This window comes from Stenotrophomonas sp. STEN087, from assembly GCF_056759115.1.
Map to the genome: position 1 here is coordinate 1 of NZ_JBRRCR010000008.1, position 55,696 is coordinate 55,696.

At 68.6% G+C, this 55,696-nt stretch carries 53 protein-coding genes (1 of these 53 cut by a window edge); 33 read left to right on the forward strand and 20 right to left on the reverse strand.

Annotated elements, in window-relative coordinates:
- Nucleotides 1-420 precede the first annotated feature (420 nt).
- Nucleotides 421-1,632, reverse strand: a complete 1,212-nt coding sequence (gene tyrS / locus ACVOK1_RS03550) for a tyrosine--tRNA ligase (protein ID WP_108767483.1) — start codon at nt 1,630-1,632, stop codon at nt 421-423.
- A 167-nt stretch (nt 1,633-1,799) separates the two neighbouring features.
- Here tyrS and ACVOK1_RS03555 point away from each other — a divergent pair, with 167 nt between their 5' ends.
- Nucleotides 1,800-3,275 carry a peptidoglycan DD-metalloendopeptidase family protein gene (locus tag ACVOK1_RS03555; RefSeq protein WP_481561133.1) on the forward strand — a complete coding sequence of 492 codons (1,476 nt, stop codon included), beginning with the start codon at nt 1,800-1,802 and terminating at the stop codon, nt 3,273-3,275.
- Nucleotides 3,276-3,342: 67 nt separating this feature from the next.
- On the forward strand, nt 3,343-4,470 hold the full coding sequence (locus ACVOK1_RS03560; protein ID WP_108770588.1) for an anhydro-N-acetylmuramic acid kinase: 1,128 nt from the start codon (nt 3,343-3,345) through the stop codon (nt 4,468-4,470).
- A 79-nt stretch (nt 4,471-4,549) separates the two neighbouring features.
- On the opposite strand, the gene ACVOK1_RS03565 is transcribed toward ACVOK1_RS03560, so the two are convergent.
- The 3 genes from ACVOK1_RS03565 to ACVOK1_RS03575 form a co-directional block, all read right to left on the reverse strand.
- Entirely contained in the window at nt 4,550-4,780 is a 231-nt protein-coding gene (locus ACVOK1_RS03565) for a hypothetical protein (RefSeq protein ID WP_406233373.1), read from the reverse strand.
- Between the two features lie 78 nt (nt 4,781-4,858).
- On the reverse strand, nt 4,859-6,160 hold the full coding sequence (locus tag ACVOK1_RS03570) for an AmpG family muropeptide MFS transporter (protein ID WP_481561134.1): 1,302 nt from the start codon (nt 6,158-6,160) through the stop codon (nt 4,859-4,861).
- On the reverse strand, nt 6,157-6,957 hold the full coding sequence (locus ACVOK1_RS03575) for an exodeoxyribonuclease III (RefSeq protein ID WP_481561135.1): 801 nt from the start codon (nt 6,955-6,957) through the stop codon (nt 6,157-6,159). The genes ACVOK1_RS03570 and ACVOK1_RS03575 overlap by 4 nt, the downstream gene beginning before the upstream one ends.
- A 163-nt stretch (nt 6,958-7,120) precedes the next feature.
- Here ACVOK1_RS03575 and pyrE point away from each other — a divergent pair, with 163 nt between their 5' ends.
- The 8 genes from pyrE to ACVOK1_RS03615 all read left to right on the forward strand — a co-directional run bounded on the left by pyrE (nt 7,121) and on the right by ACVOK1_RS03615 (nt 16,506).
- A complete protein-coding gene (gene pyrE, locus ACVOK1_RS03580) occupies nt 7,121-7,780 on the forward strand; it encodes an orotate phosphoribosyltransferase (RefSeq protein ID WP_108767480.1) in 660 nt (219 codons plus the stop codon).
- A gap of 16 nt (nt 7,781-7,796) precedes the next feature.
- The gene (locus ACVOK1_RS03585; protein ID WP_481561136.1) at nt 7,797-8,441 is read left to right on the forward strand and encodes a hypothetical protein; all 645 of its coding nucleotides are present in this window, start codon (nt 7,797-7,799) and stop codon (nt 8,439-8,441) included.
- Nucleotides 8,442-8,567: 126 nt separating this feature from the next.
- Complete coding sequence (locus ACVOK1_RS03590; protein ID WP_079225483.1) at nt 8,568-8,660, forward strand: potassium-transporting ATPase subunit F; 93 nt, start codon at nt 8,568-8,570, stop codon at nt 8,658-8,660.
- Nucleotides 8,661-8,672: 12 nt separating this feature from the next.
- A complete protein-coding gene (gene kdpA, locus ACVOK1_RS03595) occupies nt 8,673-10,370 on the forward strand; it encodes a potassium-transporting ATPase subunit KdpA (protein WP_481561137.1) in 1,698 nt (565 codons plus the stop codon).
- A gap of 10 nt (nt 10,371-10,380) precedes the next feature.
- Nucleotides 10,381-12,453, forward strand: a complete 2,073-nt coding sequence (gene kdpB / locus ACVOK1_RS03600) for a potassium-transporting ATPase subunit KdpB (RefSeq protein ID WP_481561138.1) — start codon at nt 10,381-10,383, stop codon at nt 12,451-12,453.
- Nucleotides 12,450-13,100, forward strand: coding sequence for a potassium-transporting ATPase subunit KdpC (gene kdpC / locus ACVOK1_RS03605; protein ID WP_481561139.1), 651 nt, complete (start codon nt 12,450-12,452; stop codon nt 13,098-13,100). Before kdpB ends, kdpC begins: the two co-directional genes overlap by 4 nt.
- A gap of 51 nt (nt 13,101-13,151) precedes the next feature.
- On the forward strand, nt 13,152-15,812 hold the full coding sequence (locus ACVOK1_RS03610; protein ID WP_481561141.1) for an ATP-binding protein: 2,661 nt from the start codon (nt 13,152-13,154) through the stop codon (nt 15,810-15,812).
- The gene (locus ACVOK1_RS03615) at nt 15,793-16,506 is read left to right on the forward strand and encodes a response regulator transcription factor (RefSeq protein WP_481561142.1); all 714 of its coding nucleotides are present in this window, start codon (nt 15,793-15,795) and stop codon (nt 16,504-16,506) included. Before ACVOK1_RS03610 ends, ACVOK1_RS03615 begins: the two co-directional genes overlap by 20 nt.
- A gap of 213 nt (nt 16,507-16,719) precedes the next feature.
- On the opposite strand, the gene ACVOK1_RS03620 is transcribed toward ACVOK1_RS03615, so the two are convergent.
- From ACVOK1_RS03620 to coaBC, 3 genes are read right to left on the reverse strand one after another with little or no spacing between them, the layout of a single operon-like run.
- Nucleotides 16,720-19,077, reverse strand: coding sequence for a phosphomannomutase/phosphoglucomutase (locus ACVOK1_RS03620; RefSeq protein WP_481561143.1), 2,358 nt, complete (start codon nt 19,075-19,077; stop codon nt 16,720-16,722).
- A gap of 12 nt (nt 19,078-19,089) precedes the next feature.
- The gene (dut, locus tag ACVOK1_RS03625; protein WP_079224983.1) at nt 19,090-19,578 is read right to left on the reverse strand and encodes a dUTP diphosphatase; all 489 of its coding nucleotides are present in this window, start codon (nt 19,576-19,578) and stop codon (nt 19,090-19,092) included.
- Complete coding sequence (gene coaBC, locus ACVOK1_RS03630; RefSeq protein WP_481561144.1) at nt 19,575-20,840, reverse strand: bifunctional phosphopantothenoylcysteine decarboxylase/phosphopantothenate--cysteine ligase CoaBC; 1,266 nt, start codon at nt 20,838-20,840, stop codon at nt 19,575-19,577. The genes dut and coaBC overlap by 4 nt, the downstream gene beginning before the upstream one ends.
- A gap of 228 nt (nt 20,841-21,068) precedes the next feature.
- Here coaBC and ACVOK1_RS03635 point away from each other — a divergent pair, with 228 nt between their 5' ends.
- A complete protein-coding gene (locus ACVOK1_RS03635) occupies nt 21,069-21,695 on the forward strand; it encodes a response regulator (RefSeq protein WP_481561145.1) in 627 nt (208 codons plus the stop codon).
- An 11-nt stretch (nt 21,696-21,706) separates the two neighbouring features.
- Here the strand turns inward: ACVOK1_RS03635 and ACVOK1_RS03640 are convergent, their stop codons facing one another.
- Nucleotides 21,707-22,762 carry a hypothetical protein gene (locus tag ACVOK1_RS03640; protein ID WP_481561146.1) on the reverse strand — a complete coding sequence of 352 codons (1,056 nt, stop codon included), beginning with the start codon at nt 22,760-22,762 and terminating at the stop codon, nt 21,707-21,709.
- A 150-nt stretch (nt 22,763-22,912) separates the two neighbouring features.
- Here ACVOK1_RS03640 and radC point away from each other — a divergent pair, with 150 nt between their 5' ends.
- The 3 genes from radC to ACVOK1_RS03655 all read left to right on the forward strand — a co-directional run bounded on the left by radC (nt 22,913) and on the right by ACVOK1_RS03655 (nt 26,346).
- Nucleotides 22,913-23,617: a RadC family protein gene (gene radC / locus ACVOK1_RS03645; protein ID WP_481561147.1), complete on the forward strand. Its 705-nt coding sequence runs from the start codon at nt 22,913-22,915 to the stop codon at nt 23,615-23,617.
- A gap of 128 nt (nt 23,618-23,745) precedes the next feature.
- Nucleotides 23,746-25,434 (forward strand): arginine--tRNA ligase, encoded by a 1,689-nt coding sequence (argS, locus tag ACVOK1_RS03650; RefSeq protein ID WP_116865390.1) that lies wholly within the window; start codon nt 23,746-23,748, stop codon nt 25,432-25,434.
- 21 nt (nt 25,435-25,455) lie between these two features.
- On the forward strand, nt 25,456-26,346 hold the full coding sequence (locus ACVOK1_RS03655; RefSeq protein ID WP_481561148.1) for an SPOR domain-containing protein: 891 nt from the start codon (nt 25,456-25,458) through the stop codon (nt 26,344-26,346).
- Nucleotides 26,347-26,484: 138 nt separating this feature from the next.
- Here ACVOK1_RS03655 and ACVOK1_RS03660 read toward each other — a convergent pair whose 3' ends face one another.
- The gene (locus ACVOK1_RS03660; RefSeq protein WP_108767469.1) at nt 26,485-27,237 is read right to left on the reverse strand and encodes an SDR family NAD(P)-dependent oxidoreductase; all 753 of its coding nucleotides are present in this window, start codon (nt 27,235-27,237) and stop codon (nt 26,485-26,487) included.
- Nucleotides 27,238-27,397: 160 nt separating this feature from the next.
- Nucleotides 27,398-27,886, reverse strand: coding sequence for a hypothetical protein (locus tag ACVOK1_RS03665; protein WP_481561149.1), 489 nt, complete (start codon nt 27,884-27,886; stop codon nt 27,398-27,400).
- A gap of 84 nt (nt 27,887-27,970) precedes the next feature.
- Between ACVOK1_RS03665 and ACVOK1_RS03670 the strand changes: the two genes are divergently transcribed.
- Nucleotides 27,971-28,438, forward strand: a complete 468-nt coding sequence (locus ACVOK1_RS03670; protein ID WP_481561150.1) for a YehS family protein — start codon at nt 27,971-27,973, stop codon at nt 28,436-28,438.
- On the opposite strand, the gene ACVOK1_RS03675 is transcribed toward ACVOK1_RS03670, so the two are convergent.
- Nucleotides 28,407-29,294 (reverse strand): LysR family transcriptional regulator, encoded by an 888-nt coding sequence (locus tag ACVOK1_RS03675; protein ID WP_481561151.1) that lies wholly within the window; start codon nt 29,292-29,294, stop codon nt 28,407-28,409. The genes ACVOK1_RS03670 and ACVOK1_RS03675 overlap by 32 nt on opposite strands.
- A gap of 157 nt (nt 29,295-29,451) precedes the next feature.
- Here ACVOK1_RS03675 and ACVOK1_RS03680 point away from each other — a divergent pair, with 157 nt between their 5' ends.
- Nucleotides 29,452-30,600: an MFS transporter gene (locus ACVOK1_RS03680; RefSeq protein ID WP_481561191.1), complete on the forward strand. Its 1,149-nt coding sequence runs from the start codon at nt 29,452-29,454 to the stop codon at nt 30,598-30,600.
- Here ACVOK1_RS03680 and ACVOK1_RS03685 read toward each other — a convergent pair.
- Complete coding sequence (locus tag ACVOK1_RS03685) at nt 30,597-31,295, reverse strand: TorF family putative porin (protein WP_108767464.1); 699 nt, start codon at nt 31,293-31,295, stop codon at nt 30,597-30,599. The genes ACVOK1_RS03680 and ACVOK1_RS03685 overlap by 4 nt on opposite strands.
- Before the next feature lie 187 nt (nt 31,296-31,482).
- On the opposite strand from ACVOK1_RS03685, the gene ACVOK1_RS03690 reads away from it, so the two are divergent.
- Nucleotides 31,483-31,872, forward strand: coding sequence for a DUF6165 family protein (locus ACVOK1_RS03690; RefSeq protein ID WP_481561152.1), 390 nt, complete (start codon nt 31,483-31,485; stop codon nt 31,870-31,872).
- A 9-nt stretch (nt 31,873-31,881) separates the two neighbouring features.
- Here ACVOK1_RS03690 and ACVOK1_RS03695 read toward each other — a convergent pair whose 3' ends face one another.
- A complete protein-coding gene (locus tag ACVOK1_RS03695; RefSeq protein WP_200751738.1) occupies nt 31,882-32,559 on the reverse strand; it encodes a response regulator transcription factor in 678 nt (225 codons plus the stop codon).
- A 190-nt stretch (nt 32,560-32,749) separates the two neighbouring features.
- Nucleotides 32,750-33,322 carry an OmpO family porin gene (locus tag ACVOK1_RS03700; protein WP_108767462.1) on the reverse strand — a complete coding sequence of 191 codons (573 nt, stop codon included), beginning with the start codon at nt 33,320-33,322 and terminating at the stop codon, nt 32,750-32,752.
- A 240-nt stretch (nt 33,323-33,562) separates the two neighbouring features.
- On the opposite strand from ACVOK1_RS03700, the gene ACVOK1_RS03705 reads away from it, so the two are divergent.
- Together ACVOK1_RS03705 and ACVOK1_RS03710 are read left to right on the forward strand one after the other, a co-directional pair.
- On the forward strand, nt 33,563-35,938 hold the full coding sequence (locus ACVOK1_RS03705) for a S9 family peptidase (protein ID WP_481561192.1): 2,376 nt from the start codon (nt 33,563-33,565) through the stop codon (nt 35,936-35,938).
- Nucleotides 35,939-36,030: 92 nt separating this feature from the next.
- Complete coding sequence (locus ACVOK1_RS03710; protein ID WP_481561153.1) at nt 36,031-36,390, forward strand: DUF1428 domain-containing protein; 360 nt, start codon at nt 36,031-36,033, stop codon at nt 36,388-36,390.
- Between the two features lie 30 nt (nt 36,391-36,420).
- On the opposite strand, the gene ACVOK1_RS03715 is transcribed toward ACVOK1_RS03710, so the two are convergent.
- Nucleotides 36,421-37,110 carry a hypothetical protein gene (locus ACVOK1_RS03715; RefSeq protein WP_481561154.1) on the reverse strand — a complete coding sequence of 230 codons (690 nt, stop codon included), beginning with the start codon at nt 37,108-37,110 and terminating at the stop codon, nt 36,421-36,423.
- A gap of 107 nt (nt 37,111-37,217) precedes the next feature.
- Nucleotides 37,218-38,120: a histone gene (locus ACVOK1_RS03720; protein WP_481561155.1), complete on the reverse strand. Its 903-nt coding sequence runs from the start codon at nt 38,118-38,120 to the stop codon at nt 37,218-37,220.
- A gap of 447 nt (nt 38,121-38,567) precedes the next feature.
- Between ACVOK1_RS03720 and ACVOK1_RS03725 the strand changes: the two genes are divergently transcribed.
- The 9 genes from ACVOK1_RS03725 (at nt 38,568) to ACVOK1_RS03765 (ending at nt 46,465) form a co-directional block, all read left to right on the forward strand.
- Entirely contained in the window at nt 38,568-40,001 is a 1,434-nt protein-coding gene (locus ACVOK1_RS03725; RefSeq protein WP_481561156.1) for a Do family serine endopeptidase, read from the forward strand.
- A gap of 101 nt (nt 40,002-40,102) precedes the next feature.
- Complete coding sequence (locus ACVOK1_RS03730) at nt 40,103-40,465, forward strand: hypothetical protein (protein WP_108763771.1); 363 nt, start codon at nt 40,103-40,105, stop codon at nt 40,463-40,465.
- 8 nt (nt 40,466-40,473) lie between these two features.
- Complete coding sequence (locus ACVOK1_RS03735; protein ID WP_313144378.1) at nt 40,474-40,944, forward strand: phage holin family protein; 471 nt, start codon at nt 40,474-40,476, stop codon at nt 40,942-40,944.
- Nucleotides 40,941-41,387, forward strand: coding sequence for a protein sip-5 (locus tag ACVOK1_RS03740; RefSeq protein ID WP_481561157.1), 447 nt, complete (start codon nt 40,941-40,943; stop codon nt 41,385-41,387). Before ACVOK1_RS03735 ends, ACVOK1_RS03740 begins: the two co-directional genes overlap by 4 nt.
- Before the next feature lie 67 nt (nt 41,388-41,454).
- Nucleotides 41,455-42,561, forward strand: coding sequence for an AI-2E family transporter (locus ACVOK1_RS03745; RefSeq protein ID WP_481561158.1), 1,107 nt, complete (start codon nt 41,455-41,457; stop codon nt 42,559-42,561).
- 31 nt (nt 42,562-42,592) lie between these two features.
- Nucleotides 42,593-43,315, forward strand: coding sequence for an HAD family hydrolase (locus tag ACVOK1_RS03750; protein WP_108767453.1), 723 nt, complete (start codon nt 42,593-42,595; stop codon nt 43,313-43,315).
- Between the two features lie 3 nt (nt 43,316-43,318).
- Complete coding sequence (locus ACVOK1_RS03755; protein ID WP_481561159.1) at nt 43,319-44,686, forward strand: leucyl aminopeptidase family protein; 1,368 nt, start codon at nt 43,319-43,321, stop codon at nt 44,684-44,686.
- Between the two features lie 139 nt (nt 44,687-44,825).
- Entirely contained in the window at nt 44,826-45,932 is a 1,107-nt protein-coding gene (locus tag ACVOK1_RS03760) for a catalase family peroxidase (protein ID WP_481561160.1), read from the forward strand.
- Nucleotides 45,929-46,465: a cytochrome b gene (locus ACVOK1_RS03765; protein WP_481561161.1), complete on the forward strand. Its 537-nt coding sequence runs from the start codon at nt 45,929-45,931 to the stop codon at nt 46,463-46,465. The genes ACVOK1_RS03760 and ACVOK1_RS03765 overlap by 4 nt, the downstream gene beginning before the upstream one ends.
- Nucleotides 46,466-46,572: 107 nt before the next feature.
- Here the strand turns inward: ACVOK1_RS03765 and ACVOK1_RS03770 are convergent, their stop codons facing one another.
- Genes ACVOK1_RS03770 through ACVOK1_RS03785 form a run of 4 tightly spaced genes read right to left on the reverse strand, consistent with a single transcriptional unit; the run spans nt 46,573 to nt 50,074 of the window.
- A complete protein-coding gene (locus ACVOK1_RS03770) occupies nt 46,573-47,175 on the reverse strand; it encodes a response regulator transcription factor (RefSeq protein ID WP_164073676.1) in 603 nt (200 codons plus the stop codon).
- A complete protein-coding gene (locus ACVOK1_RS03775) occupies nt 47,172-48,386 on the reverse strand; it encodes a sensor histidine kinase (protein ID WP_481561163.1) in 1,215 nt (404 codons plus the stop codon). Before ACVOK1_RS03775 ends, ACVOK1_RS03770 begins: the two co-directional genes overlap by 4 nt.
- A gap of 6 nt (nt 48,387-48,392) precedes the next feature.
- Nucleotides 48,393-49,169 carry an ABC transporter permease gene (locus ACVOK1_RS03780; RefSeq protein WP_481561164.1) on the reverse strand — a complete coding sequence of 259 codons (777 nt, stop codon included), beginning with the start codon at nt 49,167-49,169 and terminating at the stop codon, nt 48,393-48,395.
- A complete protein-coding gene (locus tag ACVOK1_RS03785) occupies nt 49,166-50,074 on the reverse strand; it encodes an ABC transporter ATP-binding protein (RefSeq protein WP_481561165.1) in 909 nt (302 codons plus the stop codon). Before ACVOK1_RS03785 ends, ACVOK1_RS03780 begins: the two co-directional genes overlap by 4 nt.
- 203 nt (nt 50,075-50,277) lie before the next feature.
- Here ACVOK1_RS03785 and ACVOK1_RS03790 point away from each other — a divergent pair, with 203 nt between their 5' ends.
- From ACVOK1_RS03790 to ACVOK1_RS03810, 5 genes are all read left to right on the forward strand, one after another.
- A complete protein-coding gene (locus tag ACVOK1_RS03790) occupies nt 50,278-51,528 on the forward strand; it encodes an efflux RND transporter periplasmic adaptor subunit (RefSeq protein WP_481561166.1) in 1,251 nt (416 codons plus the stop codon).
- A 104-nt stretch (nt 51,529-51,632) separates the two neighbouring features.
- Nucleotides 51,633-52,322 (forward strand): ABC transporter ATP-binding protein, encoded by a 690-nt coding sequence (locus ACVOK1_RS03795; RefSeq protein WP_481561167.1) that lies wholly within the window; start codon nt 51,633-51,635, stop codon nt 52,320-52,322.
- Between the two features lie 14 nt (nt 52,323-52,336).
- Nucleotides 52,337-53,494: an ABC transporter permease gene (locus ACVOK1_RS03800; RefSeq protein WP_406233416.1), complete on the forward strand. Its 1,158-nt coding sequence runs from the start codon at nt 52,337-52,339 to the stop codon at nt 53,492-53,494.
- 12 nt (nt 53,495-53,506) lie between these two features.
- Nucleotides 53,507-54,823 carry an ABC transporter permease gene (locus tag ACVOK1_RS03805; RefSeq protein ID WP_481561168.1) on the forward strand — a complete coding sequence of 439 codons (1,317 nt, stop codon included), beginning with the start codon at nt 53,507-53,509 and terminating at the stop codon, nt 54,821-54,823.
- A 428-nt stretch (nt 54,824-55,251) separates the two neighbouring features.
- Nucleotides 55,252-55,696: the 5' end (the start) of a TonB-dependent receptor plug domain-containing protein gene (locus ACVOK1_RS03810; protein WP_481561169.1), read on the forward strand. 2,381 nt of this gene lie beyond the right edge of the window; only the first 445 of its 2,826 coding nucleotides appear in the window; the start codon lies at nt 55,252-55,254; the stop codon falls past the right edge of the window.

Genomic DNA, 55,696 nt, shown 5'->3' on the forward strand with positions numbered 1-55,696 from the left:
TAATAGTTGCTTGATCAAACGTCTGCAAGATGGACAATCATCCTTCCTGCAGGCGCCTTCACAAGATACCTGCGCATACTTTCAAAGATCAGGGGAAGTGGCCTCAGCGCCGTTCCCGTGTGCTGCGAAGTTTCCTTCGTAGCGAGCCGCCCATTATGTCAGACTTTTTCAGCCTGTCAACACCTTCGTTCGATCATTTCGTTCGGCGGTGGTGGGCGCCCTGTTGTCGCTGAAGCCCCTTGGTGGCGACCCCTGCGACGGGGGAGGAGAAGTATGCCCCCATCCATAGGGTTTGTGAAGGGGGTGTGGCGATTTTTTTCAACGGATGTTGCATCCGTTCATCCATCGCGCGCGCGGGGGCATACCGCGAAGAGCAGAAGCAAAGGAAGGGCCGGCTGGCGCCGGCCCTTCCATATAGTGTCAGGCAGCGACCAGGCGCACGCGGGCGAAGGTGCGCTTGCCGACCTGCAGCAGGCCTTCGAAGCCCGGCTGCAGCACCTGCTGTCCGTCCTCGACCACTTCACCGTCCACCTTGACCGCGCGCTCCTTGAGCTTGCGGTTGGCTTCGGAGTTGCTCGGGGTCAGACCGGCAGCAGTCAGCAGTGCGGCAATACGCAGGCCTTCGGCCGGAATGGCCACGTCCTGCAGCGGCAGCTGGGTGATGTCGCCCTGCCCGGTCACCGCCGCTTCCCAGCCGGCAATGGCCTGATCGGCCGCCGCGGCGTCGTGGAAGCGGGTTGCCAGCTCACGTGCCAGGCGCAGCTTGACCACGCGCGGGTTGAGAGTGCCAGCGGCGACCTCTTCACGCAGCGACACCGCTTCGGCCTGGCCGATATCGAAGGACAGCAGCTCGATCCAGCGCCACATCAGGGTGTCGTCGACCTTCATGGTCTTGGTGACGATCTCGATGGCCGGTTCACTGATACCAATGTAGTTGCCCAGCGACTTGGACATCTTGTTGACCCCGTCCAGGCCTTCCAGCAGCGGCATGGTCAGCACCACCTGCGGCTTCTGGCCGTGGTGTTCCTGCAGGCCGCGGCCCATCAGCAGGTTGAACTTCTGGTCGGTACCGCCGAGCTCGACGTCCGCTTCCAGGGCCACCGAGTCGTAGCCCTGCACCAGCGGGTACAGGAACTCGTGGATGGCGATGGACTGCTGGGCGGCGTAGCGCTTGGCGAAATCATCGCGCTCGAGCATGCGGGCCACGGTGTGCTGGCTGGCCAGGCGGATCATGTCGGCCGCGCCCATCTTGCTGAACCACTCCGAGTTGAAGCGGACCTGGGTCTTGTCGCGGTCCAGCACCTTGAAGACCTGCTCTTCATAGGTACGGGCGTTGGCCAGCACGTCCTCGCGGCTGAGCGGCTTGCGGGTCAGGCTCTTGCCGGACGGGTCGCCGATCATGCCGGTGAAGTCACCGATCAGGAAAATGACCTGGTGGCCAAGGTCCTGGAACTGGCGCAGCTTGTTCAGCAGCACCGTATGGCCCAGGTGCAGGTCGGGCGCGGTGGGGTCGAAGCCAGCCTTGATCCGCAGCGGACGGCCTTCCTGCAGGCGCGCACGCAGATCCTCGATCTTGAGGATCTCGTCGGCACCACGGCCGATCAGGGCAAGGGCTTCTTCAATCGAGGACACGGTGACTACTCCCGGCTATGCCGTTTCTTGTGTGGGGTGTTAACGCCAAGTTAACCCATCCGGCTTCACAAAAGCCAATAGGCACAAGGGTTTGACGCGGTTTTCTCAGGTGTCTATGGTAACCGGCGATCAGGCCCGCGCTCCCGGGCCGCAGGAAAAAACCACTGATGCAAAATTCCGAACAAGGGCGCGCACGCAAGCAGCGCTTCAAGGAACGTCTCCACGTCCTGCACGACAACGCCCTGCACCGGAAGCTCAGGCAACACCTTCCCGCTGCTTTCAATGAACGCTGGACGCGCCGCCATTGGGTGCACGCCAGCCTGTTCGCGACCATCGGCGCCCTGGTGGCGACGATCGTGCCGGGTTTCTCGCACACCATCGATTCGCCCTACGCCGAAAGCCACACCAGCCTGGCCCTGCCCTTGCCGCCGCTGTCGCTGGCCCGCCAGCAGCAGACCCCGGGCGACAGCTGGCAGGTGCTGCGGGTGCAGCGCGGGCAGACCCTGAGCGACCTGTTCGACCAGGCCGGCATCCCCGCCACCACCCTGCACCGCGTGCTGGACCATCCGGGCGCGCGCGAATCGCTGACCAAGCTGCGCCCCGGCGCCGAGATCGCCTTCGACATGCCGCTCTCGGGCGACCTGCGCAGCATCCGCTTCGACCGCGATGGCGACAACCGGGTGGAACTGAGCCTGGCCGGCGATGACATCAAGGAAAAGGTGACCAAGCGCGAGACCTCCACGCGCACGGTGGTCACCAGCGGCGAGATCACCAGTTCGCTGTATGCCGCGGCCCGCCGGGCCGGGCTGTCGCCGTCGGCGATCGCGACGATGACCGACGACATCTTCAAGTACGACATCGACTTCTCCAAGGACCTGCAGCCGGGCGACCGCTTCAGCGTGGTGATGGACGAGACCTGGCGCGAAGGCGAGAAGGTCGATACCAGCAAGATCCTGGCGGCGACCTTCACCACCGGTGGCAAGACCTATTCGGGCTTCCGCTTCGAGCGCGGCGGCAAATCCGAGTACTACGACCTCAACGGCCGTTCGCTGAAGAAAAGCTTCATCCGCATGCCGATCCCGTTCGCGCGCCTGAGCTCGACCTTCGGCGCGCGCAAGCACCCGGTGCTGGGCAAGATGCGCATGCACAAGGGCGTGGACTACGCCGCGCGTACCGGTACGCCGATCATGGCCGCCGGCGATGCGCGCGTGCAGTTCGCCGGCGTGCAGCGCGGCTACGGCAACGTGGTCATCCTCGACCACGGCCGCGGCCACACCACCCTGTACGGGCACATGTCGCGCTTTGCGAACATCAAGACCGGCCAGCGCGTGGCGCAGGGCACGGTGATCGGCTATGTCGGCTCGACCGGCCTGGCCACCGGGCCGCACCTGCACTACGAATTCCGCGTGAACGGCGAGCACCGCAATCCGCTGACGGTGACCATGCCGCCGCCGGAACCGCTGAAGGGCGCCGAGCTGGTGGCCTTCCGTGCGCAGACCGCACCGGCCATGGCCCGCATCCAGGGCATGGAGAAGATGATCTACGCCAAGGCCAGCCCGGCCCCGAGCAGCCGCGAAGACGCCGCCCCGACCGAGGTGGCCAGCGCCAAGGCCAAGCCGGCCAACGGCCACAAGCGCGGCTGACCGGCCCTGCGTTGACGAAGAAGGACGCGGCAGCCCAAGCTTGCCGCGTCCTTTTTTTATGCCTGCCATGAACACGACCGCCGACGCCGATGCCCCGCTCTACCTTGGCCTGATGTCCGGCACCAGCGCCGACGGCATCGATGCCGCGCTGGTGCAGTTTCCCGCCAGCGGCGGCTGCCGCTTCGTGCGCGGCCTGACCGCCCGCTGGGAGCCGGTCCTGCGCGCGCGGCTGGTGGCGCTGGGCGAAGGCGGGCCGCTGGAGTCGCTGGAGGAGCTGGGCGAGCTGGATGCGCGCATCGCGATCAACTTCGCCGCAGCCGCCAACCAGCTGCTGGACGAGGCCGGCGTGGACCGCCGCCAGGTGCGGGCGATCGGTTCGCACGGGCAGACCGTGCGCCACCGGCCGCTGGCCGACCCGGCCTTCACCGTGCAGCTGGGCGATGGCAACCGCATTGCCGAGTTGACCGGGATCACCACCGTGGCGGACTTCCGCCGCCGCGATGTGGCGGCCGGCGGCCATGGCGCGCCGCTGATGCCGGCCTTCCACCTGGCGATGCTGGGCACGGCCGGCGAAGACCGCGCGGTGCTCAATCTGGGCGGCATCGGCAACCTGACCCTGATCCCGCGCGACGGCATGCCGCGCGGCTTCGACACCGGCCCGGCCAACGCGCTGATGGACGCCTGGTGCCAGCGCCATACCGGCCGCACCTTCGACGCCGATGGCGCCTATGCGGCCAGTGGTGCGGTGGACACGGCGCTGCTGGCAGGCTGGCGCGCGGACCCGTGGTTCGACCTGCCGCCGCCCAAGAGCACCGGCCGCGAACAGTTCCACCTGGCCTGGGCGGAGGCGCGCATGGGCGAAGGCGAGTACGCGGCCGCCGATGTGCAGGCCACCCTGCTGGAGCTGACCGCGGTGACCGTGGCCGATGCGCTGCGGGCCCAGCAACCGGAGACCCGCCGGGTGCTGGTCTGCGGCGGCGGCGTGCACAACCGGCAGCTGATGCGCCGGCTGGCCGGGCTGCTGCCGGGCGTGGCGGTGGAATCCAGCGCCGTGCATGGGCTGGACCCGGAGTACATGGAGGCGATGGGTTTTGCCTGGCTGGCCCAGCGGACGATGGACGGGCTGGCCGGCAACCTGCCGAGCGTGACCGGGGCATCGGGGCCGCGGATTCTCGGGGCGATCCATCTGGCGTGAGGTGGCGCCATCCACGCATGGCGTGGATCTACCAGGACGCGCGGTAGCGCCGGGCCATGCCCGGCGACGCGGTATCAGATCAATCGAACCCCTGCCCCGCCGGCATTGCCTGCAGGGCGGCGATCGCCGCTGACAGGGCGTCCACTTCGGGATCGCCGAAGCCGGAGCGGACCTCCAGCTCGCTGCTCAGCAAGCCCTGTTCAAGCAGCACCGAACAGGCCTGCTCGTGCGTCCAGCCGCGCGCCACGGCCACCCTTCGGATACGTTCAAACAGCAGCGGGTCCACGTCCCGCAGCACTACATCGGCCATGCTCACTCCCCCGTTCGCAAGGCACCGCCCCCTCGGCGCGTCTGCGGCGATCATCCCGCAGGTTGCGCAGTCAGACAATCAGGGGGCGGAGGCGCTGCGGTCGTGGATGCGCGGCCACAGCCAGGCCAGCAGCAGCAGGGTCGGCACCACGGTGACCGCGCTGAGCATGAAGAAGGTGCTGTAGGAGGTGGCCTCGACGATGTAGCCGGACACGCCGCCGACGAACTTGCCCGGCAGGTTGGCCAGCGACACCAGCAGGGCGTACTGGGTGGCGGTGAAGTTACGGTCGGTCAGCGAGGACATGAAGGCCACCAGCACGGTACCGGCGAAGCCCTGGAACAGGTTGTCGGCACTGAGCGCGGCGTAGAACGCCCACAGCTGGCCCGGGTTGTGCGCCATCAACAGGAAGGCGAGGTTGGACAGGGCCACGCCCAGCGCCGCCACCAGCAGCATGCGGCGGAAGCCGAAGGCGGCCACGGCGATGCCGCCGAGGAAGGCGCCGCCGATGCCCATCCAGACGCCGAACAGCTTGGAGACGGTGGCGATGTCGGCCTTGTTGAAGCCAGAATCCAGGTAGAACGGGCCGGCCATCACGCCGATGACCTGGTCGGGGAACTTGAACAGGCCGACGAAGGCCAGAAGGCCCAGCGCCAGGGCGATGCCGTTGCGGGTGAAGAAGCTGGTGATCGGCTGCACGAAGGCTTCGGCCACATCGATGCGGCGCTGCACGGCCTGCGCGGGCCGGTCCGGCTCACGGCACAGCAGGGTGGTGATGATCGGCAGCAGCATCAGCCCGGCCATGGCCAGGTAGGCGATGATCCAGCCTTCGAACTGGGCCAGGTAGAGCGCGCCGGCACCGGCGAGGATCAGGCCGATGCGATAGCCCAGGGTGTAGGTGGCGGCCAGCGCGGCCTGCGCGGTTTCCGGGGCGATTTCGATGCGGTAGGCATCGACCACCGAATCCTGGGTGGCGCCGGCGAAGGACGCCACCAGCACCCAGGCCACCAGCGGCCAGACGCCCTGTTCGGGGCGGACGAAGGCCAGCGCGACCAGGCCGATCAGCACGGCCACCTGTGACAGCAGCAGCCAGGAGCGGCGGCGCCCCATGAAGGCCAGCAGCGGGAAGGCATAGCGGTCCAGCAGCGGCGCCCAGACGAACTTCAGCAGGTAGAAGAAGCTGGCCAGGCTGATCAGGCCGATGCTGCCCAGGTCCAGGCCGACATCACGCAGGCGGGTGGACAGGGTCTGCGAGGCGATCAGCAGGAACGGCAGGCCGCTGCCGAAGCCCAGCAGGGCCATGGTCAGGGCCGAGGGCGTGCCGAAGGCGCGCTTGATCCCGGCCCAGCCCTTGTAGCTGGGCTTGGCAGCGGCTTCGCTCACAGGTCGTAGTCCACGGTGAACGGGGCGTGGTCGGAGAAGCGCTCGTCGCGGTAGATCGAGCAGCTGCGCAGGCGGTCACGCAGGCCGGGGGTGATGAACTGGTAATCGATGCGCCAACCGACGTTGTTGGCGCGGGCCGCGCCGCGGTTGCTCCACCAGGTGTAGTCCTCGCCGGTGGGGTGCAGCAGGCGGTAGGCATCGGCCCAGCCGCGGCCGGTGGCCACGTCGGTGGCCTGGCCGTGGTCGGCGCACAGGCCGTTGAGCCAGTCGCGCTCCTCGGGCAGGCAGCCGGAGTTCTTCTGGTTGGACTTCCAGTTCTTGATGTCCAGCGCCGAGCGGACGATGTTCCAGTCGCCGCACAGGACATAGTCGCGGCCGCTGCGCGCCCACTCTTCCAGGATCGGCCGCAGCCATTCCATCACTTCGAACTTGAAGCTCTGGCGCAAATCGCCCGAGCTGCCGGACGGAATATAGAAGGAGACCACGCTGAGATTGCCGAAGCGGGCCTCGATGTAGCGGCCTTCGTCATCGAACGGGGCCCAGCCCAGCGAGGTGATGACCTGGTCCGGCTCGCGCTTGCTGTAGATCGCCACGCCGCTGTAGCCCTTCTTGGTGATGGCGTCGCGGTAGAAGCAGTGGTGGCCGTCGGGGCGGAACATCGGATCGGTGAGCTGGTCCTCCTGCGCCTTGGTTTCCTGGATGCACAGAACGTCGGCGTCCTGGGCCCGGAACCAGTCGAGGAAGCCCTTGGTGGCGGCCGAGCGGATGCCATTGGCGTTGAAACTGATGATGCGCATGCGGATGAACCTACGGCGGGAAACCGGGCAAGCATACCGGTTGCCCGGCGGCCCGCGCAGCCCGCCGGATGGGCCCGGCAGGGCCTTCACACGGGGCCGGACGAGCGCGGAAAGCCCAGCTGGATTAGGATTTGTGCTCCAAATGAAGATGAATCGAGTTTTGATGAGCGACCACCGCCACCGTTTCCTGCAGCTGGCCCTGACCGCCGATGCCCTGCGCTTCGGCCAGTTCACCCTCAAGTCCGGCCGGCTGAGCCCCTATTTCTTCAACGCCGGCCGTTTCGACTCCGGCTCGCTGCTGTCCCAGCTGGGCGCCTGCTATTCGGACGCCATCGACGCCAGCGGCATCAAGTACGACGTGGTCTTCGGCCCGGCCTACAAGGGCATCCCGCTGGCCACCGCGATGGCCTGCGAGCTGGCCCAGCGTGGCCGCGACCTGCCGCTGTCGTTCAACCGCAAGGAAGTAAAGGACCACGGTGAGGGCGGCCAGCTGATCGGCGCCGACCTGACCGGCAAGCGCGTGCTGATCGTCGACGACGTGATCACCGCCGGCACCGCCATCCGCGAAGCCCTGGCCATCATCCGCGCTGCCGGCGGCATCCCGGCCGGCATCGTGGTGGCGCTGGACCGCCAGGAGATCGCCTCGGAAGCCGACCACCGCTCGGCGGCGCAGGCCGTGGCCGAGGAAGCCGGCATCCCGGTGATCGCCGTCGCAACTCTGGCCGATCTGCTTGATTTCGCCTCCGGAAACCCGGAACTTGTGGGCTACCGGCAGCCGCTGGAGGCCTATCGCGCCCAGTACGGCGTCCGTTCCGCACGCTGACCCAGGGGAAGGTCGCATGTTCCGAGTTCCTGCCATCGTTGCCGCCAGCCTGCTGCTGGCGCTGCCAGCCAGCCTGCTGGCCAAGCCGGATACGGCCGACAAGAAGCTGTACTGCTGGAACGAGGGCAACGAGCGGATCTGCAGCGATGCGTTGCCGGCCGATGCGGTCAACAATGCCCGTGAGGAGTTCAATGCCAACAGCGGCGTGCGCAATGCGCAGGTGCAGCGCGCGTTGACCGACGAGGAACGCGCCGCCGCGGCCACCGTGGCGGCGCAGGCCAAGCTGGACCTGATGGCGGCGCAGACCAAGCAGCGCACCGAGCACGCCATGTTGTCGACATATGGCAGCGAGGATGCACTGCGCAAGGTGTTCAACGAGCGCCAGGAGGTGCTCGACAACAATCTGAACACCGCCCGCTACAACGTCGCCAGCCTGCGCGATTCGCTGGTGACCCTGCTGGGGACCGCCGGTGATCGCGAGCTGGCCGGCGGCAAGGTGGCCGACAAGCAGGCCGAGGCGATCCGCCAGCGCCACGCCCAGCTGCAGGCGCAGCAGCGCCTGCAGGCCAGCTTCGAGCAGCAGCAGGTCACGCTGAAGGCCGAGATCGAGGCCAGCCTGCAACGCTACCGCGAGTTGAAGGGCATGGCCCCGGGCGGTTGAGGCCCCGGCAACAACGGAATTTATGCACTCTTTACGCGCCGGCCCCGTCCGGCGCGTAGTGCGTTTATGGGGGGCAGGACGACGATGGCGGCCTGAGGTGGAGGGGTTCCACCAGGACGCAATCCCATGTCCCCCTGGCTGTCGTTGTTCTGTGGCGTGCTGGTGCTGGTTGCCGCCGCCTATCTTCTTTATGTCGTGCTGCGGCCCGAGTCGTTCTGAGCGGAGCCTGCCATGATTGAGATGCTTGTGATTCTTGCCGCCAGCCTGCTGCTGGCCTGGCCGCTGGGCCTGTACCTGGCGCGCGTGATGCGTGGCACGCCGATGAAGGTCGACGTGCTGTTCCACTGGATCGAGAAACCGCTGTACCGGCTGTTCGGCGTGGATGCCGCGCGCTCGATGTCCTGGCGCGGCTACGTGCTGGCCATCGTGCTGAGCAATGTGGTGGTGGCAGTGCTGACCCAGGCGGTGTTCATGACCCAGGCCTGGCTGCCGTTGAACCCGGACCAGATCCCGAACATGCGCTGGGACACCGCGCTGCACACGATGATCTCGTTCCTGACCAACACCAACCAGCAGCACTATTCGGGCCAGGCGCAGCTGTCCTACCTCTCGCAGATGACCGGCATCACCGGCCTGCAGGTGGTGACGCCGATGATGGGCTTGGCGCTGGCGGTGGCCACGCTGCGGGCGCTGTTCGCGCGTGCACCCCAGACCTCGGCCGGTGACGACCGCCAGGTGCCGGTGGGCAACTACTACGTGGACGTGGTGCGCCTGTGCGTGCGCTTCCTGCTGCCGCTGTGCCTGGTCTGGACCCTGCTGCTGACCAGCCAGGGCGTGCCCTCGACGATGGCCGGCGGACCGCAGGCCACGCCGATCGACGCCAGCGCCGGCATGGCCCTGCAGAAGCTGCCGCTGGGCCCGGTGGCGGCGATGGTCGCGGCCAAGCAGCTGGGCGCCAACGGTGGCGGCTGGTACGGCCCGAACAGCAGTTTCCCGCTGGAGAACCCGACCCCGGTGTCGAACATGCTGGAGGTGGTGGGCATCCTGCTGATCCCGCTGGCGGTGATCTTCATGATCGGTGCGTTCACCGGGCGACGCCGCTTCGGCGTCCTGGTGTTCAGCTGCATGCTGGGCATGTCGCTGCTCTCGACAGGCGCGATGATGTGGAGCGAGGGCCACAGCGCCAGCGCGGCCACGCCGCTGCTGATGGAAGGCAAGGAAGTGCGCTTCGGCGCCGATGGCACCGCGCTGTGGGCGGCGGTGACCACCCAGGTGTCGAACGGCTCGGTGAACGGCATGCACGACTCGCTGGCGCCGCTGAGCGGTGGCATCGCGATGGTCAACATGCTGGTCAGCGCGATCTGGGGCGGCATCGGCTGCGGCCTGCAGCAGTTCATCGTCTACCTGCTGCTGGGCGTGTTCCTGGCCGGGCTGATGACCGGGCGTACGCCTGAGCTGTTCGGCCGCAAGCTGGAAACGCCGCAGGTGCGCCTGCTGGCCCTGCTGGTGCTGCTGCAGCCGATCACCCTGCTGCTGTTCACTGCGATCACGCTGGCCGTGCCCGGCCTGGCCGGCACCTCCAACCCCGGCTTCCACGGCATCAGCCAGGTGTTCTACGAGTACGTCTCGGCCTATGCCAACAACGGCTCGGGCTTCGAGGGTCTGGGCGATGCCACCGTGTGGTGGAACCTGAGCTGTTCGCTGGTGCTGCTGCTGGGCCGCTTCCCGCTGCTGATCATTCCGCTGGTGGTGGCCGCACAGCTGGCTGCCAAGCGCCAGGCGCCGGAATCGGCCGGCAGCCTGCAGATCGAAACCCCGACCTTCGCCCTGACCCTGGTCTCGGTGATCGTCATCCTGACCGTGCTGCAGTTCATGCCGGCCCTGGTCCTCGGCCCCGTCGCCGACCACCTGAGCATGGGACTGCACTAAGGACACCCTGATGAGTACCCACGCAAGTTCTTCCCGCAGTTCCCTTGCCCCGCGCCCTGCCCTGCTCGATGGCGCCGGCCTGCGCCGTGCGCTGGTCGAGGCGGTGCGCAAGCTCTCGCCGATGCACCTGGTGCGCAGCCCGGTGATGGCGGTGGTGATGGCCGGCACGATCGTCGCCGCCATCGTCACCCTGACCGGCAACGCGCCGCTGGGCTTCGGCCTGGCGGTGACCGCGATCCTGCTGGTGACCGTGTTGTTCGGCAACTTCGCCGAGGCGGTGGCCGAAGCCCGCGGCCGCGGCCAGGCCGCCTCGCTGCGCCGTGCCCGCCAGGACCTGGTGGCTCGCCGGCTGGCCGCCCCGCAGCCGGGTGCGGCCGAAACCCAGGTGGCCGCGGCCGAGCTGCGCCCGGGCGACCATGTAATCGTCAGTGCCGGCGAGCTGGTACCGGCTGATGGCGAGATCGTGCAGGGCCTGGCCACCATCAACGAAGCGGCGGTGACCGGTGAATCGGCGCCGGTGCTGCGCGAGGCCGGCACCGACCGCTCCGGCGTGATCGGCGGCACCAAGGTGCTGTCCGACCAGATCATCGTGCGGGTGACTGCCGAGCCGGGCCACAGCTTCCTGGACCGGATGATCGCGCTGGTGGAAGGTGCCAACCGGCAGAAGACCCCCAACGAGATCGCGTTGACCCTGCTGCTGGCGGCGATGACGCTGACCTTCCTGGTGGTGGTGGCGACCCTGCCGGCGATCGGCGCCTACGTCGGCGTCAAGGTCGATCCGCTGCTGCTGATCGCGCTGCTGGTGTGCCTGATCCCGACCACCATCGGCGGCCTGCTGCCGGCGATCGGTATTGCCGGCATGAACCGTGCGCTGGCCGCCAACGTGCTGGCCAAGTCGGGCAAGGCAGTGGAAGTGGCCGGCGACGTCGACGTGCTGCTGCTGGACAAGACCGGCACCATCACCTACGGCGACCGCCAGGCCAGCCACTTCCATCCGTTGGCCGGCATCGATGCCAGCCAGCTGCGTGAAGCGGCGCTGCTGTCCTCGCTGGCCGACCCGACCCCGGAAGGCAAATCCATCGTGCGCCTGGCGCGCGAGCAGGGCTGCAGCACCGCCGAACCGGAGCAGGCCGAGTACCTGGCCTTCAGTGCACAGACCCGCATGTCCGGCGTCGATCTTGCCCAACCTGATAATGAGCCCGGCCGGCAGATCCGCAAGGGCGCGCTGGATGCGATCCGCAACCATGTGCAGGGCCTGGGCGGCACGGTGCCGGCCGAGCTGGCCGGGCGTGTCGAACAGGTCGCGCGCAACGGTGCCACCCCGCTGGTGGTGGCCGAGGGCCGCCATGTACTGGGCGTGATCGAGCTGTCCGACGTGGTCAAGCACGGCATGCGCGAGAAGTTCGCGCAGCTGCGGGCGATGGGCATCCGCACGGTGATGATCACCGGCGACAACCCGCTGACCGCTGCCGCGATTGCCGCCGAAGCCGGCGTCGACGACTACATCGCCGAGGCACGCCCGGAAGACAAGCTGGCGCGCATCCGCCAGGAACAGGCCGGTGGCCGCCTGGTGGCGATGGTCGGCGATGGCACCAACGATGCGCCGGCGCTGGCCCAGGCGGACATCGGCCTGGCGATGAACTCCGGCACGCAGGCGGCGAAGGAGGCCGGCAACATGGTCGACCTGGATTCGGATCCGGCCAAGCTGCTGGCGGTGGTGGAAGTGGGCAAGCAGCAGCTGATCACCCGCGGCGCGCTGACCACCTTCTCGCTGGCCAACGACGTGTCCAAGTACTTCGCGATCCTGCCGGCGCTGTTTGCCGCTGCGGTCCCGGCCATGGCCGCGTTGAACGTGATGCAGCTGTCGAGCCCGCGCAACGCGGTGCTGGCGGCGCTGATCTTCAACGCCCTGGTGATTCCCGCCCTGATCCCGCTCGCCCTGCGTGGCGTGCGCTTCCGCCCGGCCACGGCAACCGCGCTGCTGCGCCGGAACATGCTGGTGTACGGCCTCGGCGGCGTCCTGCTGCCGTTCGCGGCGATCAAGCTGATCGACCTCCTCCTTGTCCTGGTATTCGGCGCATGAACCGTTCTGTCTCCACTTCCTCCTTCCTGCCGCGCGAGGACACGGCCGAAGCCCGCGTGGCGCGCCTGCAGGACGATGCCAGCTGGCGCCCGGCGATCGGCCTGGGCCTGGCCACCCTGCTGCTGGCCGGTGCGGTCTACGCCGGCATCGCCACCGGTTTTGCCGGCCTGAGCTACCCGACCCAGGCCGAAGGCAGCCTGCTGCGCGATGGCAGTGGCCAGGTGCGCGGCTCGGCGTGGCTGGCGCAGCCGTTCAACGGCGATGGCTACTTCCAGGCGCGGCCGTCGGCGGCCAACTATGACCCGATGGCGGCGGCCGGTTCCAACCTGGCCCGCAGCAACCCGGCGCTGGCCGAGCGCGTGTCCGCCAGCACCGCGGCGGTGGCCGCGCGCGAAAGCGTGAGCCCGGCGCAGGTGCCGGCCGATCTGGTCACCCAGTCCGGCGGCGGCCTGGACCCGCAGCTGTCACCGGCTGCCGCGCAGGTACAGGTGGCCCGCGTGGCGCGTGCGCGCGGCCTGCCGGTGGAACGCGTGCAGGCGCTGCTGCAGGCGCATACCGAAGGCCGCCAGTGGGGCGTGTTCGGGCAGCCGCGGGTGAACGTGGTGACCTTGAACTTCGACCTGGACCAGGCGGCGAAGGCACCGTGATGCCGGCCTGCACCGGCGGCGCGCACAATGGCGGCCATGACAGCAGCGGCGATGAATGATGCGCGTACCCGCCAGGCCGATGCCCTGGTGGAAGGCCTGCAGCGCGAGGCCGGCGGCAAGCTGACCGTGTTCCTCGGCGCGGCGCCGGGCGTGGGCAAGACCTACACCATGCTGACCCGCGCGCAGGAACAGCTGCGCCGTGGCGTGGACCTGGTGGTGGGGCTGGTCGAGACGCACGGCCGCGTGGATACCCAGGCCCTGCTGGAAGGCCTGCCGCAGCTGCCGCTGAAGGATGTGGCCTACCACGGCCACGCGCTGCTGGAGATGGACCTGGACGCGGTTCTGGAGCGCCATCCCGCGCTGGTGCTGGTGGACGAACTGGCCCATCGCAACGCACCCGGCAGCCGCCACGAACGGCGCTGGCAGGACGTGATGGAGCTGCTGGACGCCGGCATCGACGTCTGGACCACGGTCAACATCCAGCACCTGGAAAGCCTCAACGACGTGGTGATGCGCATCACCGGCGTGCGGGTGAGCGAGACCGTGCCCGACGGCGTGCTCGACCGCCTGCACGACATCGTGCTGGTGGACCTGCCGCCACGCGAGCTGATCGCGCGCCTGCAGCAGGGCAAGGTGTACGTGCCCGAGCAGGCCGCGCAGGCACTGCAGGCGTTCTTCTCGCCGGCCAACCTGACCGCGCTGCGCGAGCTGGCGATGCAGGAAGCGGCCGACCGGGTCGACAGCAGCCTGCGCGAGACCCGCGCCGCCCGCGGCGAAGGCAACCTTCCGCTGCGCCGCGGCGTGCTGGTGGCCATCGATGGCGGTGGCCAGAGCGAATACCTGGTGCGGGTGGCGCGGCGCATCGCCGAACGCCGTGATGCACCGTGGACGGTGGTGACCGTGCAGGGCCGGCGCCAGGACGAGGCCACACGGCGCGAGATCGACGCGGCCTTCGCGCTGGCCCGGCGGCTGGGCGGCGATGCCGAACTGCTGCATGGCTCGAGCATCGCCGATGCCCTGCTCGACCATGCCGCGCACAACGGTGTGTCGACCCTGGTGCTGGGCCGCACCCGCGAGCGGCCGCTGGCGCGGATGTTCAACCGCACGCTGACCCAGCAGCTGATCCAGCGCGGCGCGCACTACGAGATCACCATCATCAGCACGCCGCAGGCACGCGCACGCGCGCGCCGCGAAGGCCTGCTGCCACCGATGCGCGGGATCAGCCACGAGCCGCTGCAGGCGCTGGTCGCCACGGCGCTGGCCTGCGCGGTGGCGTGGCTGGGCGAACGCTGGGTGGGCATGGCCGACCTGTCGATGGTGTTCATCGTGGCGGTGGTGCTGGTGGCGGCACGCACCCGCGCCAGTGTGGCGGTAATGGCGGCCATCCTGTGCTTCCTGGCCTACAACTTCCTGTTCATCGCGCCGCGCTTCACCTTCGCCATCGGTGCACGGCAGGGCGTGATCACCGTGTTCCTGTTCCTCGCGGCGGCGCTCGTGGCCGGGCGCCTGGCCTCGCGCCTGCGCATGCAGGTGATTGCCCTGCGCGCGGCCAACCGCCATGCGCGTGCGCGCCAGCAGCTGGGCCGGCAGCTGGCCAGCGCGGCCGGCAACGGCGAGGTCGCGCAGGCCGGCAGGCAGGCGCTGGAACAGGCGATGGACGTGCCGGCGTGGCTGCGGATCGGCGCAGACACCGCCACCGGCGGCCGCGCCCAGCCCGGCGATACCGACCTGGCCGCCGCCGACTGGGCCCTGCGCCACGGCCAGCCCAGCGGCCGCTTCACCGACACGCTGGCCGGCGCGCAGTGGTGGTTCCTGCCGCTACTGGATGGCGAGGACCGCGCCGTGGGCGTGGCCGGCCTGTACCTGCCCGGTGCGCAGGCGCGCCTGCTGCCCGAGCAGCGCCAGCTGGCCGAAGCGATGGTCGATGACATCGCCCAGGCCGCACTGCGCACGCGGCTGGTGGCCGAGCTGGAGCAGGCGCATGTGAGCAACGAGACCGAGCGACTGCGCTCGGCCCTGCTGTCTTCGGTATCGCACGACCTGCGTTCGCCGCTGGCGGCGATGATCGGTTCGGCCGACAGCCTGGCCAGCTACGGCAGCGCGATGGACGTGGCCGACCGGCGTGCGCTGCTGGACACCATCCTGGTCGAAGGCGAGCGTCTGGACCGCTACATCCAGAACCTGCTGGACATGACCCGGCTCGGCCACGAAGGGCTGACCATCAACCGCGACTGGATCGGCGTGGACGAGCTGATCGGCTCGGCCGCGCGGCGCCTGCAGCGCTACCAGCCCAAGGTGCGGCTGGAACTGGATATTCCGTCCACGCTGGCGCCGATCTGGGTGCACCCGGCGCTGGTGGAACAGGCAGTGTTCAACGTGATGGAGAACGCCGCCAAATTCTCGCCGCCCGATGCACCGGTGCAGGTGCAGGCACGCGAACGGGACGGGCAGCTGCGCATCGACGTGATCGATGCCGGCCCCGGCATTCCCGATGACGAGCGCGCGCGCATCTTCGACATGTTCTACAGCGTCGAGCGCGGCGACCGCGGCCGCCACGGCACCGGCCTGGGCCTGACCATCTGCCAGGGCATGATCGGCGCCCACGGCGGCAGCGTGCAGGCACTGCCCGGACGCGACGGTCGCGGTACCCTGATCCGCATCACCCTGCCCCTGCTCAAGCCAGCCGCCCACGATGAGCCCGACCCCGACTGATGCCAGCGTGCCGGCCGCGCGCGTGCTGGTGATCGACGATGAAACCCAGATCCGCCGGTTCCTGGACATCAGCCTGCGCGCGCAGGGCTACCAGGTGCGCCAGGCCGCCACCGGAGAGGAAGGCCTGGAAATGGCCGCCAGCGAGGACATGGACCTGGTGATCCTGGATATCGGCCTGCCGGACATGGAAGGCCACGAGGTGCTGGCGCAGCTGCGGCAATGGAGCCAGGTGCCGGTGATCATGCTGACCGTGCGCGCGGGTGAAGCGGAGAAGGTGCGGGCGCTGGATACCGGCGCCAATGACTACGTGACCAAGCCGTTCGGCACGCAGGAGCTGATGGCCCGGGTGCGGGCCCTGCTGCGCACCCGCAGCGTGCCGAGCGACGGCACCCCGCCGGTGTTCGATGATGGCCACCTGCACGTGGACCTGGTGCGCCGCGAAGTGGCGATCGATGGCGAGCCGGTGGCCCTGACCCGCAAGGAGTACGCGCTGCTGTCGCTGCTGCTGCGCAATGCCGGGCGGGTGGTGACCCAGCCGCAGATCCTGCAGGAGATCTGGGGGCCGACGCACCAGCACGACACCCACTACCTGCGCATCCTGGTCGGCAAGCTGCGGCACAAGCTGGGCGATTCGGCGCTGGATTCGCGCTATCTGTTCACCGAACCGGGCGTGGGGTTGCGGTTCAAGGGGTAGATCCACGCCATGCGTGGATGCCGTCATTCTTGAACCTGGGGTCAGAGCCCGTTGCGCGGCAACGGGATCCGACCCCGTGGCCCCCACCCGGCGGGCCCCCCCCAAGCCGGACGCCGGGGGCGGGGCCCCCCCCCCCCCCCGGCGCCACCCCCCGCCCGCCCCCCCCCAGCGCGGCCGGGGGGGCCGGCCCACCCCCGCCCCCACCACGACCGATCAGAAGCCCAGCGCGGTGTCGCCCAGCAGGCCCTGCAGCTGGCTGCGGAACAGCGCCTGGATGCGCTGCAGTGCAGCCTCGTCGTTGCCTTCGAAACGCAGCACCAGCACCGGGGTGGTGTTGGAGGCACGCACCAGGCCCCAGCCGTCGGGATAGTCCACGCGCAGGCCATCGATGGTCGACAGGCGACCGCCGGCATACGGGTTGTCCTCGGACTGCGCCGCGGCCACCAGCATCGCCACCAGCGCATGCGGCGTCCCGGACGCCACCGGCACCTTCAGTTCCGGCGTGGACACCATGTCCGGCAGCTCCTCCAGCACCTCGTGCGGGGTCTCTTCGCGCTGAGCGAGGATTTCCAGCAGGCGGGCGGCGGCGTACAGGCCGTCATCGAAACCAAACCAGCGTTCCTTGAAGAAGAAGTGGCCGCTCATCTCGCCAGCCAGTTCGGCATCGGTCTCGCGCATCTTCGCCTTCATCAGCGAATGGCCGGTCTTCCACATCAGCGGGCTGCCACCGTTGCGCAGCACGTGGTCGGAGAGCTTGCCGGTGCACTTCACGTCGTAGATCACCATCGCGCCGGGGTTGCGCATCAGCACGTCGGCAGCGAACAGCATCAGCAGCCGGTCGGCATAGATGATCCTGCCCTCGCCGGTGACCACGCCCAGGCGGTCGCCATCGCCATCGAAGGCCACGCCAAGGTCGGCGCCGAAGCGCTTGACCGTCTGCACCAGGTCCTCGAGGTTGGCCGGTTCGCTGGGATCGGGGTGATGGTTGGGGAAGGTGCCGTCGACATCGCAGTACAGCGGGATGACCTCGGCGCCGATGGCTTCTAGCAGCTGCGGCGCGAACGCACCGGCCACGCCGTTGCCGGCGTCGGCCACCACCTTCAGCGGACGGTCCAGCTGCACGTCGTCGGCAATGCGCTGGATGTAGTCGGCGGCGACCTCGCGCTGCTGGTAGTCGCCCGGCTCGGCGGCCTGGGCCAGGCGGCCTTCGCTGATGCGCTGGTACAGATCGGTGATCGCATCGCCGGACAGCGTTTCGCCGCCGATGACCACCTTGAAGCCGTTGTATTCGGGCGGGTTGTGGCTGCCGGTCACCGCCACGCAGGTGCCGGTGCGCAGGTGGAAGGCAGCGAAATAGACCAGCGGCGTCGGCGCCAGGCCGATGTCGATGACCGAACAGCCGGCGCGGCGCAGGCCTTCGGCCAGGCTGGCCGACAGCTCCGGGCCGGACAGGCGGCCATCGCGGCCGATCACCACCTCGCGCAGCCCCTGTTCGAGGGCGACGGTGCCGATGGCCTGGCCGATCAGCGCGGCGTTGCGCGCGTTCAACTCGGTGCCCACCACGCCACGGATGTCGTAGGCGCGGAAGATGTCGGCCGGCAGGTCCACCGGCGGCGGCGACGGAACCGCGGGCGGCCCGCCGGCGGTGGCGGCGGCCGCATCGCTGGCCGGCGCCACCGGCGCGACCATCTGCAGGCTTTCGCGCAGGGTCGGGCCCTGGTCGGCCTCGACCGTGGCGCCCCGACGGATCGGCATCGGCAGCGACTTCGGCAGGCGGCCACGTCCCACCACCAGCAGCACGGCGATGAAGGCCAGCAGCAGCGCCACGATGGCACTGGGCAGGGCGCCCAGGCCCAGCGGGCCCGGTTCGATGTTCGGTACGCTGGCGGTCAGCCGCAGCGGGGTGCCCTTGATCGGCCGCGCCATCGCTTCGGCACTGTCGGCCAGGCGGGCGTCACCGTGCGCGACGATGTCGTGCGCGCCTTGGCGCAGGGACAGGAAGCCACTGGACGGCGCGCGCACCTGGTCCAGCGGGCCGGTCAGGCGCAGCAGCGGTTGCCGCACATAGACGACGGCGGGACCCAGCGCGCCCAGCTGCACCGGCGCCGCCAGGCCGAGGCGGTTGCCCCCGCCATCGCGGACCACGCGCAGCCCCGGCTTGCCGTCGGCCAGCACCGATTCCAGCAGCGCCAGGCGGGCGTAACCGAAGGTCGCGCCATCGGCGTAGGCATCGGCCAGTCCGGCAGTCAGCACGTCCACCTGCTCGACCCCGGACCAGCTCTCACGCAGGGCCTGCGCGGCCCCGGCGGCGTCGCCGGCCTGCAGCGACTGCTGCACGCGATCGCCCTTGAGGTGCTGCTGCAGCTGCTGCAGCTGGCCGGTTGCGGCCTGCTGCACGCCCTGCACCGCCTCGTCGCGGGCCTGCGCCAGGGTGTCCCCGTTGGCCTGCTGCCGCCACTGCTGCACGGCGCTCCAGCCGAACCAGCCGGCCAGCAACAACAGCGCCACACCCAGCAACGGCGCATTGCGCCCCATTGACTGCTTCTGCCGTCCTTCCCCGCTGCCGCTCATCAGTCTCCCCCGTCAACGCACCCCGGTATGGCCGAATCCACCCGTTCCCCGCACGCTGTCGGTGAAAGTATCCACCACCTGCAGGCTGACACGGGCGATCGGTACGACAACCAGCTGGGCGATACGGTCGCCCGGCTCGATGGTGAAGGCTTCGCGGCCGCGATTCCAGACGCTGATCAGCAGCGGGCCCTGGTAATCGGCGTCGATCAGGCCGGTGCCGTTGCCCAGCACGATGCCATGGCGGTGGCCCAGGCCCGAGCGCGGCAGGATCACCGCGCACAGGTTCGGGTCGCCGATGTGGATGGCCAGGCCGCTGGGAACCAGCGCGGTATCGCCCGGCTGCAGGGTCAGCGCCGTTTCCAGCGCCGCGCGCAGGTCCATGCCCGCGCTGGCTTCGGTGGCATAGGCCGGCAGCGGCCAGCTGTCGCCGAAGCGCGGGTCGAGCAGCTTCACCTGCAATGCCTGCAGAGGGGCCACCGGAGTGGATGTTGCCTGGGTCATGCCTGAAGCCTCCGCGCGATCAGCGCCAGCAGTTGTTCGGCCAGCTCGCGCTTGGAAGTAGCCGGGAATACCTGTTCGCCGTCCTGCCAGAAGGCGGTGGCGGCATTGTTGTCGCTCTCGAAACCGCCGCCGCTGATGCCCACCTGGTTGGCGATCACCAGGTCCAGGCGCTTGTCGATCAGCTTGCCACGCGCGTATTTCTCCACGTCGTGGGTTTCGGCGGCGAAGCCGACCACCAGCTTCAGCGACTGGGTCTGTGCGGCGACCTCGGCCAGGATGTCCGGCGTGCGCACCAGCTCGATCACCAGCGACTGGCTGTCGGCGGTCTTCTTCAGCTTCTGCGCGGCCACCTGGCGAGGGGTGTAGTCGGACACGGCGGCGGCGCCGATATAGATGTCGGCCGGCAGCGCCTTCAGCACGGCATCGCGCATCTGCGCGGCCGAACGTACGTCCACGCGGTGCACGCCGGGCGGCGTCGGCAGCTGCACCGGGCCACTGACCAGCACCACCTCGGCGCCGAGGGCGGCGGCGGCACCGGCCAGGGCGAAGCCCATCTTGCCGCTGCTGCGGTTGCCGACGTAGCGCACCGGGTCGATGTCTTCATAGGTCGGGCCGGCGCTGATCAGCACGCGCAGGCCCTGCAGCGCGCGGGTTTCCGGCGCGGCGGCGGCAGCCGGAACGCGGCCGCCCAGGCCGGCCAGCGCGGCGACGATGTCGCCCGGCTCGGCCAGCCGGCCGGGACCGGATTCGCCCTCGGCCAGCGGCCCGTCGACCGGGCCGATGACCTGCGCGCCACGCTGGCGCAGCAGGCTGATGTTGGCCTGGGTGGCCGGGTGCAGCCACATGCGGTGGTTCATCGCCGGGCACACGGTAAGCGGCGCGGTGCTGGCCAGGCACAGGGTGCTGACCAGGTCATCGGCGTGGCCCTGGGCCAGGCGTGCCAGCAGATCGGCGGTGCCCGGCGCGACCACGATGCGGTCGGCCCAGCGCGCCAGTTCGATGTGGCCCATGGCCTGTTCGGCGGCGCTGTCCCACAGGGTCGTGCGGGTGGGCTGGCCGGACAGGGCCTGGAAGCTGAGGGGGGTGACGAACTGCTGGGCTCCGGCGGTCATCGCCACCTGGACCAGCGCACCGGCATCACGCAGGCGGCGGACCAGTTCCAGTGCCTTGTAGGCCGCGATCCCGCCGCCGACGCACAACAGCAGTTTCTGGCCTTCCAGCGCGCGGGCCGGCGCGGGGAGGGCGTTGGGAGAATCAGCCACCTGGAAATCCTGTGCAAACGAGGGCGCTAGCTTACCCGATGGCCGGTAACGTCCCGGTACACAGCGCACATAGCGCGCAGCTATCAGCAGATGGAACTCCGGCTACATCGTTTTCCGGGTTGCCCCCCCTTCGATTCGGAACTTTCCTATACCTCAGCCGGCCGCCGCTTCCTCAGAATCACGGTTGGCCCCCTCGGGTGCGCCATCTGGTTTTCCGAGGAGTGCACCGTGCATCCGCGCATCATCATCGCCGACGACCATCCGGTCGTACTGCACGGCATCCGCATCGTGCTCGAACGCCACCAGATGTGCGTCACCGGCGCGGCTGCCGATGGCGCCGGGTTGCTCGACCTGGTCGCCCAGCAGCCCTGCCACGCGGTCCTGACCGACCTTTCCATGCCCGGCACCGGGCCCGACGGCCCCGAGCTGCTGGAGGCGTTGCGCCAGCAGCACCCCGCGTTGCCGGTGGTGGTGCTGACCGGCGCGCGCCACCCGGGGCTGCTGGATGGGCTGCTGCGCGATGGCGTGCAGGGGCTGGTGGACAAGAGCGCTGACTTCGCCGAACTGCCCCAGGCCCTGCGCGCAGTGATGGCCGGCAAGGTGTTCATCTCCCACAAGCTGCGGCGCCTGCTGCAGTCGCGCGATCTGCTGTTCCCGAGACCGCAGGCGACGCTTTCGGCCCGGGAACAGCAGGTCGTGCAGCTGCTGGGCGAGGGCCTGAACGTCAATGCCATCGCCGAGCACGTCGGCCGCAGCGCCAAGACCATCAGCCGGCAGAAGGCCGAGGCCATGCGCAAGCTGGGCCTGGACAACAACCAGGAGTTGTACGACTACCTGCAGGCCCGGCGCGGCTGAGGGATCGGGACTCAACGGGCCGAGGCAGCGCACCCAGGAGCGGCAAGGGCAAGGTCTGCCAGGGGCACCTCCGACCTTACCCGCCAGGGAACCCGCTCTTCACCGCCGTTGCGGTACGCGACGCCCACCAATACGCGGCCGTCCGGGCTGACCAGGGAGCCCTCCCAGCGGGTATCTGCAGGAAGCTCCACGGAGAGTGCCCGCAGCCAGTCCTGCAGACGACACACGCCATTGCTGCGCGTCCAGATCAGTGCCTGGCTCGAAAACGGTTCGGTTCCCAGCAGGATTCCGCCCTGCAGATCCATCCACACGATCGACATTGGCTCGGCGCGATTGATCCCTGCGGCCTGAAGCGACTGCTCCAAAGCGATCTCACCGATCTGGAGCGTGTCATCCGGCACGGGAGCAAGCGAGGAAGGATCGATTTCATCGTTTCGCCACCGTAGCCGCATGGGCACCGCAGGATCGCCGGGTTCAGGCCCGTCGACAGAGAAAATGCCATGAACAACAGCCGGATCCACGTCGTAATGGGTAGGCCGCGTACCGTCGGCTCCTTCAGGCGCCGGAAGAATGCGAAACCCTTCCGCCTCGCTCCACAGGAACGGGCGCTCGTCATCCGGTGAGTGGTAGAGGTACTCCGCGCCCCCGACGACCGTCCCATCAGCGTTCATCGCCAAGCCTTGGTGGGATTGACCGATCGGGGTAACCGCAACCAGTGCGCCATCAGGCAGCCAGCGGTGAGCCTGCATCGCGGTCGAGATCCGAGTCTCCACCAGGATGATCTGACCGTCCCTGCTGATTGCCCAGGCCGAACTGTCTTCCGCTTCGTTCCGCGGTGCCAGCCAACGGTCGCCTTCCTGGCTGGACCATCGGAATGCCTGCGAGAAGCAGCATCCGCGGCGGCCAGTCCCCGCCAGTACGGCGCCATCGAAGCTTGCCGCCATGATGGCAACGTCGCCGCTGGCCAACGAGGGCAGTTCCTCGTACGTTGCAGCAGCGCCGCCTGCCCCGGCCGGGCAAGGCAGCATCGAGATTGAAAGGATGAGGGTCAGGGAAAGTCGCTTCATCAGGCCTCCTGGGCACACCAGTGAAGTCTAGGAACGGCGGCCGGTGGATCCATGAAATTTGTTGCAGATCGGCCTGTCAGGCATCGACTGACCCCTCTCATCCCGGTTTCCTGATTCCGCTGGTGGGGCCAAGCGTCCAAGCTTGAGGCCATGCCCATCCACGACTGGCCACCCGAGGAACGTCCCCGCGAGAAACTGCTGACGCGCGGGCCCACCGCCCTGTCCGATGCCGAACTGCTGGCCCTGTTCCTGGGCTCCGGCTTCGGCGGCCGCGATGCGGTGCAGACCGCGCGCGACCTGCTCGGCAGCCACGGTCCGCTGCGGGTGCTGCTGGACCGCCCCGCCGCCAAGCTGGCCCGCCTGCCCGGGTTGGGGCCGGCACGCAGCTGCACGCTGGTGGCCGGCCTGGAGCTGGCCCACCGCTATCTGGCTGCCGAACTGACCCACGGCGAGAGCGTGGGCGACAACCCGCTGGCGGTCGGCCGCTACCTGCAGCACCGTCTGCGCGGCCAGGCGCGCGAACTGTTCCTGGTGCTGTTCCTGGACAACCGGCACCGCCTGATCGCCTGCGAGGAGCTGTTCGCCGGCACCATCAATACCGCCCCGGTCTACCCCCGCGAGGTGGTGCGGCGGGCCCTGCTGCACAACGCTGCGGCGGTGATCCTCAGCCACAACCATCCCTCGGGCGATCCCGAGCCGTCCGGGGCCGATGCGCGGATCACCGAGGAACTGCAGCAGGCCCTGGCGCTGCTCGACATCCGCCTGCTGGACCACTTCGTCATTGGCGAGGGGCGGCCGGTTTCATTTGCTGAACGCGGCCTGCTGCCGCAGCACCAGCCGCGGCTGTTCGGCTGAGCCCGCTGGCCCCACACGCGCGGCCGCCGGCGGTCGCGCGTCTTCACATGGGCAGGCCCCGGTCAGCGTACGCGCCGGCATCTGCGCTAAAATGGGCGATTCCGCCGCTCATTCTCACAGCAGGCCTCGTGAAAAATCTCCTCCGCGCCCTGATCAGCCAAGGCATCGAAGCCTTGCGCGCCAATGGCACCCTGCCCGCCGACTCCCTGCCGCCGGACTTCGTGGTCGAGCGCCCGAAGACCCGCGACCACGGCGACTTCGCCACCAATGCCGCCATGCTGCTGGCCAAGGCCGCGCGCAGCAACCCGCGCGCACTGGCCCAGGCGCTGGTCGACGCGCTGCCGCGCAGCGAGGACGTCAGCAAGGTCGAGATCGCCGGCCCTGGCTTCATCAACTTCCACCTGGCCCCGGCCGCGTACCAGCGCGAAGCCGCCTCGGTCATCAAGGAAGCCCACGACTACGGCCGCAACCTGTCCGGCAATGGCCGCACGGTGGGCGTGGAGTACGTGTCGGCCAACCCGACCGGTCCGCTGCATGTCGGCCATGGCCGCGCGGCGGCGATCGGCGACTGCGTGGCGCGCGTGCTCGATGCCAACGGCTGGAACGCCAAGCGCGAGTTCTACTACAACGACGCCGGCGTGCAGATCGAGAACCTGGCGCTGTCGGTGCAGGCGCGCATCAAGGGCATCGCCCCGGACCAGGACGGCTGGCCGGAAGGCGGCTACCGCGGTGAGTACATCGCCGACGTGGCCCGCGCCTACCTGGCCGGCGCCAGCGTCGACCTCGAAGGCACCATGGTGGTCGGCGCCAAGGATCCGGACGACATGACCGCGATCCGCCGCTTCGCCGTGGCCTACCTGCGCAACGAGCAGAACCTGGACCTGGCCGCGTTCGGCGTCGACTTCGACATCTACTTCCTGGAAAGCTCGCTGTATGCCGATGGCAAGGTCGCCGAAGCGGTCGCCAAGCTGCAGGCCTCGGGCCACACCTACGAGGAAGGCGGCGCGCTGTGGCTGCGCAGCACCGACTTCGGTGACGACAAGGACCGCGTGATGCGCAAGTCCGACGGCACCTTCACCTACTTCGTGCCGGACGTGGCCTACCACCTGTCCAAGTGGCAGCGTGGCTACGAGCGCGCGATCACCGAACTGGGCGCCGACCACCACGGTTCGCTGGCCCGCGTGCGCGCCGGCCTGCAGGCGATGGAAGTGGGCATCCCGCAGGGCTGGCCGGAATACGTGCTGCACCAGATGGTCACCGTCATGCGCGGTGGCGAGGAAGTGAAGCTGTCCAAGCGTGCCGGCAGCTACTTCACCCTGCGCGACCTGATCGAAGAAGCCGGCCGCGATGCCACCCGCTGGTTCCTGATCGCGCGCAAGCCCGATTCGCAGCTGACCTTCGACATCGACCTGGCCCGCCAGCAGAGCAACGACAACCCGGTGTTCTACGTGCAGTACGCGCATGCCCGCGTCTGCAGCCTGCTGCGCCAGGCGCAGGAGAAGGGCCTGGTGTACGACCAGGGCAACGGCCTGGGCAACCTCGGCCGACTGGCCGACGACGCCTCGCTGCTGCTGATGAACGAAATCTCGCGGTACCCGGAAGTGGTCGAAGCGGCTGGCGTGGCGCTGGAACCGCATCTGGTGGCGCAGTACCTGCGTGAATTGGCGCACGCCTTCCACACGTGGTATCACGGGACGCCGGTGCTGGTGGACGACGCCACCGACCGCAATGCCAAGCTGACCCTGGCCTGCGCCGCGCGCCAGGTACTGGCCAATGGCCTCGACCTCCTGGGCGTCAGCGCCCCGGAAAAAATGTAAGTTTCAGGAGACGCAGTACACATGGCAGCACGACGCGGCAAAAGCCAGGCACGACGCAACAGCAGCAGCCAGGGCACACCCGGATGGGTGTGGCTGGTCGCTGGTGTGGCCATTGCCGCAGTGGTGTTCCTGGCGGCGCCGAACCTGTTCAAGGGCGAAGGCGATGGCTTCCTGCGCGCCGGCCCGCAGCCGAACCCGAACGCGCAGCCGGCCCCGGTTGCCGATGCCGACAGCGATGTCGGCAGCCAGCCGACGGAGGCACCGGCCACGCCGAAGCCCGCTGAACCGGCCAAGCCGGCGGCCACCCAGTACGACTTCTACACCCTGCTGCCGGGCAAGGAAGTCGAGATGTCCGACGCTGAACTGGCCGCCAGCACGCGTGCCGAGGAACTGCGCCGGGCCAAGGCCGAGGCGCAGCGCGCGCAGGCGGCCCTGGAAGGCAAGCCGGTTCCGGCGGCTGCGGCTGCAGCACCGGCGGCGACCCCCAGCGTGGCCAGCACCACCCCGGCCACCAGCACGGCACGCCCGCTGCCAGCACCGCTGAGCGAACGCCCGGCGGCAGCCACGCCGTCGGCTTCGACGGCGGCACCGGCGGCCACCAGCACGGCGGCGACCACGCCGGCCGCGCGTGCGGAGGCTGCGCAGGCGGCTGCCGCGGCACCGGCCGCAGCGCCCGACAACACCCGCTACATCCTGCAGGCCGGCGCCTTCGGTGCGTCCGGCGATGCCGAGGCGACCAAGGCCAAGCTGGCGATGATGGGCCTGGCCGCGCGGGTGGAATCGGCGCAGATCAACGGCAAGACCGTGTACCGCGTGCGCATGGGGCCCTACGGCAGTGCCGGCGAGCTGTCCGAAGCCAAGCAGAAGCTGGATGGCACCGGGCTGCAGGCGATGGCGATCAAGGCGCAGTAAGTTGTTGCGGATGTGAATGAAAAAAGCCGGGCAATGCCCGGCTTTTTGCTTTTGTAGAGTCGAGCCATGCTCGACTGCTCTCGGTGCATTCAACGGCAGTCGAGCATGGCTCGACTCTACAAAAAGCTGCGACCCCGGTCAGCCTTCGCGGGCGACCTGGAAACCGGCGAACGACTGGCTGACCGGCATCAGTTCGAGGCGATTGATGTTCAGGTGCGGCGGCAGCGTGGCCACCCAGAAGATCTGCTCGGCAATGTCTTCGGCAGTCATCGGGTTGGCGCCGGTGTAGAGCTTGTCCGAAGCGGCCTGGTCGCCGTGGGTGCGGACCACGGTGAATTCGGTTTCGGCCATGCCCGGCTCGATCGTGGTCACGCGCACGCCGGTGCCGTGCAGGTCCGAGCGCAGGCCCAGCGAGAACTGGCTGACGAAGGCCTTGGTGCCGCCATAGGCGTTGCCGCCCGGGTACGGGTACACGCCGGCCACCGAGGAGATGTTGATGATCGCGCCCTTGCGCTCGACCAGCAGCGGCAGCAGGCGATGGGTCAGGGTCACCAGGGCGGTGATGTTGGTGTCGATCATGGTGGTCCAGTCCGACAGCTTGGCGCTCTGCGCCGGCGCGGTGCCCTGGGCCAGGCCGGCGTTGTTCACCAGCAGGTCGATGTCACCGAAGGCCGGCGGCAGCGCCAGCAGCGCGGCTTCCATCGCCACCGGGTCGCGCACGTCGAACACGGCGGCGTGCACCACGTCCTTGCCATAGCGGTCGACCAGCGGCTGCAGGCGTTCGCCACGACGGCCGGTGGCGATCACTTTCCACCCGGCCTGGGCGAAGCGATGGACGGCGGCGGCGCCGAAGCCGGAGGTGGCGCCGGTAATCAGGACGGTGCGGGTCATGCAGACAACTCCGTGGGGAACCAGACCCCCATTCTGGCACCGTCGGCCGGTGCCTGCGTTGCCCGATCAGGCCGCGATGGCCGGGCTGGGGGCCTTGCTGGGGTCAGAGCCCTTTGCCTGCGGCAAAGGGATCCGACCCCGGCGCGGGCCCCGGCAGGGTTCAGCGCAGGCGGAACACCCGTGCCTTGGGCAGGTCTTCGTCCACCTGCAGGAACCAGCGCCCGGCGATGCCCGGAATCACTTCGATCTGCGGCGCCTGCAGGGTCTTGCGCAGCTTCATCTGGCCCTTCATCACCTGCCACTGCTGGCCATTGTCGAGGGTGAAGACGGTGCCCGGCTCCCAGCCGGCGACATCGCCCACCACCCGAGCCGTGACCGGGCCTTCTTCCAGGCCCAGGTGCATGGCGGCCGGGGCCGGAACATTGGCGGGCACAGGTGCCGCCGGCTGGGCTGCCACGGCTGCCGGCGCCGGCGCCGCGCTTTCCGCCTCGCGCAGCACCCGGTTCAGTGCCTGCAGCTGTGCCGGGCTCAGCCCCACTTCGGCCAGCTGGGCCGCGTTGAGGCGCTGTTCGACCGGCACGAAGCGGTCCTGGGCGGTGGCGGCAAAGCTGCTGGCGACCAGCAGGGCGGGCAGAAGGAACCGGCGCATCGGCGAAGTCTCAGCGGAAGTGCGCACACTTTGCTACGGCGGGATGACAGTCCGGTGACACGCGCCGGGCCGGTACAATGGGCCATGATCAACAACGATGTACTGCGCAGCGTGCGCTACGCGCTGGACCTGGGCGACCACCACGTGGTGACTCTGTGCCAGATGGCCGACCCCGCCTTCGTGGTCGATACCGCGCAGGTCAAGGCCTGGCTGCGGCGCGACGACGAGGCCGGCTTCGAAGCGATGAACGACGGCGCACTGGCGCACTTCCTGGATGGGCTGATCGTGCACCTGCGGGGTCGCGACGAAAGCCAGCCGCTGCGCGCGGTGGAAACCCGCATCGACAACAACCTGGTGCTGAAGAAGCTGCGCGTGGCCTTCCAGCTGCGCGACGTGGACCTGATGGAGATCTTCGCCAGCGTCGGCTTCAAGGTGTCCAAGTCCGAGCTCGGCGCGCTGTTCCGCCAGCCCGGCCACACCAATTACCGGCGCTGCCTGGACCAGATGCTGCGCAACTTCCTCAAGGGCCTGAGCCTGCGCGTGCGCGGCTGAGCACGGCCTCGACGAAGGCCCGCGCCGCCGGCGTGGGCAGGCGTTGCCAGGCCAGGTGCACGCGCCGGGTCGGGGTGGGCTGCAGCGGTATCCGCACCACCCCCTCGAAGCCCTGCGCGATCAGCACCGGCACGATGCCCACCGCCAGGCCATGGCGGACGAAGCGCTCGATCAGCTCCATCTGGTTGACCTCGAAACGCACCTGATGCGGCAGGCCCGCCGCGGCGAATGCATCGTCGGTCTGCCGGCGCGCGCCAGTGCCGCGCGCGAAATCCACCAGCGCCTCGTCCTGCAGCAGGGCCAGCGGCAACCGCGCCTGCCCGGCCAGCCTATGCGTCGGCGCCACCACCGCCACCAGATCCTCTTCCTGCAGCATCTGGTGGCAGACGCCATCCAGGCTGGCCGACGGTGCCAGCCCGACCAAGGCGACATCCAGTTCACGCGCCTGCACCTGCGCGATCAGGGTTTCACTCTTGTCCACGCGCAGCTGGAATTCCACCTGCGGGTAGGCCTGGCGGAAGGTGGCGAGGATGGCCACCACGTCGATGTCGGTGAGCGAGGAGATCTGTCCGATCGCCAACGTGCCACGCACCTCGCCGGTCACTGCCGCCACGTCGGCGCGCAGGTGGCGCAGGCTGGCCAGCACCTGCCGTGCATGCACCAGCAGCGCCTCGCCGGCCGGCGTGACCCGCACCTGCCGCGGCAGGCGTTCGAACAGCGGCGTACCCAGTTCCGCTTCCAGATGCGCGATCTGGTGGCTCAGCGCCGACTGCACCACATGGCAGCGCGCGGCGGCACGGGTGAAGTTGCCCTCCTCGGCCAGGGCCACGGCAAATTCGAGCTGCTTGAGGTTCATGCGGTCTGCCTCGGGCGTCCATCTGAATTTCAGATGCCAAGGATGATGATGATTCATTTCCATCATCACTGCAGCAGGAGGACACTGTGCTCCCCACGTTCTGGAATGCCCCGTGAGCCCGTCCCTCCCTCCCCTGCACCGCTGGCAGGTGCTGCTGATGTCGGTTGCCACCGGCGTGGCGGTGGCCAGCAACTACTACGCGCAGCCGCTGCTGCACACCATCGCCGATGCCTTCGGTGTGCCGTTCGGCCAGATCGGGATGGTGGTGACCGCTGCCCAGCTGAGCTACGCCGCCGGCCTGATCCTGCTGGTGCCGCTGGGTGACCTGTTCGAACGCCGCCGCCTGATCGTGGTGATGAGCCTGCTCTCGGCCAGCGGGCTGGTCATCAGCGCGTGTGCGCCCTCGCTGACCTGGCTGCTGGTGGGCACGGCCATCACCGGCCTGTTCTCGGTCGTGGCGCAGGTGCTGGTGCCATTCGCCGCAACCCTGGCCGCGCCGGAGCATCGCGGCCGCGTGGTCGGCACGCTGATGAGCGGGCTGCTGCTGGGCATCCTGCTGGCACGTACCGTGGCCGGCCTGCTGTCCAGCCTGGGCGACTGGCGCCTGGTCTATGCCATCGCCGCCGCCGTGCTGGTGCTGACCGCACTGGCCCTGCAGCGCGGGCTGCCGCGCTTCCACCACACCGCCGGCCTGGGCTATTTCGCCCTGCTTCGGTCGATCGGCACGCTGTTCGTGCAGGAGCCGGTGCTGCGCCAGCGCACCCTGCTGGGCGCGTGCAGCTTCGCCATGTTCGCCATCTTCTGGACCCCGCTGGCCTTCCTGCTGGCACAGCCGCCGTACGAATACAGCGACGCCACCATCGGCCTGTTCGGCCTGGTTGGTGCCGCCGGCACCCTGGCGGCGGGGCTGGCCGGGCGCATGTCCGACCGTGGCCAGACCGGCCGCGCGACCGCCATCGCGCTGGTGATGCTGCTGCTGTCCTGGCTGCCGCTGGGCCTGTCGGCGCACTCGCTGCTGGCGCTGCTGGTGGGCGTGGTGGTGCTGGACCTGGCCGCGCAGCTGCTGCACGTGAGCAACCAGAACCTGATCTATGCGCTGCAGCCGGACGCACGCAACCGCCTCAACGCCGGCTACATGACCGGCTACTTCATCGGCGGCTCGCTGGGGTCGTTGCTGTCGGCGCAGGTCTACCAGCACTTCGGCTGGACCGGGGTGTGCGTGGCCGGCGCCGCGGTGGGCGTGTTGGCCCTGCTGCTGTGGCTGCCCGGCGCGTGGCGTGCGCGCCAGGCGGCCATCGCCCGCTAGAAGCTGCCCTGCAGGGCCAGCTCCCAGCGCCCGCCGGCATTGCCGGGGAACAACCGGCGTGCGGCATTGTCGGTGTCGTGCACGGTCGCACGCAGTTCCCACGCCGGTGCCAGGGTGGCGATGGCGCTGAGCTGGCCATGCAGGTAGTCCGGGCCCTGGGCGTCGGCCAGCCAGTAGTGGCCGACCGCCGCTTCCAGGCGGAAACGCTCGTTCAAGGGCAGGCGGCCGCCCAGCTGCGCGTAGGTGCCGCGATGGCCACCGGCCAGGGCATCGCTGGAATGGGCCAGCTGCAGCCACGCCCGCTGCTTCCAGCTGAGGGTGGCACCCAGTTCGGTCCAGTCCAGCGCGCGGCCGGTGCCCGGGTACAGGTAGCGGGTGACGTTGGCGTCCAGGCTCCAGTCCTGCGCCACGGCACCGGACCAGCCGGCCACCAGATCGAATTCACTGCGCGCACCGATGTCCGGGGTGAACGATACGTTCGACCCCCACACGCTGGCATACAGGCCCGATGGCAGCGCCAGCTTCGCCCCGGCCTGCACCGCCGGGTCGCCACCGGTCTGCGAGCTGCCGCGCCACACGTAATCGCTGGTCACCGCCATGTTGCCGCTGGCCTGCACCTGCGCCTGCGCGCTGCCGATGCCGAGCAGGCCGGCCACCAGTGCGGCCACGGCCGCGCTCATCCCCTTGCTGTCCACTGCGTGGTATTCCTCGTCGAAGGCGGTCGTGCCGCCGGGACGGCAGTGTCGGCGCCGGGGCCGTAACGGATCGATGGCGCAGCGCCAGGGTTCGCGCAAATTCGACGTAAAGCGCACGGGCTCGACGAAAGCGAAGGGGCTCGACGGTTGCCGGGGTATCATGGCGCCCTGTTAAAAGGAGCCCTGCGTGGACGCCATCCTGACCCCGGTATCGATCGGCGAGCTGATCGACAAGATCACCATCCTCGAGATCAAGGCCGAGCGCATCGACGATGCCGCCAAGCTGGCCAACATACGCACCGAACTGGACGGCCTGCTGCCGTTGCTGCAGCAGCAGCTGCAGGCGCAGCCGGCGCTGGGCGCGCTGCGCACCCAGCTCAAGGCCATCAACGAACGCATGTGGGACATCCAGGACCAGCTGCGCGACAAGGAAGCAGCCCAGGTCTTCGATGATGCGTTCATCCAGCTGGCGCGCGGCGTCTACGGCACCAATGGCGAGCGCATCGTGGTGAAGAACGAGATCAACCGCGTGGCCGGCTCGGCGCTGGTGGAAGAGAAGCAGTACCAGGGCGAGTAAACCCCTGCGTCACCCGCACTCAAGCAGATGGCGGATGCGGAACAGCTCGCCATCGCTGTGGATGCCCAGCTTCTGGTAGGCGGCTTTCTTCTGCGTGCTGATGGTGCTCGCCGAGCGCTGGAAGCGGCGCGCCACTTCACCGGTGCTGCAGCCCTGCAGCACCAGCCGCAGGACTTCGCGTTCACGCCGGCTGAGCGGCGTCAGCGCCAGCGCCGGGGTGCGCCGCGTGCGCGAACGGTTGAGCTGCGTGCGCAGTTCCGGCGGCACGAAGCGGCCACCGCGGGACACCGTATCCAGCGCGCGCAGCAGCATGTCCGGCGACGTCGCCTTGGACAGGAAGCCGCGCGCACCGGCCTGCATCGCCGTGGCCACCGTGCTGGCGTTGCAGTGGGCCGACAGCACCAGTACCGGCAGGCGCGGCCAGCGCTGCGTCAGTTCGCGCAGCAGGGCCAGGCCATCGCCGAGGTCGCCCAGCGGCAGGGCGTCGATCACCAGCAGATCCACCGCGTGCGGGTCCTGCTGCAGCAGTTCGAGCAGGGGCGCTTCGTCGGCGAAGCTGGCACAGACCTGCACGCCGCTGTGCTGGCTCAACAGTACTTCCAGGCCCAACCGCAGGACCGGGTGCGGATCCAGCAACGCCAGCCGGCGCGGCCGATCGGGAAGCAGGGGAGAAAGCGCAGGTGGCATCTCGGCAAGCCCTGTTGGACAGGACTGTCATCCTGGGACTGCTCTGGCAGCAGCGGAATCCAATTTATTGCAATGCAACAAACGACATCCTGCGCAGTCACCCTGCGTTCCGGTTTGTCAGAACGCAACAGGCCCGGCAATGCCGGGCCTGTCGATGCACATGCAGCGCGCGGACGCGCTGCGCTGTGGTTTACCAGCTGAAGCGCGGGCCGACGGTGTATTCCTTGTCGCCGTGGCGGTTCATCTTCAGCTCGCCGTTCAGGCCCCAGTTCTGGTTGAGCTTGACCTGGCCACCCAGGCGGCCGTACCACTGGCCGTCCAGATCCACGCCGTGCTTCTTCGAATAATCTTCGTAACCGACCAGGCCGTAGACTTCGGCGTGCGGACCGAAGGCGGTGCGGATACCGGCTTCAGCGCTGTAGCCGTTGAGATCCAGGCCGTGCTTCTGGTCGAACTTCTGGTAGGCGACGCGGGCAACGAAGTCGCTCGACGGAGCGATTTCGACGTTGTAGCCGGCACCGACCTTCCACTGGTCGACCTTGATGTTGGTGTGGTCGACTTCCTGGCGGCTGTACTCACCGAAGGCATGGAAGTTCGGCAGGAAGCCGTAGGAACCCTTGACGCCCCAACCGTCGGCCTTGACGCCATCAACGTCGGTCTTGGCGTAGTCGGCTTCAGCGTAGTTGTAGGACAGGTTCTCGGCGGCCGAGGCAGTGAACGGCAGGGCAGCGGCCAGCGCCAGGGCAATCAGCGAATTCTTCATGGGGGTACACCTTTACTTTCTTATGTTGTGCAGCAGCGCCAGGGCGCCATCGCATCGGGAATGTAAATTCTCCGTTATTCGCCACAACGCTCCCTGAAAACAGCGACCTTCGCATTGCTGAATTTTTTGGCTTGATTCAGGCACTTTCAGGCATACGCGCGCGGTGCGCGTGCCTATGGATACCGACACCATCTGCAACAGGAGGTTGCCTTGCACATCACCCGTACCCTGGCTTCGGGCATGCATGCCGCATTGCTCGCATGCGCAGCATTCTTCCCGCCCGCATCGGCACAGTCGTTGGAGGCCGCTGACTATCAGCGCGCCGAACGCGTGCATGACAGCCATCTGCGCAAGGCACTGCGCAACGCCACGATCGTGCCGAACTGGCTGGCCGATGGCCGCCTCTGGTACGAACGCGAGGATGCACACGGCCGGCGTCAGGTGGTACTGGTCGACCCGGAACGGGGTACGCGGGACATCATGTTCGAACCGGCCACGCTGGATCGTGCACTGGAACCCCTGGGTACCAGCGGCCCGCAGCTGCGCGTGGTTGGCATACAGGCGGAGGCGGAAGGGCTGCGCCTGCAACTACGCAGCAACGATGCGGCCATCACCTGCCAGTGGCCACGGTGGCAGTGCGCGCGAATGGAAGAAGCAGGGGCACCGCCTGATGCCCTCCCCTCGCCGGCAGGCGATGCCTGGCTGCAGGTGCGCGACAACAACCTGTGGCTGCAGCGTCGTGGTTCGGCTGCACGCGCATTGACCCAGGGGGGAGTGGCCAGTCATGGCTACGGTGTGCTGCCCGATTTCAGCCTGCGTGGCATTCCACGCCGGCACGGTTCGCTTCCTGCGCGACCGTTCGCCACCAGCTGGTCAGCGGATGGGCGATACATCGCCGGTATCCGCTACGACGAACGCGCGCTGCTGGATTACCCGTATCTGGAAAGCACGCCGGTCGACAGCGCGCGGCCACGCGTGCACACCGTGAAGCTGGGCCTGCTGGCGGATGCGCAGCAGGTGCGCGACAGCCTGTACGTGGTCGATACCCACCGCGGGACGCAGCATGACATCGCGCTGCCCGACGGCTGGAATACTTTGGGCGAAGCCGGCGTGCTTGGCTGGGACGGCGACCGGCTGTATGCCGCGATCGTGCACGCCGGTGTGCCACGCAGGCTGCGGCTGGTGGAAATCAATGCCGCAACTGGCGCGCTGCGTACGGTGCTCGAGGAAGCCAGGGATACCCGCTTGCAGCTCAATGTGTACGCGTACAACCGGGCCGCCGTAGCAATCCTGCCCGGCCAGGACGCCGCGGTATGGTTCTCACAGCGCGATGGCCAGGGCCACCTGTACCGGGTACGGCTCTCCGATGGCAAAGTGATGCGCCAGCTGACGCGCGGCCCTTGGGTCGTGCGTGATCTGCTGGGCGTGGACACCCGCGGTGGATGGGCCTACTTCAGCGCGGGAGGCGTCGAATCCGGCGATCCCTACGTTCGTAGCCTCTACCGCGCATCACTGCGGGACGGCGTGATCCAGCCCGTGGCCGCCGATGGGATGGACCATCAAGCCGACGCCGGAACCGGCGCACTGTTTGGGGGGCGCCCTCCACAGGCACTGTCACCACGCGGCGACTATCTGGTCGATACCGTTTCCAGCCTTGGACAACCGCCACGCACGGTGCTGCGCGCCAGTGATGGCGGCCGCGAAGTGATGGTGCTGGAAGAAGCCGATACCCGGGCCGTCGTCGCAGCGGGCTGGCGCCCGCCCCGCCGCGAACGGCTGCTGGCCGCCGATGGCCGCACGCCGGTATTCGCCACGGTTTACCTGCCGCCTGGCTACCGCGATGACGGACGTTTCCCGGTGATCGATGCGATGTACGGCGGCTCCTTCATCAGCAATGCACCTGTGACCTACGCCGAGGCAGTATCGGCAGCGAATCCGGTCTCCCGCGCAAGCCTGGCCGAGCTGGGGTTTGTTGTAGTCAGCATCGATGCCCGCGGCACGGGAGGCCGTGACAAGGCCTTCCATGACAGCAGCTTCCTGAATGGCGCCGACGTGCAGCTGGACGACCACGTTGCCGCACTTCAGCAACTGGGCCAACGTTACCGGGGCATGGACTTGCAGCGGGTGGGCATCTACGGGCATTCATTCGGGGGTTACAGCGCTGCGCGCGCCCTGCTGCGCTACCCCGCGTTCTACAAGGTAGGCGTGGCTTCGGCAGGCAGCCACCGTTTCCAGGGCATGTATGGCGGCGCCATTCATGGCATGGACCGGTTGTTCGGTGGCGTGCTGCCGCCTGCCACCCTCGACGATGGGCTGCCGGCCCCCTTTGCCGGGCTCGACAATGCAGCCCTGGCCGGCAACCTGCGCGGCCACCTGCTGCTGGTGTATGGCGAGCTGGACGAGAACGCGCCACCCGCGCTGACGCTGCAGCTGGCAGCGGCATTGAACCAGGCCCAGCGGGAATACGACCTGCTGTACCTTGCGCGCCAGGACCACGAACTGTTCCGCAATGACGCCACGTACACGCACCGCATGTGGGACTACTTCGTGCGCCACCTGATGGGTCAGCAGCCGCCGGACACAATGCTGAGACCACTGCCCGGTGGCCCACGCTGAACGGGTACGGTCCCGTTGTCGATTTCCCCCATGCCGGTTCGTCGGGTCATTGAAGGCCGTGCATGTGGCACGGCCCGCCTCGGAGGCAAGCGATGAGTTACATCGATGGTTTCGTCCTGGCGGTGCCCACCGCCAACAAGGAAAAATTCCTCGCCCACGCGCGCAGCGGCGACGTGGTGTTCATCGAATACGGTGCCCTGCGCGTGGTCGAGTGCTGGGGCGATGACGTGTCGCACGGCAAGACCACCGACTTTTTCGGCGCGGTGAAGGCCACGCCGGATGAAACGGTGGTGTTCTCCTGGATCGAGTGGCCGGACAAGGCCACCCGCGATGCCGGCATGAAGAAGATGATGGAAGACCCGCGGCTGGACCCGGCGCAGAATCCGATGCCGTTCGACGGTGCGCGGATGATCTACGGCGGCTTCGTTCCGATCTACGAACTGACCGCCTGAGTAACGATGCCCCGGGCCGGGCGCGCGCGCTCAGCGCGCGTCCGTGTCCTCACTGCCCGCCGCATGGCCGGCGCCCAGTGCGGCGCCGGCACCCAGGCCCAGGCCACCCATGCCGCCGCCCATGCCCCCTCCTCCACCGCCGCCGCGGCCGCCCTTGGCATCGCCGTCGTTGCGCGCCTTGCCGCTGCCACCACCGCTGCCACCGGGCCGGGTCGGCCCCTGCGGCGGAATGCGCAGATCGCTTGGGATGGGTGCAAGGTCGAGGGCTTCGCGCACGAAGTCACGCAGCGACACCACCAGTGTGTGGGTGTGCACCGGCCGGCCCTGTGCCAGTTCCTCGGCCGCGCGCGCCGCCAGGCGTACCTGTTCGTCGGTGCCCAGCAGCAGGATGTCCGACAGGGCCGCTTCCACGGCATCGCGGATGCGCCGGGCACGGTCCGAACCGGGCTCGGCGATGCCGTGTTCGGCTTCGCGCTGGCGCAGGTCGCGGCGATGGGTGGGGTCCACGCCCAGCTCACCGGTGAACGAACCGCCCAAGGTCTTGTAGGCGGCCATCAGCGTGCGCAGGCGTTCGTTGATCTGCCGGTTCTCGCGCTCGCGGCGCTGCTGCAGGGTCTGCATCACCAGCAGGCGGATGCCCACGCCCAGCAGGGTGATGAGGACCAGGCCGGCCAGGGTGGAGAGCACGCCCTGCCAGGAACTGAAATCGATGCCGCGCATGCCCGGGGCTCCAGCGGGAGGAACCTGCATCTTGCCGCAAAGCCCGCCCCTGAAATGCGAAAGGCCCTCCCGCCCGGGGGGCGGAAGGGCCTTCTGTCACCGCGCGATTACTTGCGCTTGGCGACCTTGCGCACGGCCTTGGCCGGAGCCTTCTTGGCAGCGGCCTTCTTGGCGACGACCTTCTTGGCCGGTGCCTTCTTGGCGGCAACCTTCTTCAGCGGCGCAGCCTTCTTGGCCACGGCCTTCTTGGCGACGGCGACCTTCTTGCCGCCAACCTTCTTGGCAGCAGCGGTCTTCTTGGTTGCAACCTTCTTGGTGGCTGCAACCTTCTTGCCGACGACCTTCTTGGCAGCGGCGGTCTTCTTGGTGGCGACCTTCTTGGTGGCGGCAACCTTCTTGCCGACAACCTTCTTCGCAGCCACGGCCTTCTTGCCGGCGACCTTCTTGGCAGCCACGGTCTTCTTGGCCACGGCCTTCTTGGCGGTGGCGACCTTCTTGCCGACAACCTTCTTGGCGGCCGCGGTCTTCTTGGCAACGGTCTTCTTGGCGACGGCAGCCTTCTTGGTGGCGGCCTTCTTCACGGTGGCGACCTTCTTGCCGGCAGCCTTGGTGGCGGCCTTGGTGGTCTTCTTGGCCGCAGCGGCCTTCTTGGTCACGGCCTTGCCGGCAGCAGCCTTCTTCTTGGCCACTTCCTTCTTCAGGGCAGCGGCTTCGGCCTTGGCGTTCTTCTTGGCGGCTTCCAGCTTCTGCTTCGCCTTGGCGACGGTCTTGCCGACCGACTTGGCAGCATTGTCAGCCTTCTTGGCAACGGTCTTCTCGACCTTGGCCACGGCCTTCTTGGCCTTGGCAACGCGGGTACCGGCAGCCTTGGAGGCGCGCTTGACAGTCTTCTTGACCGACTTCACGGCGTCTTCGGCGGCGTGGGCGATGGTCTCGCCAACGTTGGCGGCGGTTTCTTTAACGTTCTCGACGGCGTCGGTCACGACCGACACACCATTACCGTTGCTCATGTTGCCCTCCTGGGGGCCTGGATTGTCAAAACGGGGCGATGCTATACCGACATTGTCCATCGTGGAACGGGGCGCACATATTCAATCGCACCGGATGCGACGGACCTGGTGTAAGCGGACACCAGCGCCGGACCGGGCTGCATTCAGAAAACCCCTTTATTTAAGTGTTACGCGATGGTGGGCGTGTGTTCGCGCTCCACCTGCGGGCCTCCGCGCATCGCAGACCAACATGCTGCGTGCCAAGCGGCATCGCAACGCCAGGATGCGCCGAACTGCGCAAGTATCGGAACGTGTCGGCACGCGGCGGAGGCACGCCTGCAGGGTCGACATGCGCGTCGCGAGCCGGCCTTTTTTCATGGGCCATTTATCCGGACCGCGACACACTCATTCAGCTTGTTCTACCGTATAGCCCTACGGCCCCACTCCACCGCCTGCGAACCGACTCCCATGCGACCGCTTCCCACCCTGCTCACGCTCGCAATCGCTGCTGCCTTTGGCGGCTTCGTCGCCACCGGCATCAACGCCCATCTGGACAACCGCGCCGATGCGGCGCCGCTGCCCGCCGCGCTGCCGACCAGTGCCGCGTTGCCGGCTGCGGTGGCCGGGCAGGCCGTGCCGTCGCTTGCGCCGATGCTGGAAAAGGCCATGCCGGCCGTGGTCAGCGTCAACACCAAACAGGTGGTGCGGGTCCGCAATCCGTTCTTCAACGACCCGTTCTTCCGCCGCCTGTTCCCCGACGTGCCGCAGGAACGCATCAATGAATCCCTCGGTTCGGGCGTCATCATCGACGCCAGCGAAGGCCTGGTGCTGACCAACCACCACGTCATCGACAACGCCGACGACGTGCAGGTGACCCTGGCCGACGGGCGCACGGTGAAGGCCGAGTTCCTCGGCTCGGACCGCGATACCGACATCGCCCTGATCCGCATCCCGGCGCAGAACCTCACCGACATCAAGCTCGGCAACAGCGACCAGCTGCGGGTGGGCGACTTCGTCGTGGCCATCGGCAACCCGTTCGGTTTCAGCCAGACGGTGACCTCGGGCATCGTCTCGGCGGTGGGCCGCACCGGCATCCGCGGCCTCGGCTACCAGAACTTCATCCAGACCGATGCGTCGATCAACCCGGGCAATTCCGGCGGTGCGCTGGTCAACCTGCAGGGCCAGCTGGTCGGCATCAATACCGCCAGCTTCAATCCGCAGGGCAGCATGGCCGGCAACATCGGCCTGGGCCTGGCCATTCCTTCCAACCTGGCGCGCAGCGTGGTCGACCAGCTGGTCAAGCATGGCGTGGTGGTGCGCGGCACGCTGGGCGTGGAAGCGCAGAACCTGAGCGCGCAGATCGCCCAGGGCCTGGGCCTGGGTGAAACGCGTGGCGCGCTGATCACCCGCGTGCTGGCCGGTTCGGCCGCCGCTGCCGCCGGGCTGAAGCCGGGCGACGTGGTGGTTTCGGCCAATGGCCAGCGCGTGGACAGCGCCGAAGCCCTGCACAACGTGGAAGGCCTGGCGGCAGTCGGCAGCATGCTGGCGCTGGATGTGCGCCGCGAAGGCAAGGCGGTGCAGGTCAAGGCCACGCTGAAGGAACAGGCACGCTCGGTGACCGGCGACAGCCTGGACCCGCGCCTGACCGGCGCCACCTTCACCGACCTGCCCGAGTCGCTGCGCCAGTCCGGCGTGGGCGGCGTGCTGGTCAGCGAGGTCAAGCGCGGCAGCCGCGCGGCCAGCAATGGCCTGCAGCAGGGCGACATCATCAGCGAGGCCACGGTGGGCGAATTCGCCGACCTGGCCAGCTGGCGTGCCAACTTCCAGCAGCGCCCGGCCAACCTGGTGCTGCGCATCCTGCGCAACAATGGGCAGCAGCAGGGCCAGCTGGTGATGCGCTGATCGCCCCGCCGTAACACCCCCTATACCCGGCCGATGCTATTGCTGTACGCCCCATCGGCCGAACCCTTCGTTCGTCCCCCCATCGCAACAGGAGTGATTCGATGAGCCCCACCAATACCGAGAACCTGAAGGAACACCTGGGTGAAGCCGGTTCCCACCTGAAGCAGGCCGCCAGTGCTGCCGGCGGTGCGATCAAGGGTGCAACCGGCGCCGCCGGTGACGAACTGCGCATCGGCAAGGCCAACGTCAAGGCCGAACTGTCCGACAGCGCGCTGTCCGGCCTGGCGGCTGCAGAATTCGGTGGTGCCGCTGCCAAGGAACAGGTCGATGCACTGATGGACAAGGGCAAGGACCTGGTCGACAGCGCCGCCGAGCTGATCCGTGAGCGCCCGCTGGCGTCGTTCGGCGTGGCCTTCGCCGCCGGCTGGCTGATCGCCAAGCTGGCCAGCAGCAGCGACAAGTAAGCTGCGGCGTGAGCGAAGAGACCACGCAAGCACCCGATCCGGCGGCCACCCCGCCGCTGGACGAGAGCATCCGCCAGGTCGGCGCGGCAGGTAAGGCCGCCGCCGATTCGGCGAAGAATTCGCTGCGTACGCTGCGGCGGTTGGCTTCGGCCGACTTCGCCCTGGCCCGCAGCGCATTCGGCCGCGCCCTGGCCTGGGCCGGGGTCGGCATCGTGTTCGGTGCCTCGGCCTGGCTGCTGATGGCCGCCACCCTCATCGCCCTGCTGCAGAGCTGGGGCCTGAGCTGGCTGCAGGCCCTGCTGATCACCTCGCTGCTCAGCCTGGCCGTCACCGGCTACGCCATCTGGCGGGTGTCCTACTTCTTCCACCACACCGGCATGCACGCCACGCGGCGCCAGTTGTCGAAGTTGGGCCTGTTCGACGAGCCCAGCGAAGACGACCCCGATGCCGAGGTGCAGATTCCGGAGGGCAAGCCATGAAGTTCGGCGCGCTGCAGCGGCGGGTCAAGCGCTGCGAACAGGTGATGGCCGTACGCATGGCCGAAACCGAGGACAACTGGACCGTGCTCAGCCAGGTCTGGCGGCAGGCCTGGTCGCCACTGCGCATCATCACCGTCGGCCTGGCCGGCGGTTTCCTTGCCGGCAAGCTGGAAGTACCGGGCAAGGTCAACGGCGCACGCTGGCTGCAGATGATCGGTTCGGTATCCAACCTGTTTGCCAGCGGCCAGGCGGCATTTGCCGCGGCGATGGCCGCGCACGCGGCCGATACGGCGGATGAAGCTGCCGACCAGGCCGATGAAGCCGCCGAGCAGATGGCCCCGCAGGCCGCTGCCCGCCCGGCCCCGCGACCGGCAGCCGCCCCCGAACCGGAACTGCGCGAACCGCAGCCGGCCGAAGCGGCCACCGACGTCTCCGAACGTTGACTCGACACACCCGCCGCGTTGATCGCGGCGGGCTGATAATGGGCCTCCCTTCCCGGTCGGTGCGTCGATGAGCGAGTCCCTGCTGTCCCCTGTGGCCCCCGAACCGGAAAGCAAGACACCGCTGCCGCCGCCCTCGCGCCCGCGCGGGCCGATGTCGCTGGTGGTGCTGGCCACCCTGGCCGTTGCCTTCACCCTGTGGGCCGCGCAGGACATCATCCTGCCGGTGCTGCTGGCGATGTTCTTCGCCCTGGTCGGCAACCCGATCCTGCGCTTCCTGCGCCGGCTGTGGATCCCGCGCGCGATCGGTGCGCTGCTGATCCTCGGCACCGGCCTGGGGGTGACCGCCTCGCTCGGTGTGCAGCTGATCGGCCCGGCGATGGACTGGGCACAGGAAGCACCGCAGCAGCTGCGCAAGGTCGCCCGCCAGGTGCAGGATCTGACCAAGCCGGTGCAGCAGGCCAACCAGGCGGCGGAAAACTTCGCGCGCGTCGCCGGTGGCGAGAGCAGCCGCAGGATCCAGGTCATCCGCACGCAGCTGGACGACCCTTATCGTGTGCTGACCCGGGCGCCGAAGCTGGCCGCCTCGGTACTGGCGGTGGTGCTGCTCACCCTGTTCTTCATGATCTATGGCGAGAGCCTGCAGCGCGCGGCCATCGCCCTGTTCCCCAACCGCCAGCAGCAGCGCTTCACCACCGACATCCTGCGTTCGATCGAACGCGAGGTCTCCCGTTACGTGCTCACCATCAGCGTCATCAACACGCTGGTGGGGCTGGTGTTTGCCGGCGTGCTGATGCTGCTCGGCATCGGCCTGCAGGAGGCGCTGCTGTGGGGCACGGTGGCCGCGCTGCTGAATTTCGCGCCGTACGTGGGCCCGCTGATCGGCGTGGCGATGATGCTGCTGATGGGCTTCGTCGAGTTCCGCGATCCGCTGCAGGCCCTGCTGCCGGCCGCCGCTTATCTCGCCCTGCATACGCTGGAAGGGCAGCTGGTGACCCCGATCGTGCTGGGCCGGCAGATGAAGCTGTCGCCGCTGGTGCTGATCCTGGCCCTGATGGTGTTCGGCTGGGCATGGGGCATGGTCGGCCTGCTGCTGTCGGTGCCGCTGCTGGTCTGCATCAAGCTGGTGCTGGCGCGTCTGGAGGGCATGCAGGGCTGGGCGCGGCTGCTGGAATGAAAGCCCCGACGGGCAGGCGTAGAATGGCCGGGTGAAATTTCCAGTCCAAGCCATCACCCTCGACCTCGACGACACGCTGTGGCCGTTCGCGCCGATCGGCGCCCGCATCGACGTGGTCCTGCACGAATGGATGTGCGAGCACAGCCCCGCCACCGCTGCCATGTACCCGGTGGCGGCGATGCGCGAACTGCGAGAGCGCTCCTTCCGCGACAACCCGCAGCTGCACTTCGACCTGAGCGCGCTGCGCCGGCTGACGATCCAGGAGGCGCTGCAGAACAGCGGCGCCAGCCTGGACCTGCTGGAGCCGGCCTACGAAGTGTTCTATGCCGCGCGCAACCAGGTCGAGTACTACCCCGACGCACTGGAGGCCCTGGCGCGCATCGCCGCGCGGGTACCGGTGGCGGCGCTGAGCAACGGCAACGCCGACCTGGAACGGATCGGCCTGTCGCATCTTTTCGCCTTCCAGCTGGGCGCGCGCGAACATGGCGCGGCCAAGCCGGAGCCCAGCATCTTCCATGCCGCCTGCGACCGCCTGGGCGTGGCGCCGGCGCAGGTGCTGCACGTGGGCGACCATATCGAGATGGACGTGGCCGGGGCGATCACCGCCGGCCTGCGCGGCTGCTGGATCAACCGCGACGCTGCCACCTGGACCCATCCGCAGCTGCAGCCGGACCTGCAGTTCGACACCCTTACCGGCCTGGCCGACTGGTTGGACGCCAACCTCGATGCCGCCGACGAACACCGGAGTAACTGACGCATGAGCGAGATCACCGGCTTCACCGCCACCGCCACCGCCGCACTGCCGCTGCACGTGCTGGACCGCGAGCAGTACGCCAGCTGGAAGGCCGCGCAGCCGGCCGCCCAGCAGGCATGGCTGGACGCACAGGGCTTCACCGCCGCCGGCCACAGCGTGGCCCTGCTGCCGGGCGCGGACGGCCTGGCCGGTGCGGTGATCGGGGTCGGCGACCGTGCCGATGCGTACGCCTATGCGCATGCCCCGCACGCCCTGCCCGAAGGCAGCGTGTGGCAGCTGTCCACCGAGCTGCCGGCCGCCGAACAGGCGCTGCTGCAGCTGGGCTGGGGCCTGGGCAGCTACCGCTTCGACCGTTACCGCAAGCGCAACCGTGCACCGGCACAGCTGCTGGCCAGCCCGACGGCGGAAGTGGCCGACCTGATCGCCGCCAGCCTGCGCGTGCGCGACTGGGTCAACACCCCGACCGAAGACATGGGCCCGCAGCAGCTGGAAGACGCCGCGCGTGCGCTGGCTGACGCCCACGGCGCGCAGGTCGAAGCGATCACCGGCGACGAACTGCTGAAGCAGAACTTCCCGGCCATCCACGCGGTGGGCCGTGCCTCGCACCGTGCACCGCGCCTGATCGTGTTGCGCTGGGGCAAGGACAGCGACCCGGCGCTGGCGCTGGTCGGCAAGGGCGTGTGCTTCGATACCGGCGGCCTGGACATCAAGCCGGCCGACGGCATGCGCAACATGAAGAAGGACATGGGCGGTGCCGCCCACGCGCTGGCCCTGGCCGGGCTGGTGATGGCCCAGCAGCTGCCGGTGCGCCTGACCCTGCTGATTTCGGCGGTGGAAAATGCGATCGGCCCCGATGCCTTCCGCCCCGGCGAGATCATCGCCACGCGCAAGGGACTGAGCGTCGAGATCGACAACACCGACGCCGAAGGCCGCCTGGTCCTGTGCGACGCGCTGACCTTCGCCGGCGAGCAGAAGCCCGACCTGGTGCTGGACTTCGCCACCCTGACCGGTGCCGCCCGCATTGCGCTGGGCCCGGACCTGCCGGCCCTGTTCAGCAACGACGACACCGTGGCCCAGCAGTGGCTGCAGGCCGGCGATGAAACCCGCGACCCGGTGTGGCGCATGCCGCTGTGGCGCCCGTACCTGCGTTACCTGAGCAGCGGCGTGGCCGACCTGGCCAATGCCGGCTCGCGCATGGCCGGCTCGGTGACCGCCGCGCTGTACCTGGAGCGTTTCCTGGAGAACGACCAGCGCTGGGCGCACCTGGACGTGTATGCCTGGAACGACGGCGAGCGCCCGGGCCGTCCGGCCGGTGGCGAGGCCCTGGCCCTGCGTTCGGCCTGGGCGATGCTGAAGGCGCGTTACGCCTGATGGAGCCGCCGGGCCCTGCCCGGCGCTGCCCTGCCGGGGCCGGCAAATCTGACGAAAAATTGAATTTCCGCCCCGGCCGGGTTCTGCGAGGATGTGCGGGTCGACCACCCACACGATCCGTGAAGGCAGGAACCCGACCATGTCGCTCTTCCGCTACACCCGCGCCGGCCAGCAGCCCGGCGCACCGCGCGCGCATTCCCCGTTGCCCTGGATCGCCCTGATCGCCCTGATCCTGGGCGGCGCGGCGCTGGCCTTCGCCTGGCTGGCCGGCTGGATCGGCAACCGCCTCACCGCGCAGCGTTTCACCGACACCATCGAAGCCACCGGCCCGGCCCATCCGGGCTTCCGCCGTGCACACAGCAAGGGCATCTGCGTGAGCGGCTGGTTCGAACCCAGCGCGCAGGCGCCCACCCTGTCCAGCACGCGGGTGTTCTCGCAGGCGCGCGTGCCGGTGATGGGCCGCCTGTCGATCGGTGGCGGCGACCCGTACGGCGCCGACAACACCGCGCGCGTGCGCAGCATGGCGGTGCAGATGGTCAGCGACGATGGCCAGGAATGGCGCATGGCGATGAACAGCTTCCCGTTCTTCGCCGTGCCCGACGCCGAGGCCTTCTACGAGCAGACCCGCGCCTCCATTCCCGACCCGGCCACCGGCAAGCCCGACCCGCAGAAGATGGCTGCCGTGCTGGCGAAGTACCCCAGCGCGCAGGCCTTCCAGCAATGGGCGAAGACCGCGCCGTGGACCAGCAGCTGGGCCGATACCACCTACAACAGCGTCAACAGTTTCTGGTTCACCAACGCGCAGGGACAGAAGCGCGCGGTGCGCTGGCGCTGGCAGCCGCTGGCGCCGGTGGTGGAGATGGATGCGGAGACGCGCAAGCAGGCCAGCGTCGATTTCCTCAGCCAGGAACTGCAGCAGCGCCTGGCCAAGGGCCCGGTGCAGTGGAACCTGGTGGTCAGCACCGCCGCGCCCGGCGATGCCATCGACGATCCGTCGACGCCGTGGCCCGACTCGCGCGAGCAGGTGGTGGCCGGCGTGCTCAGCCTGGACCGCATGCAGTCGCAGGAGGAAGGCGCCTGCGGCCAGGTCAACTTCGACCCGTTGATCCTGCCCAGCGGTGTGCGTGGCAGTGACGACCCGATCCTGGCCGCACGCTCGGCCGTGTACTCGCAGTCCTTCAACCGCCGCGAACGCGAACGCGCCGCTGGCAACGTCGAACAACCGAAGAAGGAGGCCGCACGATGAGTACCGGCAACGGCCACTTCAACCTGCTCGCTCGCATCCTGCACTGGACCATGGCAGTGATGATCCTGGCCATGCTGTTCGTCGGCGTGACCATGGTCGCCTCGCTGCACCTGCGGCCGATGCTGATCGACCTGCACCGCCCGCTGGGCATCGCCATCCTCGTGCTGGTGCTGCTGCGGCTGTACAACCGCCTGCGCCACCGCCCGCCACCGCTGCCGGCCGACCTGCCGGCGTGGCAGGTGCTGGCGGCGAACGCATCGCACTGGATGCTGTACGGGCTGATGCTGGCGATGCCGCTGATCGGCTGGGCGATGCTGTCGGCCGGCGGCTACCCGATCACCCTGTGGGGCGGCCTGCATCTGCCGCCGATCGTGCCGCACACCCCGGCGCTGTATGCCGCCCTGCGCAACGCGCACAGCCTGCTGGCGTATGTGTTGTTCGCCACGGTGCTGATGCACGTGGGCGCGGCGCTGTTCCACCTGTGGGTGCGCCGCGATGGCGTGTTCCAGGCGATGGCGCGCGGGAAGGATTGAGCAACGCCTCGAGTCGGTAGCGCCGGGCCACGCCCGGCGGATCGTTTCGTCGCACGTGCAGGCGAAGATCAAGGGCGGCCGCTTCGCTCGCCGGGCATGGCCCGGCGCTACAACCAGCCCTTCTGCCGCGCCAGCCGGTACGCCTCGATGCGGTTGGCCACGCCCAGCTTGCCGATGCACTCGGACAGGTAATTGCGCACCGTGCCGTGCGACAGCCCCAGCTGCTCGGCGATCTCGCTGGCCGTGCGGCCCTCGCCTGCCAGGCGCAGCACGCGGCGCTCGCGATCGGTCAGTGGATCGGCCTGCGACCACGCGTCCATCGCCAGCTGCGGGTCGATCGCGCGGATGCCCTGCTGCACCTTGCGCAGCGCTTCGGCCAGGTTCTCCGCCGGCGCATCCTTCAACAGATAACCCAGCACCCCCGCTTCCAGCGCGCGGCGCAGGAAACCGGCGCGGGCGAAGGTGGTCACGATGACGACCTTGATCGGCAGTTCGTGGCGGGCGATGCGCTGGGCCAGCTCGAGACCGGTCAGGCCGGGCATCTCGATGTCGGTCACCAGGATGTCCGGCTGCAGCTGCTGCAGCATGCGCCAGGCGGTTTCGCCGTCGGCGGCACTGCCCAGCACCTCGATGTCCGGCTCCAGGCCCAGCAGCGCCGACAGCGCGCCGCGCACCATGGCCTGGTCCTCGGCCAGCAGGATGCGGATCATGCCGCACCGTCCTGTGCCAGCGAGGCCGGCGGGACCGGAGTGGTGGCCGCTGCCAGCGGCACGCGCACGCTCAACACGGTGCCCTCGCCCCTGGCCGACTGCACCTGCAGCTGGCCGCCCAGCGCGGCCACGCGCTCGCGCATGCCGCACAGGCCATTGCCTTCGGCCTGCAGGCCGCCCCGTCCATCATCGCGTATCTGCATCACCAGCTGCCGTCCTTCCTGCATGAATTCCACCCGCGCCTGGGTCGCCTGCGCATGGCGCACGATATTGGTGGCCGCCTCGCGCAGCACCAGGGCCAGGCCGCGCTCTACCTCCACCGGCATCGGTGGCGGCACCGTGTAATGCAGGTGCACCTGCTGGCATTCCAGCAGCAGCCGCGCCGAGGCCAGCTCGCCGGCCAGATCGCTGGCACGGATGCCGGTGACCGCACTGCGCACCTGCGCCAGTGCCTCGCGGGCGATGGCCTCGGCCTCGCCGATCTCCTGCCGCGCACGCGCGTCATCGCGGTCGTACAGCTTGCGCGCCAGTTCCAGCTTCAACGTGATCAGCGACAGCGTGTGGCCGAGCAGATCGTGCAGGTCACGGCCGATGCGCTCGCGCTCGGCGGTGGTCGCCAGCCGCCGCACTTCCTCCTGCGACAGCTGCAGGGCCACATCGCGCTGCTGGCTCAACGCCTCCACGTTCACCACCAGGCCGACGATGAAGGACACCGCCGGCATCCATACCAGCGCCTGCCACGGGTAGCCGAAGTACAACGCGGCCGAGCAGAACACGGTGTTCAACCCGGTCAGCTGCAGCAGGTACATCCACCAGCCGCTGCGCCCGCTCATGCGCATCAGCACGCAGCCGAACACGAAGTAGCTCAGGCCGGATGGGTACCAGGGCAGCAGCACCAGCGACAGCGCGACCATCGCCAGTGCATAGCGCGGGCCGTGGTGGCGCGGCGCCAGCATCACCCGTGCATACAGGAACAGGAACAGCGGATAGCTGGCCAGGGTGAGGAACAACCAGCGCAGGGTGAAGCCATTGCCCAGCGCGGGCGTCAGGAAGATCCACACCGACCACAGCAGGTGGATCGCCCCGCTCCATGGTGATTTGCCGCGCCGCAACTGGTCGGCCACGGCCGAATCCGGCGCGGGGCGCAGCAGGGAGGCAAGCCAGCTCGACGACACGGGCGGATCCAGGCGGGGACGTTCGCTGCCGATCATGCCAGTTCAGCCGACCCGGCGCAGGCGGCGACGCGCCAGCAGCAGTGCCACCACGGTCACGCCCAGCAGCACCAGCAGATGCCCGGCGAGGCTGCCTGCCGCGGGCAGCCCGACCACCGGCAGCGCCAGCTGCGCCAGGTGCCAGGTCGGCCACAGCGGCGCCATCGTCGAGAACAGCTTCGGCAGCGCCGACAGCGGCAGCCACAGGCCGGAGAGCAGGGCCAGCGGCAGGTAGACCAGGTTGACCATCGCAGGTGCCGCACTGGCACTGACATGGCTGCCGATCAGCAGGCCGATGGCGCCCAGCGGCAGGGCCGCCAGTGCGGCCACGGCCAGCAGCTGCAGGATCTGCTGCACCTGCAGATGCACGCCGCCCAGGGTGCTGGCCGCGGTGACCAGCAGGCCGGCCACCAGCAGCGCGAACATCACCGCCATCGCCAGCCGTGCCAGCAACGGTGCCGCCGCCGGCATCGGCAGCGCGCGCTTCAGGGTCAGCAGGCCGCCTTCGCGGTCCAGTGCCAGCTGCACGCCGAAGCCGAACAGGGCCGGCGCCATCGCGCCGAACACGCAGTAGGTGGCCAGCAGATACAGCGGCGCGTGGCCACGCCCCAGCAGCACGCCGAACAACAGGTAGAACAGCACCGGGAACAGCAGCGAGGGCACCGCGAAGGCCGGCGTGCGCCAGGCCCGGCGCAGCTCGGCCTGCAGCTCGGCGATGTAGGGGCGCAGGGCGGCACGCACGGAGGCGCGCGGCGCAGCGTGGGTACGGGTCACGGTGTTCATGCGGCCTCCCGGGTCATGTCGAGGAAGGCGTCGGCCAGTGCCGCGCCCTGTACTTCCAGTTCCTGCAGTCGTGCATCAGCGGCCAGCAGGCGCGCCACCACCGGCTCGGCCGGGCTGGCCAGCAGCTGCAGGTGCGCACCGTCGCGCTGCACCTGCTGCACGCCCGGCCAGTGCTGCACGTCTTCCACCGCGAGGCTGCTGCGGCAGCGGATGCGCCGCGGCCGGTCGGCCAGGCGCAGCTCGGCCAGCGGCGCATCGGCCAGCACGCGGCCCTGTTCCAGCACCACCACCTGCTGCGCCAAGGCTTCGGCCTCCTCCAGGTAATGGGTGGTCAGCAGCACGCCGCAGCCTTCGGCCACCAGCTGCCGGATCGCCTGCCACATCACCTGCCGCGCCTGGATGTCCAGGCCGGTGGTGGGCTCATCCAGGAACAGCACGCGCGGGCGCCCACACAGCGCGATGGCGAACTGCACCGTGCGCTGCTGGCCACCGGACAGCTGCCCATAGCGGCGGCGGGCCAGCTCCTGCAGGCCGGCGCGCTGCAGGACCTCGGCCAGCGGCATCGGATCGGGATAGCAGGCGCTGGCCTGCGCCACCAGTTCATCCACCTGCAGCATCGGCGGCAGGCTGGTGCTCTGCAGCATCACGCCCAGGCCCACGCGGCTGGCGCGCTGCTGCGGATCACCACCGAGCAGCTCGACCTGCCCGGCATCGGCGCGGCGCAGGCCCAGCAGCACGCTGATCGCGGTACTCTTGCCAGCACCGTTGCGGCCCAGCAGGGCCAGGACCTGGCCGGCACGCACCTGCAGGTCGATGCCCTGCAGTGCGGCATGGCCGGCGTAATGCACCTGCACCTGGTGCAGGCGGGCCAGCGGGGCCGTAGTGGGAGCTGCGGTCGGATCCATGGGTGCGGTACCGGTAGCGGGGACGTTGCCATCCTGTGCCGCCCCGGTCACGTTTCGCAGTGGCCGCCGTCAGCTACATCGGGTGACAGCTGTCACTGCCATCCCGCCCCGTGCCACCTGCATGCTGTGCCACACGCTTTGCCACCGGAACCGCTGCTGTCGCCCTTCCGGCCACTCCGCCCGAACGCCTGTGATGGAATGCAATGAACGCTTCTGCCGAGCTGTTGAAGGAACTCCGTATCGACCGCAAGAGCCCGCCGCCGTCCTCCGGGGATGGCCCGGGCGGCCGCCGCTGGCTGTGGATCGCGTTGGTGGTGATCGTGCTGCTGTTGGCCGGCGGTGCCTTCTTCCTGTTCGGCCGCGAGCCGACGGTGGAGGTGGAAACCGCACCGGCAGTAGCGATCCAGCAGGGCAATGCCAGCAGCTCGGTACTCGATGCCAGCGGCTACGTGGTGGCCCGGCGCATGGCCACGGTGTCGGCCAAGATCACCGGCAAGGTGCGCGAAGTGATGATCGAGGAAGGCATGCGGGTAGAGGCCGGCCAGGTCATGGCCACGCTGGACCCGATCGATGCCGATGCACAGCGCAGCCTCTCCGCCTCGCAGGTGCAGGCCGCACGTGCACAGGTGGCCGGCCTGCAGGCGCAGCAGCGCCAGGCCGCCGCCGAAGCCAGCCGCCTGCAGGCGCTGGTCGGCCAGCAGCTGGTCTCGCGTTCGCAGTACGACCAGGCCGTGGCCCAGCGTGACAGCCTCCGCGCACAGCTCGATACCGCGCAGCGCAACGTCAAGGTGGCCAGCGACCAGCTCGCCATCGCCGACCTCGGCGTGGACAACAACATCGTGCGCGCGCCGTTCTCCGGCGTGGTCACCGCCAAGGCCGCGCAGCCGGGCGAGATCGTCTCGCCGCTGTCGGCCGGTGGCGGCTTCACCCGTACCGGCATCGGCACCATCGTCGACATGGAGTCGCTGGAGATCGAAGTGGAAGTGGGCGAAGCCTTCATCGGCCGCGTGCAGCCGAAGATGCCGGTGGAAGCCACGCTCAACGCCTACCCGGGGTGGAAGATTCCCGGCGAGGTGATCGCCATCATCCCCACCGCCGACCGCGGCAAGGCCACGGTGAAGGTGCGCGTGGCGCTGAAGGTGAAGGACCCGCGCATCGTGCCGGAGATGGGCGTGCGGGTCAGTTTCCTGGAACAGGCGCAGCCGCAGGCCACCGCCAGCAAGCCGCAGGGCGTGCGCGTGCCGGCCACGGCGGTGATCGAGCGCGACGGTGCCAGCGTGGCCTTCGTGCTGGGCGATGCCGACCGCGTGCAGCAGCGCGCCGTGCAGGCCGGCCAGGCGATGGGCAAGGACCGCCAGCTGCTGAAGGGCGTGAGTGCGGGTGAAAGCGTGGTGGTCAGCCCACCGGACACCCTGCGCGATGGCGCCAGGGTTCGACTGAAACAAGCGCAGTAACGGCCTGGCGCCCGCGTGGCGCCGCCGGCAGCACCGTTCGATGCATGCCCTCCGGCCCGTGGCCGGCGCGCGTTCCCGTGTCCCACCCTTCGTGGAGAACCCCGATGTCGACCCTGGTTTCACTGCGCAACATCACCAAGACCTACCAACGCGGCCCGGAAAAAGTGCAGGTGCTGCACGGCATCGACCTGGACATCGCCAGCGGCGACTTCGTCGCGCTGATGGGCCCGTCCGGTTCGGGCAAGACCACCCTGCTCAACCTGATCGGCGGCCTGGACAACCCCAGTGACGGCGAGATCAGCATCGAAGGCGAGCGCATCGACCAGATGAGCGGCGGCCAGCTCTCGACCTGGCGCAGCCACCACGTCGGCTTCGTGTTCCAGTTCTACAACCTGATGCCGATGCTGACCGCGCAGAAGAACGTGGAGCTGCCGCTGCTGCTGACCCACCTCAGCGCCGCACAGCGCAGGCGCAATGCCGAGATCGCGCTGACCCTGGTCGGCCTGGCCGACCGCCGCAGCCACCGCCCCAACGAACTGTCCGGCGGCCAGCAGCAGCGCGTGGCGATTGCCCGAGCCATCGTCTCCGACCCGACCTTCCTGATCTGCGACGAACCGACCGGCGACCTCGACCGGCAGTCGGCCGAGGAGATCCTGGGCCTGCTGCAGCAGCTCAACCGCGAACACGGCAAGACCATCATCATGGTCACCCATGACCCGAAGGCCGCCGAGTACGCTACCCACACGGTGCACCTGGACAAGGGCGAGCTGGCCGACGCCCCGCTGGCCCACTGACGGAGGCCCCGGCGATGAAATACTTTTCCCTGGTCTGGGCCCAGCTGTTCCGCAGCCGCACCCGGACCCTGCTGACCCTGCTTTCGGTGGTCGCGGCGTTCCTGCTGTTCGGCATGCTCGATTCGGTACGCGTGGCGTTCAACTCCGGCGGCAGCGTGGAAGGTGCCAACCGCCTGGTCACCGCCTCGCGCCTGTCGATCACCCAGTCGCTGCCGATCCGCCTGGAAACGCAGATCCGCCAGGTCGACGGCGTGCGCGACGTGGCCTATGGCATGTGGTTCGGCGGCATCTACCAGGACCCGAAGAACTTCTTCCCGAACTTCTCGGTGTCGCCCAACTACTTCGACGTCTACCGCGAACTGCAGATCGACCCGGCGCAGCTGGAAGACTGGAAGCAGACCCGCACCGGCGCCATCGTCGGCGAGACCCTGGCCAACCAGTTCGGCTGGAAGATCGGAGACACCATTCCGCTGCAGGCCACGATCTTCCCGCGCGGCGGCAGCAATGACTGGCCGCTGGAACTGAAAGGCATCTTCCGCTCGAAGGACCGCGCGCAGGCAAGCAACGAAGAACGCCAGCTGATGATGAACTGGAAATACTTCGACGAATCCAACGATTACATCAAGAACCAGGTGAGCTGGTACACGATCACCCTGGACAACCCCGACCATGCCTCGCGGGTCGCGCAGGCCATCGATGCGATCTCGGCCAACTCCGACCACGAGACCAAGACCCAGACCGAATCGGCGTTCCAGCAGGCCTTCGTCAAGCAGTTCGCGGATATCGGCATGATCGTCACCTCGATCATGGGCGCGGTGTTCTTCACCCTGCTGCTGCTGACCGGCAACACCATGGCGCAGGCCGTGCGCGAGCGCATTCCCGAGCTGGCCACGCTGAAGACGCTGGGCTTCAAGGACAGCACCGTGCTGACGCTGGTGATGGTCGAGTCGGTGCTGCTGATCGGCCTCGGCGGCCTGATCGGCATGGGCTTGGCCGCGCTGGTGCTGCCGGCGATCGCACCGAAGAGCATGGGCATGCTGCCACCGCACGTACCCACCCCCACCTGGCTGGTGGGCATCGGCCTGATCGTGGTGATCGGCGTCGTGGTCGGGCTGCTGCCCGCGCTGCGCGCCAAGCGCCTGAAGATCGTCGATGCGCTGGCCGGCCGCTGAGGAGGATTCCCGATGAACAGGATCAAGAAGTGGTTGGGCAATGCACTGACCGTGCTGCTGCTGGCGGTGGGCCTGGTGCTGTGGATCGGCCTGCCGTGGGTCGGTGTGCTGGCCGTGGCGGTGCTGGTGGCGCTGTGGCTGCTGCTGACCCGCAGCGGGCGACTGGCGCTGGCGGCCACCCGTATCGGCATCGCCAGCCTGCCGCAGCGCTGGGGTGCCTCCTCGGTGATCGTGGTGGGCATTGCCGGCGTGGTCGGCGTGCTGGTGGCGATGCTGGCCATGGGCGAGGGCTTCCAGGCCACGCTCAACAACACCGGCGATGACACCACCGCCATCGTGCTGCGTGGCGGTTCGCAGGCCGAGACCAATTCGGTCATCACCCGCGAGCAGGTGCCAATGCTGTCCACCCTGCCCGGCATCAGCCGCGATAGCGAAGGCCGGCCGCTGCTGTCACCGGAGCTGTCACAGGTGGTGAACCTCGTGTCCAAGGCCGACGGTACCGACGTCAACGCGCAGTTCCGCGGCGTCGGCCCACAGGCGTGGGCGGTGCATGACAAGGTGAAGATCATGCAGGGGCGCAAGTTCGGCACCGGCCTGCGCGAGATCGTGGTCGGCCAGGGCGCGCAGGGACAGTTCCGCGATCTGGACGTCGGCAAGACACTGACCCTGGGCAACCAAGCCTGGACCGTGGTCGGCGTGTTCGCCTCGGGTGATGCGCACGATTCGGAAATGTGGACCGATGCCGATACGCTGGCCTCCACCTACCAGCGCAGTGCGTGGCAGTCGATCAGCGTGCGCACCGATGGCAAGCCTGGCTTCGAACAGTTCAAGGCGGCCGTGGCGGCCGATCCGCGCCTGAAGCTGGACGTCGAAACCACGCGCGCGTACTACAGCAAGCAGGGCGGTGGCCTGACCAAGCTGATCGACATCCTTGGAAAGGTGATCGGCACGATCATGGCGGTGGGCGCGGTGTTCGGTGCGCTCAACACGATGTACGCCGCAGTCGCGACGCGTGCACGCGAGATCGCCACCATGCGCGCGATCGGGTTCCGCGGCCTGCCGGTGGTGACCGCAGTGATGCTGGAAACCATGCTGCTGGCCTTGCTGGGCGGATTGCTGGGCTGTGCGGTGGCCTGGCTGCTGTTCAACGGTTACAGCGTGTCCACCATCGGCAGCAATTTCAGCGCGGTGGTGTTCAAGTTCCATGTGTCGCCGGAGCTGCTGTGGAATGGGCTGAAGTGGGCACTGGGCATCGGCCTGGTCGGTGGCCTGTTCCCGGCACTGCGCGCCGCGCGCCTGCCGATCACCACGGCGTTGCGCGAGACCTGACCAACGCGCCGGTGTGTGGAGTGATGGATCTGGAGGGCGAAGCGGCGGCTTCGCCCTTTCTTTGTGGGCACGTCATCCACGCATGGCGTGGATCTACTGATGTGGCGTCATCCACGCATGGCGTGGATCTACTGATGTGGCGTCATCCACGCACGGCGTGGATGAACGTTCGCACTCCGTGCATTACAGATCGCGCGACTACCGCCGTTATCGATGCCTCTGCGCATCGAAAACACCTCGCGCGTGACGCTGCGCACAGCACCCCTGTGGATTGTTGGTTGCGATTCATGTTCGGCGCGATGTAACACGCAGGGACAAACGGTTACGAATGAAAACACTCTAGAATCCCGCCCCCCACGTTGGTTTGCAGTACCCCACGCGCCCATAGAACGGGCGCATGTTTTTTTCTGAAACACGAGATTTCACGGATGTCCCTGAAGACCACCCCGCTGCGCAACGCGATCGTCATCGCGCTGGCCGCCAGCTGCACCACCCCCGCCTTCGCACAGGATGCGGGCGACAACACCACCAACCTCGACCGCATCGAAATCACCGGCTCGCGCATCCGCCAGGCCAGTGTCGAGACCGCCCAGCCGGTGGTCGCGCTCAACCGCGCCGAGATCGAGAAGAAGGGCTACGTCAACGTCGCCGACATCCTGCAGGACGTGACCGCTGCCGGTTCGCCGAGCATGAGCCGCGCTTCGTCGCTGACCTCCTCGCGCGACTTCGGTGGCATGTATGTCAGCCTGCGCAACCTGGGCCCGGAACGCAGCCTGGTGCTGATCGACGGCCGCCGCATGGGCGTCAGCGCCGGTGGCTATTCCGACCTCGCTTCGATTCCCTCGGCCATCGTCGAGCGCGTGGAAGTGCTGA

Excerpts from the sequence above, each read along its gene's own strand:
- ACVOK1_RS03555 (WP_481561133.1), top strand. The coding sequence starts at position 1,800 with ATGCAAAATTCCGAACAAGGGCGCGCACGCAAGCAGCGCTTCAAGGAA.
- ACVOK1_RS03560 (WP_108770588.1), top strand. The coding sequence starts at position 3,343 with ATGAACACGACCGCCGACGCCGATGCCCCGCTCTACCTTGGCCTGATG.
- ACVOK1_RS03565 (WP_406233373.1), bottom strand. The coding sequence starts at position 4,780 with ATGGCCGATGTAGTGCTGCGGGACGTGGACCCGCTGCTGTTTGAACGT.
- ACVOK1_RS03575 (WP_481561135.1), bottom strand. The coding sequence starts at position 6,957 with ATGCGCATCATCAGTTTCAACGCCAATGGCATCCGCTCGGCCGCCACC.
- pyrE (WP_108767480.1), top strand. The coding sequence starts at position 7,121 with ATGAGCGACCACCGCCACCGTTTCCTGCAGCTGGCCCTGACCGCCGAT.
- ACVOK1_RS03585 (WP_481561136.1), top strand. The coding sequence starts at position 7,797 with ATGTTCCGAGTTCCTGCCATCGTTGCCGCCAGCCTGCTGCTGGCGCTG.
- ACVOK1_RS03590 (WP_079225483.1), top strand. The coding sequence starts at position 8,568 with ATGTCCCCCTGGCTGTCGTTGTTCTGTGGCGTGCTGGTGCTGGTTGCC.
- kdpA (WP_481561137.1), top strand. The coding sequence starts at position 8,673 with ATGATTGAGATGCTTGTGATTCTTGCCGCCAGCCTGCTGCTGGCCTGG.
- kdpB (WP_481561138.1), top strand. The coding sequence starts at position 10,381 with ATGAGTACCCACGCAAGTTCTTCCCGCAGTTCCCTTGCCCCGCGCCCT.
- kdpC (WP_481561139.1), top strand. The coding sequence starts at position 12,450 with ATGAACCGTTCTGTCTCCACTTCCTCCTTCCTGCCGCGCGAGGACACG.
- ACVOK1_RS03610 (WP_481561141.1), top strand. The coding sequence starts at position 13,152 with ATGAATGATGCGCGTACCCGCCAGGCCGATGCCCTGGTGGAAGGCCTG.
- ACVOK1_RS03615 (WP_481561142.1), top strand. The coding sequence starts at position 15,793 with ATGAGCCCGACCCCGACTGATGCCAGCGTGCCGGCCGCGCGCGTGCTG.
- ACVOK1_RS03620 (WP_481561143.1), bottom strand. The coding sequence starts at position 19,077 with ATGAGCGGCAGCGGGGAAGGACGGCAGAAGCAGTCAATGGGGCGCAAT.
- dut (WP_079224983.1), bottom strand. The coding sequence starts at position 19,578 with ATGACCCAGGCAACATCCACTCCGGTGGCCCCTCTGCAGGCATTGCAG.
- ACVOK1_RS03640 (WP_481561146.1), bottom strand. The coding sequence starts at position 22,762 with ATGAAGCGACTTTCCCTGACCCTCATCCTTTCAATCTCGATGCTGCCT.
- radC (WP_481561147.1), top strand. The coding sequence starts at position 22,913 with ATGCCCATCCACGACTGGCCACCCGAGGAACGTCCCCGCGAGAAACTG.
- ACVOK1_RS03655 (WP_481561148.1), top strand. The coding sequence starts at position 25,456 with ATGGCAGCACGACGCGGCAAAAGCCAGGCACGACGCAACAGCAGCAGC.
- ACVOK1_RS03660 (WP_108767469.1), bottom strand. The coding sequence starts at position 27,237 with ATGACCCGCACCGTCCTGATTACCGGCGCCACCTCCGGCTTCGGCGCC.
- ACVOK1_RS03665 (WP_481561149.1), bottom strand. The coding sequence starts at position 27,886 with ATGCGCCGGTTCCTTCTGCCCGCCCTGCTGGTCGCCAGCAGCTTTGCC.
- ACVOK1_RS03670 (WP_481561150.1), top strand. The coding sequence starts at position 27,971 with ATGATCAACAACGATGTACTGCGCAGCGTGCGCTACGCGCTGGACCTG.
- ACVOK1_RS03675 (WP_481561151.1), bottom strand. The coding sequence starts at position 29,294 with ATGAACCTCAAGCAGCTCGAATTTGCCGTGGCCCTGGCCGAGGAGGGC.
- ACVOK1_RS03680 (WP_481561191.1), top strand. The coding sequence starts at position 29,452 with ATGTCGGTTGCCACCGGCGTGGCGGTGGCCAGCAACTACTACGCGCAG.
- ACVOK1_RS03695 (WP_200751738.1), bottom strand. The coding sequence starts at position 32,559 with ATGCCACCTGCGCTTTCTCCCCTGCTTCCCGATCGGCCGCGCCGGCTG.
- ACVOK1_RS03700 (WP_108767462.1), bottom strand. The coding sequence starts at position 33,322 with ATGAAGAATTCGCTGATTGCCCTGGCGCTGGCCGCTGCCCTGCCGTTC.
- ACVOK1_RS03705 (WP_481561192.1), top strand. The coding sequence starts at position 33,563 with ATGCATGCCGCATTGCTCGCATGCGCAGCATTCTTCCCGCCCGCATCG.
- ACVOK1_RS03710 (WP_481561153.1), top strand. The coding sequence starts at position 36,031 with ATGAGTTACATCGATGGTTTCGTCCTGGCGGTGCCCACCGCCAACAAG.
- ACVOK1_RS03715 (WP_481561154.1), bottom strand. The coding sequence starts at position 37,110 with ATGCGCGGCATCGATTTCAGTTCCTGGCAGGGCGTGCTCTCCACCCTG.
- ACVOK1_RS03720 (WP_481561155.1), bottom strand. The coding sequence starts at position 38,120 with ATGAGCAACGGTAATGGTGTGTCGGTCGTGACCGACGCCGTCGAGAAC.
- ACVOK1_RS03725 (WP_481561156.1), top strand. The coding sequence starts at position 38,568 with ATGCGACCGCTTCCCACCCTGCTCACGCTCGCAATCGCTGCTGCCTTT.
- ACVOK1_RS03730 (WP_108763771.1), top strand. The coding sequence starts at position 40,103 with ATGAGCCCCACCAATACCGAGAACCTGAAGGAACACCTGGGTGAAGCC.
- ACVOK1_RS03740 (WP_481561157.1), top strand. The coding sequence starts at position 40,941 with ATGAAGTTCGGCGCGCTGCAGCGGCGGGTCAAGCGCTGCGAACAGGTG.
- ACVOK1_RS03745 (WP_481561158.1), top strand. The coding sequence starts at position 41,455 with ATGAGCGAGTCCCTGCTGTCCCCTGTGGCCCCCGAACCGGAAAGCAAG.
- ACVOK1_RS03755 (WP_481561159.1), top strand. The coding sequence starts at position 43,319 with ATGAGCGAGATCACCGGCTTCACCGCCACCGCCACCGCCGCACTGCCG.
- ACVOK1_RS03760 (WP_481561160.1), top strand. The coding sequence starts at position 44,826 with ATGTCGCTCTTCCGCTACACCCGCGCCGGCCAGCAGCCCGGCGCACCG.
- ACVOK1_RS03765 (WP_481561161.1), top strand. The coding sequence starts at position 45,929 with ATGAGTACCGGCAACGGCCACTTCAACCTGCTCGCTCGCATCCTGCAC.
- ACVOK1_RS03770 (WP_164073676.1), bottom strand. The coding sequence starts at position 47,175 with ATGATCCGCATCCTGCTGGCCGAGGACCAGGCCATGGTGCGCGGCGCG.
- ACVOK1_RS03775 (WP_481561163.1), bottom strand. The coding sequence starts at position 48,386 with ATGATCGGCAGCGAACGTCCCCGCCTGGATCCGCCCGTGTCGTCGAGC.
- ACVOK1_RS03780 (WP_481561164.1), bottom strand. The coding sequence starts at position 49,169 with ATGAACACCGTGACCCGTACCCACGCTGCGCCGCGCGCCTCCGTGCGT.
- ACVOK1_RS03785 (WP_481561165.1), bottom strand. The coding sequence starts at position 50,074 with ATGGATCCGACCGCAGCTCCCACTACGGCCCCGCTGGCCCGCCTGCAC.
- ACVOK1_RS03790 (WP_481561166.1), top strand. The coding sequence starts at position 50,278 with ATGAACGCTTCTGCCGAGCTGTTGAAGGAACTCCGTATCGACCGCAAG.
- ACVOK1_RS03795 (WP_481561167.1), top strand. The coding sequence starts at position 51,633 with ATGTCGACCCTGGTTTCACTGCGCAACATCACCAAGACCTACCAACGC.
- ACVOK1_RS03800 (WP_406233416.1), top strand. The coding sequence starts at position 52,337 with ATGAAATACTTTTCCCTGGTCTGGGCCCAGCTGTTCCGCAGCCGCACC.
- ACVOK1_RS03805 (WP_481561168.1), top strand. The coding sequence starts at position 53,507 with ATGAACAGGATCAAGAAGTGGTTGGGCAATGCACTGACCGTGCTGCTG.